Annotated in this window: 56 protein-coding genes and 2 tRNA genes (2 of these 58 running past the window's edge); 34 read left to right on the forward strand and 24 right to left on the reverse strand. The window is 62.1% G+C overall.

Going from position 1 to position 55,801, the window contains the following annotated elements:
* Positions 1-1,256, reverse strand: the 5' portion of a protein-coding gene (locus tag ELS24_RS10740) for a TolC family outer membrane protein (RefSeq protein ID WP_050448629.1). Its footprint begins 262 nt before the window's first position; the window shows 1,256 of its 1,518 coding nt (coding positions 1-1,256); it begins with the start codon at positions 1,254-1,256; its stop codon lies off the left edge, out of view.
* A 517-nt stretch (positions 1,257-1,773) separates the two neighbouring features.
* Here ELS24_RS10740 and leuC point away from each other — a divergent pair.
* From leuC to ELS24_RS10790, 10 genes are all read left to right on the forward strand, one after another.
* Positions 1,774-3,177 carry a 3-isopropylmalate dehydratase large subunit gene (gene leuC / locus ELS24_RS10745; RefSeq protein WP_050448628.1) on the forward strand — a complete coding sequence of 468 codons (1,404 nt, stop codon included), beginning with the start codon at positions 1,774-1,776 and terminating at the stop codon, positions 3,175-3,177.
* Positions 3,178-3,203: 26 nt separating this feature from the next.
* Positions 3,204-3,854, forward strand: coding sequence for a 3-isopropylmalate dehydratase small subunit (gene leuD, locus ELS24_RS10750; protein ID WP_050448627.1), 651 nt, complete (start codon positions 3,204-3,206; stop codon positions 3,852-3,854).
* A 30-nt stretch (positions 3,855-3,884) separates the two neighbouring features.
* Positions 3,885-4,961 (forward strand): 3-isopropylmalate dehydrogenase, encoded by a 1,077-nt coding sequence (gene leuB, locus ELS24_RS10755; protein ID WP_050448626.1) that lies wholly within the window; start codon positions 3,885-3,887, stop codon positions 4,959-4,961.
* 235 nt (positions 4,962-5,196) lie between these two features.
* The gene (asd, locus tag ELS24_RS10760) at positions 5,197-6,327 is read left to right on the forward strand and encodes an aspartate-semialdehyde dehydrogenase (RefSeq protein WP_050448625.1); all 1,131 of its coding nucleotides are present in this window, start codon (positions 5,197-5,199) and stop codon (positions 6,325-6,327) included.
* A 344-nt stretch (positions 6,328-6,671) separates the two neighbouring features.
* The gene (locus ELS24_RS10765) at positions 6,672-8,228 is read left to right on the forward strand and encodes a type IV pilus assembly protein FimV (RefSeq protein WP_240669488.1); all 1,557 of its coding nucleotides are present in this window, start codon (positions 6,672-6,674) and stop codon (positions 8,226-8,228) included.
* A gap of 3 nt (positions 8,229-8,231) precedes the next feature.
* Entirely contained in the window at positions 8,232-9,041 is an 810-nt protein-coding gene (gene truA / locus ELS24_RS10770; RefSeq protein WP_050448623.1) for a tRNA pseudouridine(38-40) synthase TruA, read from the forward strand.
* 52 nt (positions 9,042-9,093) lie between these two features.
* Positions 9,094-10,188 (forward strand): TRAP transporter substrate-binding protein, encoded by a 1,095-nt coding sequence (locus ELS24_RS10775; RefSeq protein ID WP_050448622.1) that lies wholly within the window; start codon positions 9,094-9,096, stop codon positions 10,186-10,188.
* A 63-nt stretch (positions 10,189-10,251) separates the two neighbouring features.
* The gene (locus ELS24_RS10780; protein WP_127184106.1) at positions 10,252-10,914 is read left to right on the forward strand and encodes a phosphoribosylanthranilate isomerase; all 663 of its coding nucleotides are present in this window, start codon (positions 10,252-10,254) and stop codon (positions 10,912-10,914) included.
* A 147-nt stretch (positions 10,915-11,061) separates the two neighbouring features.
* Positions 11,062-11,138 (forward strand) — tRNA-Val (locus tag ELS24_RS10785).
* 249 nt (positions 11,139-11,387) lie between these two features.
* Entirely contained in the window at positions 11,388-12,971 is a 1,584-nt protein-coding gene (locus tag ELS24_RS10790; RefSeq protein WP_164741240.1) for an EAL domain-containing protein, read from the forward strand.
* 133 nt (positions 12,972-13,104) lie between these two features.
* Here ELS24_RS10790 and ELS24_RS10795 read toward each other — a convergent pair whose 3' ends face one another.
* The 3 genes from ELS24_RS10795 to ELS24_RS10805 form a co-directional block, all read right to left on the reverse strand.
* Entirely contained in the window at positions 13,105-13,611 is a 507-nt protein-coding gene (locus tag ELS24_RS10795; RefSeq protein WP_127184108.1) for an anti-virulence regulator CigR family protein, read from the reverse strand.
* A gap of 121 nt (positions 13,612-13,732) precedes the next feature.
* Complete coding sequence (locus ELS24_RS10800; RefSeq protein WP_050448638.1) at positions 13,733-13,999, reverse strand: hypothetical protein; 267 nt, start codon at positions 13,997-13,999, stop codon at positions 13,733-13,735.
* 28 nt (positions 14,000-14,027) lie between these two features.
* A complete protein-coding gene (locus ELS24_RS10805; RefSeq protein ID WP_127184109.1) occupies positions 14,028-14,306 on the reverse strand; it encodes a hypothetical protein in 279 nt (92 codons plus the stop codon).
* Positions 14,307-14,425: 119 nt separating this feature from the next.
* Here ELS24_RS10805 and ELS24_RS10810 point away from each other — a divergent pair, with 119 nt between their 5' ends.
* Both ELS24_RS10810 and ELS24_RS10815 read left to right on the forward strand, forming a co-directional pair.
* A complete protein-coding gene (locus tag ELS24_RS10810; RefSeq protein WP_127184110.1) occupies positions 14,426-15,142 on the forward strand; it encodes a tetratricopeptide repeat protein in 717 nt (238 codons plus the stop codon).
* A 63-nt stretch (positions 15,143-15,205) separates the two neighbouring features.
* On the forward strand, positions 15,206-15,607 hold the full coding sequence (locus ELS24_RS10815; protein WP_198158198.1) for a YbaN family protein: 402 nt from the start codon (positions 15,206-15,208) through the stop codon (positions 15,605-15,607).
* 43 nt (positions 15,608-15,650) lie between these two features.
* Here the strand turns inward: ELS24_RS10815 and ELS24_RS10820 are convergent, their stop codons facing one another.
* From ELS24_RS10820 to ELS24_RS10835, 4 genes are all read right to left on the reverse strand, one after another.
* Complete coding sequence (locus tag ELS24_RS10820; RefSeq protein ID WP_127184111.1) at positions 15,651-17,432, reverse strand: IlvD/Edd family dehydratase; 1,782 nt, start codon at positions 17,430-17,432, stop codon at positions 15,651-15,653.
* A gap of 84 nt (positions 17,433-17,516) precedes the next feature.
* Entirely contained in the window at positions 17,517-18,533 is a 1,017-nt protein-coding gene (locus ELS24_RS10825) for a TRAP transporter substrate-binding protein (protein WP_050448615.1), read from the reverse strand.
* Between the two features lie 31 nt (positions 18,534-18,564).
* A complete protein-coding gene (locus tag ELS24_RS10830) occupies positions 18,565-19,845 on the reverse strand; it encodes a TRAP transporter large permease (RefSeq protein WP_050448614.1) in 1,281 nt (426 codons plus the stop codon).
* Positions 19,846-19,894: 49 nt separating this feature from the next.
* Positions 19,895-20,437, reverse strand: coding sequence for a TRAP transporter small permease (locus ELS24_RS10835; RefSeq protein WP_127184112.1), 543 nt, complete (start codon positions 20,435-20,437; stop codon positions 19,895-19,897).
* Positions 20,438-20,569: 132 nt separating this feature from the next.
* Here ELS24_RS10835 and ELS24_RS10840 point away from each other — a divergent pair, with 132 nt between their 5' ends.
* On the forward strand, positions 20,570-21,595 hold the full coding sequence (locus ELS24_RS10840) for a LacI family DNA-binding transcriptional regulator (protein WP_127184113.1): 1,026 nt from the start codon (positions 20,570-20,572) through the stop codon (positions 21,593-21,595).
* Between the two features lie 9 nt (positions 21,596-21,604).
* On the opposite strand, the gene ELS24_RS10845 is transcribed toward ELS24_RS10840, so the two are convergent.
* The 10 genes from ELS24_RS10845 to ELS24_RS10890 all read right to left on the reverse strand — a co-directional run bounded on the left by ELS24_RS10845 (position 21,605) and on the right by ELS24_RS10890 (position 31,755).
* On the reverse strand, positions 21,605-22,498 hold the full coding sequence (locus ELS24_RS10845) for a DMT family transporter (RefSeq protein WP_050448611.1): 894 nt from the start codon (positions 22,496-22,498) through the stop codon (positions 21,605-21,607).
* 17 nt (positions 22,499-22,515) lie between these two features.
* On the reverse strand, positions 22,516-23,580 hold the full coding sequence (locus ELS24_RS10850) for a histone deacetylase family protein (protein WP_127184114.1): 1,065 nt from the start codon (positions 23,578-23,580) through the stop codon (positions 22,516-22,518).
* 19 nt (positions 23,581-23,599) lie between these two features.
* Positions 23,600-23,890 carry a cupin domain-containing protein gene (locus ELS24_RS10855; protein WP_050448609.1) on the reverse strand — a complete coding sequence of 97 codons (291 nt, stop codon included), beginning with the start codon at positions 23,888-23,890 and terminating at the stop codon, positions 23,600-23,602.
* Between the two features lie 41 nt (positions 23,891-23,931).
* Positions 23,932-25,563, reverse strand: coding sequence for an ABC transporter ATP-binding protein (locus ELS24_RS10860; RefSeq protein WP_127184115.1), 1,632 nt, complete (start codon positions 25,561-25,563; stop codon positions 23,932-23,934).
* Positions 25,564-25,572: 9 nt separating this feature from the next.
* Complete coding sequence (locus ELS24_RS10865) at positions 25,573-26,412, reverse strand: ABC transporter permease (RefSeq protein WP_050448607.1); 840 nt, start codon at positions 26,410-26,412, stop codon at positions 25,573-25,575.
* Complete coding sequence (locus ELS24_RS10870; protein WP_050448606.1) at positions 26,409-27,416, reverse strand: ABC transporter permease; 1,008 nt, start codon at positions 27,414-27,416, stop codon at positions 26,409-26,411. Before ELS24_RS10870 ends, ELS24_RS10865 begins: the two co-directional genes overlap by 4 nt.
* Before the next feature lie 102 nt (positions 27,417-27,518).
* Positions 27,519-29,093 (reverse strand): ABC transporter substrate-binding protein, encoded by a 1,575-nt coding sequence (locus ELS24_RS10875; RefSeq protein ID WP_127184116.1) that lies wholly within the window; start codon positions 29,091-29,093, stop codon positions 27,519-27,521.
* A gap of 249 nt (positions 29,094-29,342) precedes the next feature.
* Positions 29,343-30,587, reverse strand: a complete 1,245-nt coding sequence (locus tag ELS24_RS10880; RefSeq protein WP_127184117.1) for a Zn-dependent hydrolase — start codon at positions 30,585-30,587, stop codon at positions 29,343-29,345.
* Entirely contained in the window at positions 30,584-31,327 is a 744-nt protein-coding gene (locus ELS24_RS10885; protein ID WP_127184118.1) for a FadR/GntR family transcriptional regulator, read from the reverse strand. Before ELS24_RS10885 ends, ELS24_RS10880 begins: the two co-directional genes overlap by 4 nt.
* Positions 31,328-31,482: 155 nt before the next feature.
* On the reverse strand, positions 31,483-31,755 hold the full coding sequence (locus ELS24_RS10890; protein WP_127184119.1) for a hypothetical protein: 273 nt from the start codon (positions 31,753-31,755) through the stop codon (positions 31,483-31,485).
* A 126-nt stretch (positions 31,756-31,881) separates the two neighbouring features.
* Between ELS24_RS10890 and hemN the strand changes: the two genes are divergently transcribed.
* Positions 31,882-33,309 carry an oxygen-independent coproporphyrinogen III oxidase gene (gene hemN / locus ELS24_RS10895; protein WP_205736962.1) on the forward strand — a complete coding sequence of 476 codons (1,428 nt, stop codon included), beginning with the start codon at positions 31,882-31,884 and terminating at the stop codon, positions 33,307-33,309.
* Positions 33,310-33,330: 21 nt separating this feature from the next.
* Here hemN and ELS24_RS10900 read toward each other — a convergent pair whose 3' ends face one another.
* Positions 33,331-34,074 (reverse strand): response regulator transcription factor, encoded by a 744-nt coding sequence (locus tag ELS24_RS10900; RefSeq protein ID WP_050448600.1) that lies wholly within the window; start codon positions 34,072-34,074, stop codon positions 33,331-33,333.
* Between the two features lie 510 nt (positions 34,075-34,584).
* Here ELS24_RS10900 and thrS point away from each other — a divergent pair.
* The 6 genes from thrS (at position 34,585) to ptsP (ending at position 40,858) form a co-directional block, all read left to right on the forward strand.
* The gene (gene thrS, locus ELS24_RS10905; protein ID WP_127184120.1) at positions 34,585-36,537 is read left to right on the forward strand and encodes a threonine--tRNA ligase; all 1,953 of its coding nucleotides are present in this window, start codon (positions 34,585-34,587) and stop codon (positions 36,535-36,537) included.
* 20 nt (positions 36,538-36,557) lie between these two features.
* The gene (gene infC / locus ELS24_RS10910) at positions 36,558-37,112 is read left to right on the forward strand and encodes a translation initiation factor IF-3 (RefSeq protein WP_081451529.1); all 555 of its coding nucleotides are present in this window, start codon (positions 36,558-36,560) and stop codon (positions 37,110-37,112) included.
* Between the two features lie 157 nt (positions 37,113-37,269).
* On the forward strand, positions 37,270-38,241 hold the full coding sequence (gshB, locus tag ELS24_RS10915) for a glutathione synthase (protein WP_050448597.1): 972 nt from the start codon (positions 37,270-37,272) through the stop codon (positions 38,239-38,241).
* 16 nt (positions 38,242-38,257) lie between these two features.
* A complete protein-coding gene (locus ELS24_RS10920) occupies positions 38,258-38,659 on the forward strand; it encodes a PTS sugar transporter subunit IIA (protein ID WP_050448596.1) in 402 nt (133 codons plus the stop codon).
* A gap of 116 nt (positions 38,660-38,775) precedes the next feature.
* A complete protein-coding gene (locus ELS24_RS10925) occupies positions 38,776-39,045 on the forward strand; it encodes an HPr family phosphocarrier protein (protein WP_050448595.1) in 270 nt (89 codons plus the stop codon).
* A 154-nt stretch (positions 39,046-39,199) separates the two neighbouring features.
* Positions 39,200-40,858, forward strand: coding sequence for a phosphoenolpyruvate--protein phosphotransferase (gene ptsP / locus ELS24_RS10930; RefSeq protein ID WP_050448594.1), 1,659 nt, complete (start codon positions 39,200-39,202; stop codon positions 40,856-40,858).
* Between the two features lie 150 nt (positions 40,859-41,008).
* On the opposite strand, the gene amt is transcribed toward ptsP, so the two are convergent.
* The 3 genes from amt to ELS24_RS10945 form a co-directional block, all read right to left on the reverse strand.
* Positions 41,009-42,247 (reverse strand): ammonium transporter, encoded by a 1,239-nt coding sequence (gene amt / locus ELS24_RS10935; protein WP_050448593.1) that lies wholly within the window; start codon positions 42,245-42,247, stop codon positions 41,009-41,011.
* Between the two features lie 32 nt (positions 42,248-42,279).
* On the reverse strand, positions 42,280-42,618 hold the full coding sequence (locus ELS24_RS10940; RefSeq protein ID WP_006218735.1) for a P-II family nitrogen regulator: 339 nt from the start codon (positions 42,616-42,618) through the stop codon (positions 42,280-42,282).
* 194 nt (positions 42,619-42,812) lie between these two features.
* Positions 42,813-43,148 (reverse strand): hypothetical protein, encoded by a 336-nt coding sequence (locus tag ELS24_RS10945; RefSeq protein ID WP_127184121.1) that lies wholly within the window; start codon positions 43,146-43,148, stop codon positions 42,813-42,815.
* A gap of 140 nt (positions 43,149-43,288) precedes the next feature.
* Between ELS24_RS10945 and ELS24_RS10950 the strand changes: the two genes are divergently transcribed.
* The 12 genes from ELS24_RS10950 to ELS24_RS11005 all read left to right on the forward strand — a co-directional run bounded on the left by ELS24_RS10950 (position 43,289) and on the right by ELS24_RS11005 (position 53,356).
* Positions 43,289-43,540, forward strand: coding sequence for an accessory factor UbiK family protein (locus ELS24_RS10950; RefSeq protein ID WP_006218738.1), 252 nt, complete (start codon positions 43,289-43,291; stop codon positions 43,538-43,540).
* A 163-nt stretch (positions 43,541-43,703) separates the two neighbouring features.
* Positions 43,704-45,239 (forward strand): YifB family Mg chelatase-like AAA ATPase, encoded by a 1,536-nt coding sequence (locus ELS24_RS10955; protein WP_127184122.1) that lies wholly within the window; start codon positions 43,704-43,706, stop codon positions 45,237-45,239.
* A 405-nt stretch (positions 45,240-45,644) separates the two neighbouring features.
* The gene (gene rpmI / locus ELS24_RS10960) at positions 45,645-45,842 is read left to right on the forward strand and encodes a 50S ribosomal protein L35 (protein WP_006218740.1); all 198 of its coding nucleotides are present in this window, start codon (positions 45,645-45,647) and stop codon (positions 45,840-45,842) included.
* A 15-nt stretch (positions 45,843-45,857) separates the two neighbouring features.
* Positions 45,858-46,217, forward strand: a complete 360-nt coding sequence (rplT, locus tag ELS24_RS10965) for a 50S ribosomal protein L20 (RefSeq protein ID WP_006218741.1) — start codon at positions 45,858-45,860, stop codon at positions 46,215-46,217.
* Positions 46,218-46,294: 77 nt separating this feature from the next.
* The gene (pheS, locus tag ELS24_RS10970; protein WP_006218742.1) at positions 46,295-47,317 is read left to right on the forward strand and encodes a phenylalanine--tRNA ligase subunit alpha; all 1,023 of its coding nucleotides are present in this window, start codon (positions 46,295-46,297) and stop codon (positions 47,315-47,317) included.
* Between the two features lie 13 nt (positions 47,318-47,330).
* Complete coding sequence (pheT, locus tag ELS24_RS10975; protein ID WP_127184123.1) at positions 47,331-49,748, forward strand: phenylalanine--tRNA ligase subunit beta; 2,418 nt, start codon at positions 47,331-47,333, stop codon at positions 49,746-49,748.
* Between the two features lie 3 nt (positions 49,749-49,751).
* Entirely contained in the window at positions 49,752-50,093 is a 342-nt protein-coding gene (locus ELS24_RS10980) for an integration host factor subunit alpha (protein ID WP_006218744.1), read from the forward strand.
* Between the two features lie 58 nt (positions 50,094-50,151).
* Entirely contained in the window at positions 50,152-50,595 is a 444-nt protein-coding gene (locus ELS24_RS10985; protein WP_050448590.1) for a MerR family transcriptional regulator, read from the forward strand.
* 244 nt (positions 50,596-50,839) lie between these two features.
* Positions 50,840-50,916, forward strand: a tRNA-Pro gene (locus ELS24_RS10990).
* Between the two features lie 22 nt (positions 50,917-50,938).
* Positions 50,939-51,634, forward strand: coding sequence for an aspartate carbamoyltransferase (locus tag ELS24_RS10995; RefSeq protein ID WP_127184124.1), 696 nt, complete (start codon positions 50,939-50,941; stop codon positions 51,632-51,634).
* Between the two features lie 114 nt (positions 51,635-51,748).
* On the forward strand, positions 51,749-52,531 hold the full coding sequence (locus ELS24_RS11000) for a hypothetical protein (RefSeq protein ID WP_127184125.1): 783 nt from the start codon (positions 51,749-51,751) through the stop codon (positions 52,529-52,531).
* 126 nt (positions 52,532-52,657) lie between these two features.
* Positions 52,658-53,356: an alpha/beta fold hydrolase gene (locus ELS24_RS11005; RefSeq protein WP_240669489.1), complete on the forward strand. Its 699-nt coding sequence runs from the start codon at positions 52,658-52,660 to the stop codon at positions 53,354-53,356.
* Positions 53,357-53,438: 82 nt separating this feature from the next.
* Here ELS24_RS11005 and ELS24_RS11010 read toward each other — a convergent pair whose 3' ends face one another.
* Complete coding sequence (locus ELS24_RS11010) at positions 53,439-53,828, reverse strand: hypothetical protein (RefSeq protein WP_050448586.1); 390 nt, start codon at positions 53,826-53,828, stop codon at positions 53,439-53,441.
* Between the two features lie 181 nt (positions 53,829-54,009).
* On the opposite strand from ELS24_RS11010, the gene ELS24_RS11015 reads away from it, so the two are divergent.
* Together ELS24_RS11015 and ELS24_RS11020 are read left to right on the forward strand one after the other, a co-directional pair.
* Positions 54,010-54,924 (forward strand): PhzF family phenazine biosynthesis protein, encoded by a 915-nt coding sequence (locus ELS24_RS11015; protein ID WP_127184127.1) that lies wholly within the window; start codon positions 54,010-54,012, stop codon positions 54,922-54,924.
* A gap of 285 nt (positions 54,925-55,209) precedes the next feature.
* Complete coding sequence (locus ELS24_RS11020) at positions 55,210-55,644, forward strand: GNAT family acetyltransferase (protein ID WP_050448584.1); 435 nt, start codon at positions 55,210-55,212, stop codon at positions 55,642-55,644.
* Positions 55,645-55,697: 53 nt separating this feature from the next.
* Here the strand turns inward: ELS24_RS11020 and ELS24_RS11025 are convergent, their stop codons facing one another.
* Positions 55,698-55,801: the end of a succinylglutamate desuccinylase/aspartoacylase domain-containing protein gene (locus ELS24_RS11025; protein WP_050448583.1), read on the reverse strand. Its footprint extends 850 nt past the window's final position; only the last 104 of its 954 coding nucleotides appear in the window; its start codon lies off the right edge, out of view; its stop codon occupies positions 55,698-55,700.

Below are 55,801 nucleotides of genomic sequence, written 5' to 3' on the forward strand. Positions count from 1 at the left end.
GTCAATGCGCGGCGTGACTCAAACAGCTCGTTTTCGGTGTCCAGCAAGTCCAGCAGCGAACGCTGGCCAATCTGGAATTGTTGGCGATAGGCGTCACGCACCTTGGTGGTGGCCACTTCGTGGTCACGCAGGAACGGCAGCTTCTCGCTCAGACTGGTGATGTTGTTCCAGGCCACGGCCAGGTCCTGCTGCACATTGCGGCAGGTGTAGTCGCGGATGTCGCGCGCGGCGTACGACTGCGCGGCCGTCTGGCGCACCCGGGCCGAGTCAGCGCCACCGCGGTACAGGTTGTAGCTCATCACGACCTGCACGCTGGAGCTTTGGATGTCGCGGTTTTCGGGTGTGGGGTCGTTCTGGTCACGGCCCGAGGACGCCACGAATTCAAACTTGGGCGAGAACGCGCCCTTGGACGACGCGACGCCCGCTTGCGCTGCCTGCAGCCCGGCCTGCTTGGACAGGAAGCTGGGGTTGCGGCGGAGGGACTCATTGAAATTGCCGGGTTTGACGGGCAGCTTGCTGGCGACGTCAGGCGGCGGCAGCATGGCTTCAGGCGGGAAGGCGCCGGTCACGCGCTGGAAGCGCTGTTGCACGTCCAGCAAATTTGCGGTTTCCGTCATCAGGTTTGTCTGAGCCAGGGACAAGCGGCCACCCGCCTGTTCCAGGTCGACCCGGCGGCCCACGCCCGATTCCGTCCGTTCGCCGATTTGCTTCAGCGTTTCTTCGTGCAGCGAGTAATTCTGGCGCGCCAACAGTTCCATGTCGCGATAGCGCTGCAGGTCAATGTAGGCCTGCACCGCCGCAAAGGCCGTGCTGTCGCTGGTGGCCAGCACGTCATAGAAGCGTGCCAGCTTGTCAAAGCCGGCCTGCTTGACGTCGTTGCTGGTGCGGAAGCCGTCGAAAATCAATTGGCGCAGTTCAACGTTGTAGCCGGGGCGGCTCCAACGCTGCGAACCCACGTCGGGCACGTTGCTGCGATATTCCCGGCCCACATAGCCCAGGGCGTTGATCTGCGGGAAGAACGCCGCACGGGCTACCGACTGGCCTTCCAAAGACGCTTGAAAGTCGTGGTACTTAGCCTGGATTTCGGGATTGCTGAGCAGGGTCTGCTCCACAATCTGATTCAGTGTCACTGCCGGGGTGCCTGCGGTGGGGATAGCGGCAGGCGTGGCTGCCGGCGCGGAAGTTTGGGCAAATGCAGCGGGAACAAAAGCCAGGGCAAGAATCGTAGTCGTGCGCTTGAGCAAAAACGAAGCCATAGTGATTATTCGCGAGTCAGGTTGGGAATGAATGGCCGCCATGTTGTATGTAAATGTCATGTTCGACTAGTCAAGATTTGTTAAGTCTGAATATTCAACAAATAGCGGGCCATAACGTATCGTCGCGCAACATCACCTAATTTGACTGAATTTGCACGAACTTCACAGGTTTGTTTTGCTATCGATTTTATTAATACGGTTTATTGCGTATTATTTCGAAAGCGATGTGTCCTGAGTGAAACGGGATTATATCGACTTGATAATTTTGTATCTATTTTATTTACATCTATTTTGTTGTTGATTAACTCAATGCTCGCTTTGGGCCTAGCCTTTTGGCGTGGCAAAACCGGGGCGCCGAGATACAACATGGTAGTGGTGGTACTAGTATTGGTGGTGTGCTTGTACTAGGTTTGGGCCGTGGGCATAATTCACCCATGCCGCAGTGGCCGGCGCGGAAAGCGTGTTGCTTTCAACCGCGCGAGGCTCAAGCCGGATTGTCTATTTGCAGAGCGCATCCATGGCCCAAACCCTTTACGACAAACTCTGGGACGCCCACATCGTCCACCAGGAATCAGACGGCACCTGTCTGCTCTATATCGATCGCCACCTGGTGCATGAAGTCACCAGCCCCCAGGCGTTCGAAGGGCTTGCAATCGCCGGGCGCAAGCCGTGGCGCACCGGCGCCAATCTGGCGGTGGCGGATCATAACGTGCCAACGCTGAATCGAGCCCAAGGCATTGACGACCCCATTTCGCGCCTGCAAGTGGATACGCTGGACGCCAACTGCGATAAATACGGCATCACCGAATTCCGCATGAATGACCTGCGCCAAGGCATCGTGCACGTGATCGGGCCCGAGCAAGGCGCAACGCTGCCTGGCATGACGGTGGTCTGTGGTGATTCGCACACCAGCACGCACGGCGCGCTGGGCGCCTTGGCCTTCGGCATCGGTACGTCCGAGGTCGAGCACGTGCTGGCGACGCAGACGCTGCTGATGAAGAAAGCCAAGAGCATGCTGATCAAGGTCGACGGCGACTTGCCTTTCGGCTGTACGGCCAAGGACGTGGTCCTGCACATCATCGGCATCATCGGCACGGCGGGCGGCACGGGCCACGCCATTGAATTTGCCGGCAGCACGATCCGCGCCTTGTCGGTGGAAGGGCGCATGACGGTGTGCAACATGGCCATCGAAGCCGGCGCGCGTTCGGGCATGGTCGCGGTGGACGACAAGACCGTCGACTACTTCCGTGGCCGCCCCTTTGCGCCCACTGGCGTGGTGTGGGACCAGGCCGTCAAGTACTGGCGCACCCTGCACACCGATGACGGCGCCAAGTTCGACACGGTGGTGGAAGTGAACGCGCGCGACATCAAGCCGCAAGTCACCTGGGGCACGTCGCCTGAAATGGTGCTGCCGGTGGATTCCCGCGTGCCGGACCCCGACCGCGAAAAAGACGACGTGCGCCGCAGCGGCATGGAACGCGCCTTGCAATATATGGGCTTGAAGCCCAACACGCCCTTGACCGACATTCGCGTTGACCGCGTGTTCATCGGTTCGTGCACCAACTCGCGCATTGAAGACCTGCGCGCGGCGGCTGCCGTGGCGCGCGGCAAGCGTGTAGCGTCCAATGTGCGCCAGGCGATGGTGGTGCCGGGTTCCGGCCTGGTCAAGCAACAGGCCGAACGCGAAGGCCTGGACAAGATCTTCATCGAAGCCGGTTTTGAATGGCGCGAACCGGGCTGCTCGATGTGCCTGGCCATGAACGCCGACCGCCTTGAACCCGGCGAACGCTGTGCCTCCACGTCGAACCGTAACTTCGAAGGCCGGCAAGGGCAGGGCGGGCGTACCCACCTGGTCAGCCCCGCCATGGCCGCCGCCGCTGCCGTCGCCGGCCATTTCGTCGACGTCCGCACGTTCCGTTAAGCGATCACGCACCGAGTACCGACATCATGCAAGCATTTACCACTCACGAAGGCCTGGTGGCTCCGCTCGACCGCGAAAACGTCGACACGGACCTCATCATCCCCAAGCAGTTCCTCAAGTCGATCCAGCGCACGGGTTTCGGCCCCAACCTGTTCGATGAGCTTCGCTACCTGGACCACGGCGAGCCCGGCATGGACAACAGCAAGCGTCCGCTGAATCCGGACTTTGTGTTGAACCAGCCGCGCTATCAGGGCGCATCGATTTTGCTGGCGCGCAAGAATTTCGGCTGCGGCTCCAGCCGCGAGCATGCGCCCTGGGCGCTGACGCAGTTCGGTTTTCGCGCCATCATCGCGCCGTCGTATGCCGACATCTTCTTCAACAACAGCTTCAAGAATGGCCTGCTGCCGATCGTGCTGTCCGAATTGGAAGTGGCTCGCCTGTTCGACGAAGTCAAAGCCTTCCCGAACTACAAGTTGCAGATCGACCTGGACCGCCAGGTGGTGATTGCCGCGGACGGCCGCGCCATGGGCTTCGACATCGAACCCTTCCGCAAATACTGTTTGCTGAACGGCTTTGACGATATCGGCCTGACGCTTCGCCATTCCGACAAGATCCGCGCCTTCGAGGCCGAACGCCTGGCCCGCCACCCGTGGCTGGAAAGCCGTCCCATCGCCTGAACCCTATTCTGATCACAGGATCGCATTTAAATGACTCAAAACATTGCAGTCTTGCCGGGTGACGGCATCGGCCCGGAAATCGTTGAACAGGCCGTGCGCGTCCTGAAGGCGCTGGACGTTTCCTTCGACATCAAGCAGGCCCCCGTGGGCGGCGCCGCGTTCGACCAGTTCGAACACCCGCTGCCGCCGGCCACGCTGAACCTGGCCAAGGAATCGGACGCCATTCTGTTTGGCGCTGTGGGCGACTGGAAGTACGACAGCCTGCCGCGTGAATTTCGTCCGGAACAGGCCATTCTGGGCCTGCGCAAGGCGCTGGGCCTGTTCGCCAACCTGCGTCCCGCCATCTTGTATCCCGAGCTGGCCAGCGCCTCGTCGCTGAAGCCCGAGATCGTGTCCGGCCTGGATATCCTGATCATCCGCGAGCTGACCGGCGACATCTATTTCGGCACGCCGCGCGGCGTGCGCTCGTCGCCTGACGGCGTGTTCGCCGGCGAACGCGAAGGCTACGACACCATGCGCTACGCCGAATCCGAAGTGCGCCGCATTGCGCGCATCGGCTTCGAATCGGCCCGCAAGCGCAACAAGAAGCTGTGCAGCGTGGACAAGGCCAACGTGCTGGAAACCTCGCAGTTCTGGCGCGACATCGTCATCGAAGTGGCGCGCGAGTACCCGGACGTCGAGCTGTCGCACATGTATGTCGACAACGCCGCGATGCAGTTGGTGCGCAACCCGCGCCAGTTCGACGTGATCGTCACCGGCAACCTGTTCGGCGACATCCTGTCGGACGAAGCGGCCATGCTCACGGGTTCGATCGGCATGCTGCCGTCGGCATCCCTGAACGCGGGCGGCCAAGGCTTGTACGAACCCAGCCACGGTTCGGCCCCGGACATCGCGGGCCAGGGCATCGCCAACCCGCTGGCGACGATCTTGTCGGCCGCCATGTTGCTGCGCTATTCGTTGAACCTGGCCCCGCAAGCCGACCGTATTGAAGCCGCTGTGCGCCGTGTGCTGGCCGATGGCCTGCGCACCGCCGACATCTTCGAGCCGGGCACGACGAAAGTCAGCACGGCAGGCATGGGCGACGCAGTACTGAAAGCCCTGGCCTGATTGCCATGCAAGGGGGCAGCGCCCTTGCGGCGCGAGCCCCGCTTTTTGAAGGGCCGCCTGCAAAGCGGCCCTTTTTTCGGCCGTGTTGCGACAGCGCCGCGAACGGGGTTTTGGACGCTTTCGACCCCAATTATTTCTAGCTGCGCCGCAACATCCCTCCGTGCATTCTGATAAATTGTTGAATTGCACGCCTTTTTCACCTGGACCTTGTCTCCACCTTTATAGAGCGATTGAAATGAATCAAGCAGTAGGCCTTATCGGCTGGCGCGGAATGGTCGGCTCGGTGCTCATGCAACGCATGCGCGACGAGAACGACTTCGCACTGATCGAACCGGTGTTCTTTTCCACCAGCAACGCTGGCGGCGCCGCGCCCACGTGGGCCGAAGGCGCGGGCCCGTTGCAAAACGCCTACGACATTGATGCTCTGAAAAAACTGCCGATCATCGTGACGGCACAAGGCGGCGACTACACGTCCGAGGTCTACCCGAAGCTGCGCGGCGCCGGCTGGAACGGCATCTGGATCGATGCGGCCAGCACGCTGCGCATGGCCGATGACGCCATCATCGTGCTGGACCCGGTCAATCGCCCGGTCATCGACGCAGCGCTCAAGCGCGGCGTGCGCAACTTCATCGGCGGCAACTGCACGGTCAGCTGCATGCTGATGGGCCTGGCCGGCTTGTTCAACAACGACCTGGTGGAATGGATGAGCTCCATGACGTACCAGGCCGCTTCGGGCGGCGGCGCGCAGCACATGCGCGAACTGCTGACCCAGTTCGGCGAGATCAACCAGGCGGTCAAGCCCCTGTTGGACGATCCCGCGTCGGCCATCCTGGAGATCGACCGTGGCGTGTTGGCCAAGCAGAAAGATGCCGCGCTGCCCCATGAACACTTCGGCGTGCCGCTGGGCGGCAACCTGATTCCCTGGATCGACAAGGACCTGGGCGACGGGATGTCGAAGGAAGAGTGGAAGGCCGAAGTCGAAACCAACAAGATCCTGGGCCGTGGCGCCGCGTTTGGTACGCCCGCCACGCCGATCGACGGCTTGTGCGTGCGTATCGGCGCCATGCGCTGCCACAGCCAGGCGCTGACCATCAAGCTCAAGCGCGATGTGCCGCTGGACGAGATCGAAGCCTTGATCGCGCAGGGCACGCAATGGGCCAAGGTGGTGCCGAACACCAAGGAAGCCACTGTTTCCGCGCTGACCCCGGTGGCTGTCACCGGCACGCTGGACATTCCGGTTGGCCGTCTGCGCAAGCTGTCGATGGGTTCGCAGTACCTGGGCGCTTTCACGGTGGGCGACCAACTGCTGTGGGGCGCCGCCGAGCCGCTGCGCCGCATGCTGCGCATCGCGCTGGCCGAAGCCTGATATCTCGCGTCGGGCGCCTTGCAACGGCGCCTGGCAGGTCGTCAAGACAAGCAGGGGCACCTTCGGGTGCCCTTGATGTTTGCGCAATCGCGGGGAGGGTGTGGTGGATGTGCCCGAGAGCCAACGCCGATGCGCCTTTCAGGTTTGTGAAATGGGCGTCATCCATTACACTTTTCCCGTGAATTGAGGCCTGTTCCCGCCTATCTGCCGCGAGACCAGCGCTAGCCCGTAATTCGACTACAAGAACGGAATTCCAGCTTATGACCCAGCGTTCGCGCCATGTGAAGCATGCCCGCCGTTTAAAAGCCCTTCAATGGGCAATCGCTTTGGCGATAGGGTCGAGCATGTGCAGTTCGGCGCTGGCCATGCGGGTCGGGCATTCCCGCGTGGTGTCGGTGCCGGGTGCGCCGTTGCAGGCGGTCGTGGGGTTGCAGGAACTGACGCCTGATGAAGTGTCGTCCCTGAAGGTGTCGGTGGCCGATGAAGCCGCTTGGCAGCGCGCCGGCCTGAAGCCGCCGGTGCCGTTGGCCAGCATGGTGGTCCGTGTTGAAGATGGCATGGACAGCACGCGCAAGAACCTTCGCGTTCGGGGCACGCAGCCTCCCGCAAGCGGCGCGGTCGACCTGTTGTTGGATATCAGTTCAAGTTCGGGGCAGCGTCAGGTGCAGGTCAGCATCCTGGTGCCCCTGCGCGGTACCGGCGCCGACGTAACGCCAGCAGCGGTGGGCGGCACGGCGCGCGCGACGGCGGCAACTGTCAATGTGAGGCGTGGCGATCATCTGTTCGCGATCGCGCAACGCAACGCAGTGCCGAACGCCTCGGTTTATCAGATGCTGGTGGCCTTGTGGCGCGCCAATCCTGAAGCGTTCATTCAGAACAACATGAACCTGGTGCGCGCTGGCCAGACCTTGAAGATCCCCGATGCGGCAACGGTCAGGGCGATCGACCCGGCCGAGGCGCGTCGCATCTTCAATGAGCATGCCGAAGCCTTTGCCAGGTATCGCGGTCGAATCGGCGCAGCCGCCAGCGCGAACCCATCGGTGGTGAAGGGGCAGGACGCGGCGTCGGGCACCGTCGCGCAACCGGGCGACACCGGCGTGGCCACTGCCGCGCCTCCTCAAGACCGCGTGCGCCTGTCCACGGGCCTGGCATCGGACAGCGCTGCCGCGCAAGCCGAGGCGCAGGCGGATGCCAGGACATCGAATGAACGCGCGATGAAAGACGTGGAAGGGCGCGTGAATCAGTTGCAAAGCAATGTTGATGAGTTGAACAAGGCCGTGGCGCAGCAAGGCGCTGCCGGAACCAGTGGCACGGGAGCGTCGGGCGCATCGGGAGCAGCAGGCGCATCGGGAGCAGCAGGCGCATCGGGTGCCGCAGGCACACCGGGTGCGGCAGGCACACCGGGTGCAGCAGGCACTTCGAGTGCAGCAGGTACACCGGGTGCAACAGGCACATCGGGCGCAACAGGCACATCGGGTGCAGCAGGCACTTCGGGTGCAGCAGGCACACCAGGTGCAGCAGGCACGCCGAGTGCAACAACTTCATCGGGTGTCTCAGGGGCGCCTGATGCGGCTGGGGCTTCCAATTCGGCCTCTACGGATAACGCTGTTGGCGGCACACCCGCCAACAATACAAAGGACCTAACGACAAGTATGCCCAGTTGGCTGGCTGACAACCTTCTCGTCATCGTTACCGCCTTGCTGGCGCTGATTGCATTCATCATTGCGTGGCTGCTGCGCCGAGCCGGTGCGCGCCGCGATGACGACGACGAAGATACGTACGCTTATAACGAGCCCGCGCTGGACACGGCAGCGCTGAACCGCAAGCTCGATACGATCAATCTCGACCTGGACGAACCGCCCACGGACGAACCGCGCCGAGTCAGCGGACCTCGGGTTTGAAAGATGTCTAGAGTTGCATTGGGGCTGGCGTACGACGGCTCCGCTTGGCAGGGTTGGCAGACACAGCCGCATCGGCAGACGGTGCAGGACACACTGGAGTCTGCCTTGGCAAGATTCTGTGGTGTCAAGGAAGCGGTGCCCACCATATGTGCCGGCCGCACCGATACCGGGGTGCACGGCGCGATGCAGGTGGTCCATCTGGACACGGCGTTGGACCGGCGCATGGAATCCTGGGTGCGCGGTGTGAATGCCTTTCTACCGCCCAGTGTGTCAGTGCAGTGGGCGCAGGAAGTGTCAGACGAGTTTCATGCGCGTTTCTCCGCGCGTGCCCGCACCTATGTGTATCTGCTGTGGCGTGGCCGCGTGCGGCCAGCCCTGTGGGCGGGACGGGCGGGCTGGTGTTTTCAACCGCTGGACGTGGACGCCATGCGCGCCGCCGCGCAGGCCTTGGTCGGCGAACACGACTTTTCAAGCTTTCGTTCGTCGCAATGCCAAGCCAAGCATCCGGTGCGGCACATGCACCGGCTTGACATCGCGGAGCGCGGGCCGTTTCTGGTCTTCACGTTGAAGGCCAATGCGTTCCTGCATCACATGGTGCGCAACATCATGGGCGCGCTGCTCCAGGTGGGGCAGGGCAGGGAATCCGTAGCGTGGATGGCGCAGTTGCTGTCCTGGCGAGATCGCACGCAAGGCGCGCCCACCTTTTCGCCGGACGGGCTGTACTTGTCCGCGATTGAGTATCCGGCGGAGTTTGGCTTGCAAGAGCTTGATGGCGGTGCGCTGTTGTTGTCGCCATTCACGCAGTCATATTAAAGACGTTGTCGTCGACAGCGCCTTCATCGCGCTTATCAGAGGGGGTTTCGCCATGCAACGCCGCGCGTTTTTGAAGCACGCCGCCCTGGGAGCCGCCGGTAGCGCCACGATCGCAGCACCGGCCTTCGCGCAAGAGGCGCCGACGATAGCATGGCGGCTGGCATCCAGTTTTCCGAACGAATCGCCCACGCTGTTCGCGGGCGCTGAAGACGTTGCGCGTTATGTCGCCGAGGTCACCGACGGCCGCTTCACCATCGAGATTTTTCCGGCGGGAGACCTTGTTCAACCGGGCCAGGTGCTTGAAGCCGTACAGCATCGCGTGGTGGACTGCGGCCATACGGCGTCGACCCGTTACTTTGACGTCGATCCCGCGCTTAGCTTTGATGCCGGCGTTCCCTTCGGCTTGAACACGCGGCAGATGAATGCCTGGATGAGCGAGGGCGAAGGCCTGGCGCTGACGCGGGTGTTGTTCGATAAGTACAACATCATGAACTTCCCCTGCGGCTACACGGGCGCACAGATGGGTGGGTGGTTTCGCGGCGAGATCAAAACCGCGGACGATCTGCGCGGCCTGAAGGTGAAGGCGGGCGGCTTCGCGCGCCATGTCCTGTCGCGTCTGGGTGCCACGCCGGTGGATGTGCCAGTGGCGGAATTCTACGCGGCCTTGGAGCAGGGCACGGTCGACGCGGTGGCCTGGATTGGGCCGTACGACGATGAGAATCTGGCGCTCTATAAAGTGGCGCGCAATTATTATTTTCCGGGCTGGTGGGCCGGTACCTTGCAGCTATCGCTGTACGTGAACCAGAGCGCCTACGACGAACTTCCCAAGCCTTTCCAGTCGGCCCTGGCATTGGCGTGCCGCATGGCAACCGCCAACATGATCGCCAAGTACGACGCCGGCAATCCGGACGCGCTGCGAAGGCTGGTGTCCAAGGGGGCTCAGTTGAAGGCGTTTCCCAAGCCGGTGCTGCAAGCATGCTATGAAGCGTCGATGGCGGCTTATAAGGACTTGAGCGCCAAGGATCCCATGTTCAAAAAGCTTTACGACAGCATGACCGCCTTCCGCAACAAGGAGGTGCCGTGGTTTCGCGTCGCCGAGGGCAGCTTTGATTCCCTGATCTCCACATTGGGCCAGCCCGGCGCCTGAATGCCGCTGGCGCACCCGATATACTGATACACCGCTTCCCGTTGGGCGACAGGTAAGAACGTCATGCGCACACGCATAAAAATCTGCGGATTGACCCGCGAACAAGACATCGAGGCGGCCGTTGCTGCCGGCGTCGATGCGATCGGTTTCGTCTTCTATCCCAAGAGCAAACGTTGCCTTACGCCGACGCGCGCCGCGCAGTTGCGCCGCACGGTACCGGCCTTTGTGGACGTCGTGGCATTGTTCGTGAACCCGGATCCGTCCGAGGTACAAGCCGTGCTGGACGAAGTAGAGCCGGAATTGCTGCAGTTCCACGGCGACGAGTCACCGCAGGATTGCGGCCGTTATAGCCATCGTTTTCTGCGTGCCTTCCGCGCGGGCGCGCCGGGCCTGGACACGGCGGAAAACCTGGCCACGTACTGCCGGGCTTTCGGCGAAGCGGCGGGCTGGCTGTTCGACAGCTACAGCGCCGGCTACGGTGGTAGCGGCCACGGCTTTGACTACAGCTTGCTGGACGAGGTGCGCGCGGATCCGGTGTCGCGTCCGTTGATCTTGTCGGGCGGTTTGAACGGCGATAACGTCGGCCAGGCGATCGAGCGTGTCAGGCCTTGGGGGGTCGATGTGAGCAGCGGCGTCGAGCTTGAGCAAGGAATAAAAAGTTCTGATAGAATCTCGGTCTTCGTTGATGCGGCACATGCTGCAGATGCGAAATTGAAGGGAATGTAGTGCGGTGATGTGGGCAGAAAAATGCTCACAGCTATGGCAGCGAAAGCTAGCGAAAGCAAAGCCATTACCACGCAACGAACGTAGCAAAAAATCGATTATGACGATTTGCACAGTTCAAAAAAGCACTATATAATTCTTCTTCTTTGCAGGCGGTTAGCTCAGTTGGTTAGAGCGCCACGTTGACATCGTGGAGGTCGTTGGTTCGAACCCAATACCGCCTACCAGAATACTTGCAAGAGGTGCCACGCACCGACATGAAAGCCGCATAAGTCTATGACTTTGCGGCTTTTTTGCATTCTGCCCGCCAACGCTCGGAGGGGGCGGACGCGTGACGCAGTCAGCGCCTGCATCAAGCAAGACCTGTTGCTGTGCATCAATTTTGCGCAAAAAGGACGGCGAGAAAAGTGGCCTTGATGGAATGATTGCCGCCGTCTGCGCTGATCGTAGAATCTCCTTAGTTCCTAAGGATGATTATGACGACAGGCCGTCTCCCAAGCCGGTATGGGTTGCTTTTGGTCCTTGTGCCAACTGTGGTGCTCACCGTGCTTTGTGGGGCAATCGGCTATTCGCTTGAAGCTTCGCACGCGGACGAGATCGTTGATCACAATAATGACCATCTACTTCGACGTTCGCTCGACATTGCCAATGAGCAAATCGCCACGATTATTGAGCTGAGCGCTCCGGCGGAATCATGTTCGGACGAGGACCTTGCCCGGATGAGGACGCGCCTCTTTAAGTCTAGGTATGCCGGCGACATCGCTCGGATTTCCGATGGGGCATTGAGATGCTCGGCCGTGTGGGGACGCTGGAAGGAACCGTATGCGCTTCCTCCTGGCGGGAAGCGCGTGCGCTACGGCATCACCCTGTGGAGAAATCTGACAAACCCGGTTCAGCCATCGTTCATTGGCGGGTTAGCCGCAAATGACCGCGTGGCGGTATTTATTATCCCTAATGCACTTGGCGAGGTGGAAGAGCACTCTGGCCGTTTGTGGGGACGGGCATTTTCAAGAGACGGAAGCACAATCCAGGAATTCGGTTCTCAGCCACATGCGACGAAAGACTCGGGTGTTAAGGGGCGGCTAGAGAGCTGGCTTGGGATAATTCGGCATGGGGCCACGTGTTCGTCGGCGGGTGAACCCGACGTCTGTGTTGAGTCGTTTACCAGGGTGAATGCGCGCGTTTCCGTCCTGGTGTCAGCCCTGATCGGGATAGTACTGGGCGCGGCCAGTGGCATAGCGCTGTTCCTCTGGTGGCGAGGCTCAAACGGTTTGCGAGTGAGTATGGCCCGGGCTCTACGTCAAGAGAAAATACACGTTCGCTATCAGCCCCTTTGTTCTCTAGCAACAGGCGAAATGGTTGGCGCTGAAGCGCTTGCCCGCTGGACGCACGATGAAGTGGGGCCTATTCCTCCGGACACGTTTATTCCGTGGGTTGAGTCGATGGGACTCCGTCGACTTTTCACGAGATACATCATCCGCAATGCGATTGACGGCGTGCGGGAACGCTTGACCGCCGCACAGCCATTCTATTTGAGTGTCAATGTCTTTCCCGCAGATTTGGAAGACGACTTGTTCCTTGAATTTCTCGTTCATTGTGTAGCAGAGCGTGGAGTCTCGCCCGCGCGGATTGTGCTTGAAGTGACAGAGTCTGCTAGGTTCTCAACCACCTCACCGGCAGAACTGTTCAAGCGCTATCGCAAAGCGGGCTTCAGAGTCTTCCTGGACGATTTTGGCGTGGGGTATTCCAACCTTGGGAACGTCCTCCAATGGGACGTCAGCGGGATCAAGTTGGACAGAATTTTTGTCAGGTCAATTGGAGACGTTTCCAGCGCCACTCCGGTATTGGATCAAGTAATCGAAATGGCCAATCAACTGGACATTCAACTCGTCGTGGAAGGCATAGAAATGCGCAGGCAGGTTGACTACATACTAGAACGTGCGCCGCAGGCCGTAGGCCAGGGTTGGTTTTTTGGAAAACCAGTCCCGGCCAGCGAGCTGGACGAAGTGGTGATCGGCGCGGACCCGCACATGGAAGTGCGCTCCTCGTCTGCTGGTTGACGACGGCCCTTGGTGTTCGCAATGGTTCTAGAGCCCTGCAAAGCCGCGTAAATCTTAGACTTCGCGGCTTTTTGTTTTCAGCTTCTGCTCTGCATGCCGGCTGTTGCGTGGGTGCCTACGCCTGCGATCCGCGTCAATCAAAAACGTCAAAAAGCACATCGGCGACCACGGCGGTCGCGACTGCCACGAGGATCAGATCGGATCCTGCGACTCGCCATTCGTAGCCAGGATAGGCGGGCAGGCGAGCCAGCATCGGACCCGGGACCATCTTCTTTGCAATGCCCGGAGGCAGAGGCTTGCCGCGCGCCAGATTCTTACGGACGCCAGGCGGTAATGCGCTGTAACCCGACAACCCATACTCGTCCGCGTAGCCTCTGGCGACCGAGATCGTGATGCCGGCGTGGCGCAGCGTCACGTTCGTGTCACCGGAATCGGCGGCTCCCCCTTTGGGCGAGCCGCCCTTATTGCCACTATTACCGTTGCCATTGCCTTTACCGTTGCCGTTGTTCTTATTGCCCTGGCCCTGGCCCGCGTTATCAGGTTTTCCTTTTCCTTCTGGCGGAGCGGCGACTGCGCTGCCACCCAAGTACAGACAACAGATCAGGGCAGCGGCATATTTCTTGATAGCGGGTGCATCCATGGATTGGCTCCTGGTCAGCCAAAAGTGGCAGTGAACCGATTCTAGGATGGTCGTAATCCTTTGGAGTAGGGGAGGAATTGATAAAGATGTAAGTGGAATTGGCTGCGGTGTTGATGCGAATTCATGGGGTTCCCGCTTCCTGCGTCGCACGGCCCGCTTGTTTGTTTTTCATCACCCCACGAATATTCAACGCGGCCAGCCCGACTTGAAGCGCGATCAGCGCAAACGCCCCATCGTGCATGCCCCATGCAATCCATAAGGCATTGCTAAATAGAAAGACCCAAAACCCCCATTGGCGTTTCGCTTTTCCTTGAGACGCCACGAGCCATGCGGCCGCCAGCGAGGTAAGCATCGCCGGCCATTGAAGAAAATCCCATAGTGCTTGCATGGTGCGGCTCTCGTTCACGCTTGCTGCGTCAGCGCAGTTTCCTGACGACACGCGCCAGTTTTGAGATGCCGCCCGTGCCACTTGCGGCGCGGCCCATCAGCGCCGTGCCGGCAGCCGTCAGCACGGTGCGCTTGAACAGGGTTCGGCCCTTCAGGCCGGCCACCATCAGCAATGCGCCCAAGCCAAATACGATCACATGCTCGCCAGGAAAGTCGGGCCGCCTGGCGTCGATGTCTTTTAATTCGCGAAGTCGCGAGCGATGCCCGTGCTCGACAGGTTCCATTTCCACAACGTCGTCGGATTTCATGGTGCTCCCCCAAAAATAGAAACTGGCTCCCACTCAGCAAGTGACATGCCAGGCGCTGCGTGCGCCAGTCCCGCGCCATATCTGATAAGGTCCGGCGTATCTTCTCCACCGGCCACACTATGCATAACTCCATCAAGGCTCTACTGCTGGTTCCTTGCCTTTGGCTGGGCGCTTGCGCCGTCAAGCCGCCGCCCGCAACGCAAGCGCAGCCCCGCATCGACGAGCTGCCCATGTACGGTGGCATGGATCGATCGGCCGCCGCGGCACTTCAGGCCAGCGACAAAAAGCTGGTTGCGGACGCGGTTCAAGCGTTCGGCTCCGCCGACAAGGCCTCGCGGGCGTGGGTGGCCCAGGGATACCGCTTCTATCAAGCCGACCAACTGGGCATGGCGATGCGCCGTTTCAACCAGGCTTGGCTGTTGAATCCGGATAACTCCGAGGCCTATGCCGGCTTTGCCGCCGTGCTGCATGACCAGGGCAAGTTCTGCCAAGCGATGAGCATGATGGATTTGGCGATCAGCCATGATCCGCCCACCTTTCAGGGCATTTATGCGGACGCGGGACGCATCGCGGCCCGCTGCGCGGCGGAAGACAAGACGCTGCCCCCTGAAGCACGGGTGGCGGCAACCGCCCGTTCCGACGAGTGGTACCGCAAAGGCGAGGCCGTCGAGCCGGATAAGGGGTATCTGTATTCGTCGTGGGCCACCGCCTATTACTGGCGGGGGCAATACGACCAAGCCTGGGCGATGGTGGTCAAGGCACGCGCGGCGGGCGGATCGCCCGGCCCGAAATTCATGGAAATGCTACGCGCCCAAATGCCGGAGCCACGCACATAGGCCGCCCATCATGGCGTTGAATACGGCTGCGCTGGCGGCATTTGCGATATTCTGCTGACCATCATGATCAAAGCTCTATGGTTGGCGTTGGGCTGCGTGATGCTGGCATTGGGCGTCATCGGCGCGTTTTTGCCGGTCATGCCGACGACGATTTTCCTGATTTTGGCGGTGGGCTGCTTTTCGCGCTCGTCTCCACGCCTGGAAAAATGGCTGCTGGATAGTCCGACTTACGGGCCGCCCCTGCGCATCTGGCGCGAACAGAAGGCCGTGTCGCGCAAGGGTAAGACGTACGCTTGTCTGGGCATGGCGCTGGGCTACGGCATTTTCTGGTGGAGCGCGCATCCGTCGTGGCCACTGGCGGCGGGCGTTGGCCTGTTCTTTCTGGCCAGCGCGGTGTATGTGCTGAGCCGCCCGGCACCCAGAACGACGGGTGCCAGCGCCAATGGCGAGCCGTCGCAACGCTAGAGGTTCCGCGCCGAAACGGCGCGGGGTATTCAGCCTGACGCGTTCAGTGTGAATGCCGGGGATCGCCCCGCGTTTCGATCACTTTCAGATATAGCGTTGCGGGCTCCAGGCAACCGCCGGTCGACAGTTGGCCGACCAGTTGCCGATAGAGTTCCTGCCAGGGCGTTTGCGGGGCCGGTGGCTGGTACGCCGGTTCCTGTTTCCGCCGTTCCATTTCCTCGTCATCCACCAGCGCCGTCACGCTGCGTTGGTTCAGGTCGACGCGGATCTTGTCGCCCGTGCGCAGCAGCGCCAAGCCCCCGCCCGCGGCGGCTTCCGGTGACATATTCAGGATGGACGGGCTGGCCGAGGTGCCGCTTTGCCGACCGTCGCCCAGGCAAGGCAGCGAGTCCACGCCGCGCTTGATCAGGTGCGAGGGCGGGGCCATGTTGACAACCTCCGCGCTGCCCGGATAGCCCACGGTGCCGGCGCCGCGTATCACCAGGATGCAGTGTTCGTCGATGTTCAGGGACGGGTCTTCGATGCGGGCGTGATAGTCCTCGGGGCCTTCGAACACGATGGCGCGCGCCTCGAAGGCGTTCTCCGATCCCGGCTCTGACAGATAGGTGCGGCGGAAGGCTTCGCCCACGACCGACATCTTGATGATGGCGCTGTCGAAGAAGTTGCCGGACAGCACGATGAAACCGGCACGGTGCTTGAGCGGCGCCTCGCAGGTGCGGATGACGTCGGCGTCGCGGGTCTTGGAGGCGGCGGCGATGTCGCCGATGGTTTTGCCGGACACGGTGGCGCAGTCTGCGTGCAGGCGGCCCGCGGCCAGCAGTTCGTGCATGACGGCGGGCACGCCGCCCGCCCGGTGGAAGCCTTCGCCCAGGTGTTCGCCGGCTGGCACGCAATTGACCAGCAGCGGCACGTCTTCGCCCAGCCGCTGCCAATCGTCCAGGCTAAGGTCGATGCCGGCGTGGCGGGCCATGGCGATCAAATGCGGCGGACAGTTGCTGGACGCGCCCAGCGCCGACGCCACGACGATGGCGTTTTCAAAGGCCTGCCGGGTCAGGATGTGCGACGGTCGCAGGTCTTCGCGCACCATGTCGCAAATGCGCATGCCGGTGGCGTAAGCCATCTGCGCGCGTTCGCGATAAGGCGCGGGAATGCTGGCGCAGGTGGGCAGCGACATGCCCAGCGCTTCCGCCAGCGAGTTCATGGACAGCGCCGTGCCCATGGTGTTGCAGTGCCCGACCGACGGCGACGATGCCGTGGCCAGCGTCATGAAGCCTTCGTAGTCCAGCTTGCCCGCCGCCATCAGGTTGCGCGCATGCCAGATGACGGTGCCAGACCCCACCCGCTGGCCGTCGTGCCAGCCGTCCAGCATCGGCCCGCCCGACAGCACGATGGCGGGCAGGTCAACCGTGGCGGCGGCCATCAGGCAAGCGGGGGTGGTTTTGTCGCAACCGGTGGTCAGCACCACGCCGTCCAGTGGATAGCCGTGCAAAATCTCCACCAGCCCCAGATAGGCCAGATTGCGGTCCAGCGCCGCGGTGGGCCGCCGGCCTTGTTCGGCCAGCGGATGCACCGGGAACTCCATCGGGATGCCGCCCGCGTCCCGGATACCCGCCTTGATGCGCTCGGCCAGCGCCAGGTGATGCCGGTTGCAGGGCGCCAGGTCGCTGCCGGTCTGGGCGATGCCGATGATCGGCCGCCCGGACTGCAGCTCTTGCCGCGTCAGGCCGTAGTTAAGATAGCGCTCGACGTAGATCGCCGTCATATCGGCGTGCGAGGGGTCGTCGAACCATTTCTGGCTGCGCAATTTGCGGGGTATCTGAGACATGGGTGACTCGCTTGCTTCGCGTGGGCGTCAGTGATGAGACGTCAGTAATCAAGGCCCGAACATCAGGCCTTGCAACATCAGGCCTTAATTACGCGCCTTCTGGATCTCGTCGTTCATTTGCTTGATGAGGTCGGGCCCCAGCTCCTGGGTGTATTTGTCGACCACCGGCTGAACCTTTTCGCGCATGCGCGCCACTTCCTCGGGGCTGACCGTGTTGATCTTCATGCCGGCCTTTTCAAGCGTCGCCATGGCCTTGGTCGAATCCGCGCGGCTGTCCTTGCGCTCGAAATCGCGCGAGGCCGCGGCCGCCTGCCGGATCAGCTTCTGTTCGTCAGGCGACAAGGTGTCCCACCATTTCTTCGAGGCCAGCACCACCCACGGCGTGTAGACGTGGCGCGTGATGGTCAGGAAGGGCTGCACTTCGTAGAACTTGCTGCTTTGGATGGTGGTGATGGGGTTTTCCTGGCCATCGACCGTGCGCGTTTCCAAGGCGGTGAACAGTTCCGAGAACGGCATCGGCACGGCGTTCGCGCCCAGCGTGTTGAAGACGCCCAACGCGATCTGGTTCTGCATGACCCGCAGCTTGATGCCTTGCATGTCTTCCGCGCGCACGATCGGATGCTTGGAATTGGTCATGTTGCGAAAGCCGTTTTCCCAATAGACCAGTCCCACCAGGCCCTTGGCTTCCAGCTTCTTCAGCAGGTCCTGGCCCACCTTGCCGTCCAGCACGGCGTCGGCTTCCTTTTCGCTGTTGAACAGGAAGGGCAGGTCAAACACGCCAAATTCCTTGACCATGCCTGCCAATGGCGCGGTGGAACCCACCATCATTTCCTGTGCGCCGCCAGCCAGGGCGCCCTGCATTTGTTCATCGGAACCCAGTGTTGCGGAACCAAAGGTCCTCATCTTCAGCTTGCCGTCGCTGACTTTTTCAAGCTCTTGCGCCAGGAAGCGCGCGGCGCGGCCCTGGACGCTTTCTTCGTTCAGGCCGTAGCCGAAGCGGATCAGGCGCGGCTTGACGTCGGCCGCCGCGGCCACGCCGGCCACAGCGCAGGACAGCGCGGTAGCCAGCACAAGTAGACGGGTCTTGAATCGAATGGTCATGGTGCTCCTCCTTGGGGTTTTCTCTATGCCGCTAGTGCATCCAGCGTGCGGGTACGGTGATCAGTTCGGGGAAGATCACCAACAGAATCAGCAAGATCGCGTAGGCCACGACGTAGCGCCACACCCCCTTGCAGATAGTTTCCATGTTGATGCGGGCCACGCCGCACACCACGTTCAGTACTGTGCCCACGGGCGGGGTCAAGAGACCCACGCAGCCCACCATGACAAACATGACGCCAAAGTACACGGGGTCGATGCCGGCCTTGGTGACCACCGGCATCAGCACCGGGGCCAGAATCAGGATGGTGGGCGTCAGGTCCATGACGGTGCCGATCAAAATCAACAGAAGCAACAGCGCGAACATCAGCAGCTTGGGCTGGTCCATGATGGGCGCTAGCAGCGCGATAAGGTCTTGCGGCATGTCGGCCAACGTGATCATGTAGGACGACACCATTGCGGCGGCCACCAGGAACATCACCACGGACGTGGTGCGCGCGGCGTTCACGAACAGCGGCACCAGGTCCCGCAGGCCGATCTCGCGGTAAACGAACAGACTGACGATCAACGCATAGACGGCGGCCACCACGGCTGCTTCGGTCGGTGTGAAGATGCCGCCACGCAGCCCGCCGATGATGATCACGGGCAACATCAGCGCCCACAGCGATTCGCGCAGCGCTTTCCAGCGCTTGCTCCAGGGTTCGCGTGGTGACGGCGTAATGCTGCCGTGCTTGCGCGCCACCCAGGTCCATACGGCTACCAAGGTCATGCCCATCATCAGCCCCGGCGCGATGCCGGCGAAGAACAGCTTGGTGATCGACACATTCGTGGCCACGCCAAAAATAATGAACGAGATGGACGGCGGAATGATGGGGGCGACGATGCCGCCCGCGGCGATCAAGCCCGAGGCCTGTCCGGCGTCGTAACCTTTTTCGCGCAACATGGGGATCAACAACGACCCGAGCGCGGCGGCATCGGCCACCGCCGAGCCGGAAAGGGCGGCCAGCAGCACACTGGCGAAAATGGCCACGTAGCCCAGTCCGCCTTGGACGTGCCCGACAAACATGCTGGCCAGGCGCACGATGCGGCGCGAAATGCCGCCTGCGTTCATGAGTTCGCCCGCCAGCATGAACAGCGGCACCGCCATCAGCGTGAAGCTGTTGGCGCCCGTCAACATGTTCTGCGCCAGGATCTGGGTGTCGAAGAAATTCAGTTGGAACATCATTGCCAGGGCACTGAGCAGCAGCGCGAAGGCAATCGGCATGCCCAGGGCAATCAGCCCAAGCAGCACAAGCAGGAAGACGGTCAGGATCATTGCGGGTTTCCGGGCGGGGCAGGGAGGCGGGGGCGGGGGAAGGCCGGGATCAGATGGCGGGGTCTTCCGGACTGGATTCCGCCGGCAAGGGGCCACCGGCCAGCACGCGAATGATGTCGACCACGGTCAGGATGCCCATGGCGACCGACGCGTACAGCGCCGCGCTGTTGAATACCGCCAGACGCATTCCCGTGACAGGCAGCACGGTGCCCATGCCGATCACGGTCTGTACCCAACTGCCTTGCGCCATCAGCCAAAGCACCCACAGCACCAGCAGTTGGCAGAACACATGCGACACGCGGCGGGCAGCGGGGCCGAAGCGATCGACCAGCATGGTGACGCCGATGTGCTGGTGATCGCGTAGCGCAATGACCGCGCCCAGGAAGATCAGCCAGACAAAGGCCAGGCGGGAGACTTCGTCTGACGCATTGATGCCGGAGTTGAACAGGTAGCGCAGCGCCACGTTGCCGAACAGCAGCACGACCATGACGACCAGACAGGCCACCATCAGCCAGGTCTGCAACTTGAAACACCAGTCGGCGGCGCGGGCCAGCGGTGAACCGCCGGGCCGCCCGGAACGGGAAGCTTGCATGTTTGTCTCCTACCCCGTTTTCCGGGGCTTTTTTCGCTTATGCTTTTGCGGATGTTAGCGCTAACATTTCGACTTTGGCAAGCCCCTGTTTTTGCGTCAGACTACGCGCTGCCCATCCGACCACGAGGCCCAATGTCCGTCCGTAAACCCCGAAGCTCACACGCCGGCCGCATCACCATGCAAGAGGTTGCACGCCGCGCGGGCGTCAGCGCCATCACGGTGTCGCGCGCGTTGCGCACGCCCGACAAGGTGGCCGAGGCCCTGCGCCTGCATATCGTCCGGGTTTGCCAGGAATTGGGATATGTACCCAACCACGCCGCCAGCGCCTTGGCGTCAGCGCGGTCGCAAACCGTGGTGGTGCTGATTCCGTCGCTGAGCAACGTGGTGTTTGTGGACATCATTTCCGGCATCAAGGAAGTGCTGGATCAGCAGGGGTATCACATGCTGATTGGGGTGACGGGGTATTCGCCTGACGCTGAAGAAGCCTTGCTGCGCAAATATCTTCAGCATTCGCCGGACGGCGTGATCTTGACCGGTATCGACCACAACCCAGGAACCTGGACATTGCTGCGCACGCAGCGGATCGCCACGGTGCACACCATCGAAACGCTGGCCGATGGCGAAGACATGAGCGTGGGCTTTTCCCAGTTTGATTCGGGCTATGCCGCTTGCCGCCACCTGGTGGAGCGCGGCCGCCGCCGCATCGGCATCATCGGCGCTCAGTTGGACCCGCGTTCGCTGCGCCGCTGCGAAGGCGCGCGGCAGGCCCTGCGCGATGCGGGTTGCTACGACGCTACGCTGGAAATCATGACGCCGGAGAAATCGTCCATCAGCCTGGGCGCGTCCTTGCTGGACACCTTGCGCGCGCAGCATCCCGATTGCGATGCCGTCTTCTTCTGCAACGATGACCTGGCGCAGGGCGCGGTGTTTCAGTGCGGCAGGCTGGGCGTGCGCGTGCCGGAGCAGATGGCCATCATCGGCTTTCATGATCTGGCCGGCACCGCCTGGACCACGCCACCCTTGTCGACCATTGCCACGCCGCGCTATCAGATTGGCTTGTCGGCGGCCGACCTGTTGATGCGGCACCTGGCCGGGGAACCCGTCGCCCAACGGCAGGTGGACTTGGGCTTTACGCTGGTGCAGCGCGAAACCAGTTGAAGGGCGGCGTCATGCCGCGCGGCGCAGCGCCAGGAACACGCCCGCAGCCATGATCAACCCCATGCCCGCCAATGCCATGGCATCTGGCGGCCGCTGAAACCAGAACGTGCTGAACAAGACCGCCAGCAGCAGTTGGAAGTAATTCAAGGGGGCCAGCGTGGCGGCCGATACGCGCTGGAACGCGGCAATCAGCAGCACCTGCGCCAGGCCGCTGCATACGCCCAGCGCGATGATGAGCGTGGCGTCGGCTGGGCCAGGCCAGGGGTCTGGCAGGAAGAAGGGGGCGGGCAAGGCCGTGACGATCAGGCAGATGATCGCGGTATAGGCGTATTGCACGGGGCCGGGCACCTTGCCTGACAGCTTGCGCGTCAGCACCTGGAAAATCGCGTAGCACACGGCCGACACCGCCATCAACAGCGTGCCCAGCAGCGGCAAGTCGGAGCCTGGGCGCACAATCAAGAGCATGCCGGCAAAACCCACGGCTACCGCGACCCACTGCACGGGGCGCACCCGTTCTCGTAGCAACCAGGGCGACAGCGCCACCATGATGAGCGGCGAGGTGAAATAGATGGCCGTGGCTTCCGACAGCGGCATCCAGATCAGCGCGGTCATGAAGCATGTGGCCACCGTGGCCAGCGTTATCCCGCGCAGCACCAGCAATGGTTTCTCGGGCGCGTCGCGCAGGCGCAGGCCGGGACCGTGGCGCCATAGCATGTAGACCGCAAGGACAATGACGGCCAAATACCGCATCACGTTCAGGAAGGGCGCGGGGTAGCGCTCCAGCATGTGCTTGGAACCGGCGTCGAAGGTGGCGAACGCGACCAGCGCCGCGAAGAACAGCAGGATGCCCGCGTTGCGCGACGCGGTGGGGGCGGGCAGGACGACGTCGGGAACGGAGGCCATGGAATGATGCGCGCGCGTCAGGCGCTGGCCCGCCCCATGCCTTGCAGGAAGGCGTCTAGCGCGGGGCCGATGGCCTGAACCATGTAGCCGCCTTCCTGCACCACGACGGTAGGCACACACAGGCTGGCCACGCGCGCGCCGATGTCGCGGTAGGCGTCGATGTCCAGCTTCAGTACGCTGATGGGGTCGTCTTTGTAGGTGTCGAAGCCCAATGCCAGCACCAGCGCTTGCGGTGCGTAGCCAGCAAGGGTCGACAATGCCGTATCCAGCGCGGCCAGGAAGGGATCGTTGCCCGATCCATGCGCAAGCGGCAGGTTCAGGTTGTAGCCTTCGCCCGCGCCGTGGCCACGTTCGTCGGCATAACCGGTATAGAACGGGTAATAGGCGCTGGGGTCGGCGTGCAGTGACACGGTCATGACGTCGGCGCGCTGGTAGAAAATGTTCTGGGTGCCGTCGCCATGGTGTGCGTCCACATCCAGCACCGCCACCTTGGACCAGGTTTGCAGCAAGCGGCTGGCCGCCGCCGCGCTGCTGTTCAAGTAGCAAAAGCCGCCAGCGCGGTCATGATGCGCGTGATGGCCGGACGGCCGGCACAGCGCGTAAGCCATGCCCCCCGTACTGGCGACATGGTCGGCCGCCGCCACCGCGCTGTGGGTTGACCGCAGGGCCGAGCGCCAGGTGTGCGGGCCGATCGGGCAAGACAGGTCGCTTAGGTAGTAGCCCGTTTGCGCCACGATGGACGGCGACGGGCAGGGCCCGCGTCCGGTCTGTTCGACACGCCCGTTGTAGTAGGGCGACAGGTTGGGCAGGACTTCCGGCCCGGGATCCACGCCGGGCGCCTTCAGCGATTGCCAGCGCGTGTAGGCGGTTTCCAGGTAGTTCAGGTATGCGGCGCTATGAATGCTCTCTAGTGGCTTGCGGCCATAGTCGGAAGGCGCCTCGACCAGGATGCCCCGCGCCGCCAGCGCGCCTTGCAGGCTTTCCGCCCGGGACGGCAGATCGGTGGGGGCGCTGAGCCGGCCCAGCCGCATGAATTGCTGCGGAGTGTGCAGCAATTGTTCTTCCGAGAAAAACGCCTTCATGATGGTCCTCGCTGATGCGTCAGGCCTGCTTGATTTCGATTTCGACAAAAACGAATTCGGTATCGCCGGGATTGATGACGTTGTGCTCAACGCCAACCGGTCGATAGTAGGCGATGCCCGTCGTGAGCTGGCTGGTGACCTGGCCAGTGGGCGTGTCCAGCAGCAAAGGACCGGTGGTTTGTGGGACCACCACGTAGTTCATGCCATGGCGATGCCAGCCCGTTTCGCCACCGGGCGGAAAGCGCCATTCGGTGACGGTGACCAATTCGTTGTCGATCTGCACGGTGGGAACGGCGGCGGGACGTTGCACGAGGAATGCTCCTGAAGTGTTGGCTAAGGTCGGGAATGTGATCAGGCCATTGTCGCCTGGGTGGGGTCCCAGTGCTGGCCGGGCACGGCGGCGATCAACTGCCGTGTGTATTCATGCTGCGGCTTGTCGAAAATCTGTGACGGCGAGCCGTACTCGACAACTTTGCCGCGATGCATGACCAGCACCGAATTGCATATCTGCGCGGCAACCCGCAGGTCGTGCGTGATGAACACCAGCGCAATCTGCAAGCGCTGTTGCAGGTCATGCAGCAGTTGCAGCACCTGCGCCTGCACCGACACGTCCAGCGCCGATACCGATTCATCGGCCACCAGCACCTTGGGCTCTAGCGCCAGCGCGCGCGCGATGCCGATGCGCTGGCGCTGCCCACCCGAAAACTGGTTCGGGTAGCGGTCAAAGGCGGACGGGTCCATGCCTACCAGCGACAGCAGTTCGCGCACGCGGGCCTCGGCCTGGGCGCGCGGCACGCCATTGGCCACCGGGCCGTCGCTGATGATGCGGCCCACGGTGTGGCGCGGGTTTAGCGAGGCGAACGGGTCCTGGAAGATCATCTGGATATCGTGGCGCAGCGGGCGAAAACGCGACTCCGACATCTTGGCGATGTCCTGGCCGTTGAAGATCAATTGCCCGCCGTTGATGCCCACCAACTTCAGCAGGCATTTCCCGATGGTCGATTTTCCCGACCCCGATTCGCCCACGATGCCCAGCGTCTCGCCCCGCCGCACGGCGAAGCTGACGCCGTCCACGGCGCGCACTTCACGCTTGCCGCCCAGCCAGCCATGGCCGATCACGTAGGTTTTCTTCAGGTCTTTCACTTCCAGCACGGGCGCGTCGTCGGCCGTTGGCACGCGTTCTTCTCCACGGCGGTGCGGCACGGCCGCGATCAGCCGCTGGGTGTAAGGGTGGCGCGGTCGGTTCAAGACCTCGTCGGCGGGGCCTTGTTCCACCAAGATGCCTTTTTCCATGACGGCGACGCGATGGGCAATTTCGGCCACCACGCCGAAGTCGTGCGTGACAAACATCACGCCCATGCCTTTTTCCTTCTGGATGCGGGCAATCAGCGCCAATATCTGCGCTTGCGTGGTGACGTCCAGCGCCGTGGTGGGTTCATCGGCGATCAGCAACGCGGGCTCCAGGGCTAGCGCCATCGCGATCATGACGCGCTGGCGTTGGCCGCCCGACAAGCGGAACGGGTAGACGTGGTAAAGCGTGGCCGGGTCCGGCAGGCCCACGAAGTCCAGCAGTTCCAGCGTGCGCCGCATGCGTTCGGCGCCGGGATAGGCGTTGTGGACGCGCATGACTTCACTGATTTGTTCGCCCACGGTCATCAGCGGGTTCAGGGCCGACAGCGGCTCCTGGAAGATCATCGCCATGTCTTTGCCGCGCATGGCTTGCAGCGTGGCTTCGTCTTGCCGCAGCAGGTCTTTGCCACGGAACAAAATGCGGCCCTGCTGCGGCGTCAGATAGTCGGGCAATAAACCCATGATGGCGTTGGCGCTCATGGACTTGCCCGAACCGGACTCGCCCACGATGCAGAGGATTTCGCCGGTGCGGATATCGTAGGAAACGTCCTGCACGGCGAAGGGGCGGTCGCCGCCCCGGGGCAGCGCAATGCTCAGGTTCTGGATGGATAGCAGAGGCGTGGCTTCGGTCATGTCGGCCTCCTATTCGCCGCGCTTGCGCAGTTGGGGGTTGAGGGCGTCGTTCAGGCCTTCGCCGATCAGGTTGATGGCCAGCACGGTCAGCAAGATGGCCACGCCGGGCCATACGCTCATCCACCAGGCTTCGCGGATCATGGTGCGCGCGGCTCCGATCATGAAGCCCCAGCTCATCAAATTGCGGTCGCCCAGGCCCAGGAAGGACAGGGACGATTCCGTCAGGATGGCGGTCGCCACCATGAACGAGGCCGACACAATGATGGGCGACATGGCGTTGGGCAAGATCTGTGTGCTGACGATGCGCGCGGGCGTCTGGCCGATGACGATCGCGGCCTGGACGAATTCGCGTTGCTTGAGCGTCATGAATTCCGAACGCACCAGCCGCGCGGCCGGCGGCCAGGACACCACCGCGATGGCGCCCATGATGGAATACACCGATGGGCTCAGGATGGCCACCAGCACCACCGCCATGGCCAACTGCGGAATGGTCTGGAAGAACTCGGTGAAGCGCATCAGCGCGTCGTCCACCCGACCGCCGCAGTAGCCGGCCACCGACCCGATCAGTATCCCGAACAGCAAGGCCACTGCCGTCGACAGCAGCCCCACCATCAACGACACCCGCGCGCCCCATACCAGGCCCGCCGTGATGTCGCGCCCCAGCATGTCGGTGCCAAAGGGGTAGGCGGCATCCGTGAATGGCGGAATCAAGGGGTCGGCCACCATCATCCAGGGCGACTCCTGATACAGCAGCGGGGCGGCCAGCGCCACGATCACCACAACCAGCATGATGGCAAGGCCTGCCACCGCGCCGTAGTTGCGCATATAACGTTGGGCAAATGACTTCATGCGGCGGCTCCTTGCTGCGCACCGGCGCCAATGCGCGGATCGATCAGGCGGTACAGCACGTCGGTCAGCAGGTTGAACACCACCACCATGATGGAAGTGACGAGGAAGATGCCCAGCAGCAATTGGTAGTCGCGTTGCAGCAGGGCGTCGAACATCAGGCGGCCGATGCCCGGCCACGCGAACACGGTTTCGGTCAGCACCGCGCCGCCGGCCATCTGGCCAAGCTGGATGCCGGCGAAGGTGATGACGGGCAGCAGGGCGTTGCGCAACACGTGGGCGCGGATCACGCGGCTGGGGCTAACCCCCTTGGCGCGCGCCGTCTTCACGAAGTCCATGCCGATCACTTCCAGCATTGATGCCCGCGTCAAGCGCACGTAGACGGCCATGAAGAAGCAGCCCAGGGTGACGGTAGGCAGGATCAGATGTTGCGCGATATCCACGGCGCGGGCCCAGCCGGTCAAGCCGGCGCCCACCGTTTCCATGCCGAAGGCGGGCAGCCAGCCCAGCACCACGGAGAAGAGCAGGATGCCCATCAGCGACAGCCAGAACAAGGGCGTGGCGTACAACAGCAACGCGCCCGTCATGACCGAGCTGTCGATCCAGCGGCGCTTGTTGCGGTAGCGCGCCTTGGCGGCGACTACGCCCAGGAAAACGCCCAGCACGATGGAAAAAACAAAGGCGCAGGACATCAGCAGGAACGTCGCGGGCAGGCGCTCAACGATCAGGTCCAGCACCGGCACGTGGTTGCGATACGAAAAGCCCAGGTCCAGCTGCACCACGCCCTTCAGATACAGCATGAGCTGCGTCATGATGGGCTTGTCCAGCCCGAAGGCCACGCGCAACTGGTCGACGTAGGCGGCATCGCCCGCGCCGGCCTGGCCCGCCAGCACGGCGGCGGGGTCGCCGGGCGCGAGGCGAATCAGGAAGAAATTGATGATTACCACGCCCAGCACGACCACCAGGGCCTTGCCGATGCGGGACAACAGAAAAGACAGGAATTTCATGCTTGAAGTCCTTCTCAGGCTGGCGTGGGCAGCCAAGGGCATGCCCGCCGCGCGGCCGGGATCCGCCGCCGTGGGGATCTCCACGGCGGCGTCTTGCTGCGCTTACTTTTCGATGTAGACGTCGTCGAACGATTCGTTCAGGCCAATGGCGGTCTTGACCAGGTTCTTGACGTTGGCGCGATACAAGGTGGGGAATTCCATGTCCACCATGAAGCCGTTGGCCACTTCGTTGACCAGGGTCGTCTGCAGCTTGGAGTAGAGCTCCTGGCGCTTGGCCGGATCTACTTCAGAGGCGGCTGCTTCCCACTGCTTGTCGGTCTCGGGGTTGCTGTAGCCCTGCACGTTCGCAAACGGCGAACCCTTGACGATGTTCGACGAGATATACAGACGCTGCACGCCCAGCGCCGGGTCGCCGTACTGGTAGGTGAAGTTGGTGGTCAGGTCGAAGTCCCAGTTGCCGGTGCGGCTGGCCCAGCCGCCTGCATCCGTGGATTCCAGGTTCACCTTGAAGCCCAGTTGTTCCAGCGCCTGCTTGGTGTATTCGCCCAAGCGGTCCCAGGTGGAACCGTAGGGGAAGCTCAACTGGCGAATCGTGTAGTCCTCGGGCTTGATGCCCGATTCCTTGATCAGCGCACGCGCCTTTTTCATGTCGAACGGCATGGGCGGGGTGTTCTTGTCGTAGAACATTTCGGTGGTGACGAACGGGCCGGTCGACACCTTGCCCAGGCCGAAGAAGATATTGTTGACCACCATCTTGCGGTTCATCGCGGCCATGACCGCTTGACGCACCTTCAGATTGTCGAAGGGCGGCTTGCGCATGTTGAACAGCAGGTAGGCCTGCGGCGAGAACATTTCCCAGCCGGCCGTGGTGTATTCCACCTTGGGCAGGGCGCGCAGGCGCTTGATGTCGACGTTGTCCACGTCGCCGCCGCGCAGCACGTCCACGCTGCCGCGTTCAAAGGCCACCGCGCGCGAAGCCGCGTCCGGGATCACGTTGAACACCAACTCGTCCAGGTACGGCAGGCCCGGCTTCCAGTAGTTGGGGTTGCGCGTCAGCTTGATGTATTCGCCGCGCTTCCATTCCTTGAACATGAAGGGACCCGTGCCCACCGGCTTCTGGTTGGCCGGATTGGTCATGAAATCGGTGCCGGCATACAGATGCTTGGGCATCATGGGTGCGAAGCCCGGTTCGAACATCAGCATGAAGGCCGGGAAGGCGGTCTTCAGCTTGATGACGACGGTCTTGGCGTCGGGCGCGGTGACCGAATCGACGAACTTGTTCAGGATGACGCGGGCGCGGGCATGCGTCTTGGGCAGCATCTCGGCCAGCGAGAACACCACGTCTTCGGACGTGAACGGCTTGCCATCGTGCCACTTGACGTTGTCTTGCAGGTGGAAGGTGTAGGTCAAGCCATCGGCCGACGCCTCCCAGGATTTGGCCAGGCCCGGCATGGGCTTCAGGTTGGTGTCATAGGTCAGCAGGCTTTCGTAGATCTTGCCCGCGACGAATTGCGTGGGCCCCTGCTGGTTGATGGCCGTGACAATCACGGGCGGCTCGGGCTGAACAATCATGTTCAGGGTGCCGCCCTTGGTCTGGGCCAGGGCTTGGGTGGCGGGGAGCGCGGCCGCAAGGACCAATGCGCCGATGCTTAGGGAGAACCATTTCTTCGATTTCACTGCGAGCCTCCGGGCTGGAAAGGGACTGACAGGTGACCGCCGCTGCGCGGCGGATGCCGTGCTTTGACAAGCAAACCTTGTGCCACCTGGGTTTCTCAGGGGTACTACAGGTGAAGCCGCTACAGCCATGCTTCGTACAGGTGCTGGGTAAGGCAGGCCGCGCACCATTGCGGCGAAATCGGCAGTGCACCGCGGCGTGCCGGACGTGGTCGGCATGGGCGGCGCACTGATCAAGTTAAAACGTGGCCGCTAGCGCGCGGCGTTGGCTCGCGCCACCATGGCGTCAAGCAGGACGTTGCAACCGGCTTCCAGATGCTCGGGCTGCGCGTCTTCAATTTCGTTGTGGCTGATGCCGTCCTTGCACGGCACGAAGATCATGGCGGTAGGCGCCACCGCGGCCATATAGACGGCATCGTGGCCGGCGCCCGTCACGATGTTCATGGCGGGCAGGTGGCGGCTGGCCGCGCCCTGGCGAACCTTGTCCACCAGGTCGGTGTCGAACGGCGTGGGGCGGAAATACTGCACGTCTTTCAAATCGACTTGGACGCCATGGGCTACTGCGATGTCATCGCAGGCGCGTCGCCATTGCTGGTCCATGCGGGTCAAGGTGGCTTCGTCTTCGTGACGCAGGTCGGCGGTAAAGCGGACCTGGCCCGGGATGACGTTGCGCGATCCGGGGTGCGCGTGGATTTCCCCGACGGTGCCGCGCCCGTGCGGCTGATGCGCGTTGGCAATGTTGATTACTGTCTGCACCAGAAAGCTGGCGGCGAACAGCGCGTCGCGGCGGATCGCCATCGGGGTGGGGCCGGCGTGCATTTCCATGCCCGTCACCGTGATGTCGTACCAACGCAGGCCCAGCGATCCGGTCACCACGCCGATGGTTTTTTCTTCGTGCTCCAGGATCGGGCCTTGCTCGATGTGGGCTTCGAAGTAGGCGTCCACCGGGCGCCCGCCCACAGGGTCCGTGCCGGCATAGCCGATGGCGGCAAGCTCGTCGCGCACCGAAATGCCCTGAGCGTCCCGCGCCGATAGCGCCGTCTCCAAGGGGAACTTCCCGGCGAACACGCCGGACCCCATCATCACCGGCACAAAGCGCGATCCTTCCTCGTTGGTCCAGATGGCCACTTCCAGCGGCGCTTCGGTCTGCACGCCAGCATCGTTCAGTGTGCGCATCACTTCAAGCCCGGCAAGCACGCCGTAACAGCCGTCGAACTTGCCGCCGGTGGGCTGGGTATCGATGTGGCTGCCGGTCATGACGGGTGGCAAATCGTTGTTGCGCCCCGCGCGGCGCGCAAAAATGTTGCCCACCTGATCGACCCTTACGGTCATGCCGGCTTCGCGCATCCAGGCGGTGACCAGATCGCGGCCTTGGCCGTCAAGCGCGGTAAGCGCCAGGCGGCAGTTGCCGCCTTTGGGGGTTGCGCCAATTTGCGCCAGATCCATCAAGGACTGCCACAGCCGTTGGCCATTGATGGACAGGGAAGACGATGTCATGGGGCGCCTCGAGGGTCGGAAAGTGAGTCGAAGTCTTCACGCAGCCGTGCCAGGATGCCCAACAGGTGCGTGTGCATGGCGTGGCGCGCGCGGATCGGATCTCGCGCCGTGATGGCGTTCAGAATGCGTTGATGCTCGGCCTGGGCGGCGGCCCAGGCTCGTGTGGTGACAAAGTAATCCTGCATGCGGCTGTACACCGAGCTGGCCTGGCTGAGGTTCCACAAGTGCGCCACGGCCGAGGCCAGCGCGGCGTTGCCGCAGGCCGCGCCAATGGCGCTGTGGAACGCGCGGTCATGGTCGCCTGGCGCGTCGGTCAGCGACATGGCCGCGTGAGCGTCGCGAATGACGGCGATCTGCGCGGGGGTGGCCTGGTGCGCGGCCAGCGCGGCGCATTCCGGTTCGATCAGCATGCGCGCTTCCAGCAGGTCAAAGGGGCCGATGTCGTCCTGGCCGGCTGGTACGGCTACGCCGCCGGCGGGCAGGGCGGGAAACGCGGCGCCATCGGGCGCGATGGTGACAAACACGCCCGTGCCCACCCGCACCTCTACGTAGCCTTCGATTTCCAGTGCGATCAAGGCTTCGCGGATCGACGCGCGGCTCACCTGCAGTTGTTCCGCCAGTTCGCGCTCGGATGGCAGGCGTCCGCCTCGCGCGAAGTCGCCCGCCCGGATGCGGCCGGCGATCTGGTCGGCAATCATTCGGTAAAGACGGGTGGCGGCGACAGCCTGAAAGGTGCTCATCAATGGGGCGGCGCTATGGCCTGGTGGTCAGGCCACCAATATAGGCACGCTGCCATTGAAATAGAAGGGAAATATTGCTATTTCAGGGAAAACGATCAGAGGGATTTCACGTCTTCCTATCTGGTGGTCAGGCCAGTTAGGAAGCGTGCAGCCGGCTATTGCTGTTCGTTGTCGCCGTCGGGTTCCGGCGTCTGCGTGAAGGCGCGGACCAGGCGGGCGATGCCGTCCAGTTCGTCATGGGCGCCGACGACCCATTCGGGTTGCTCGAACGGGCTGTCCGAGGGCGCGTTGTCCATGTTTGCTTTCAGGTCGTTAAGCAGTTCCAGCGCCATATCGGTGGCTTGGGGGCTGCTGCGGGTGGAAAGGGCAATGGCAATTGCCAGCGCTTGGCGCATGGCCAGCAGGCGGCCGTCCAGTTCAGTGCCCATGAGGCGTCCTTGTTATGCAACGTGAAAGGGGGCATTTTAAGGTCCGGGCGAGTCCCGCGCGCGGGTGCGGGCAGCGTTTGCGCCAGATCAAGATGCGTCGGCAGGCATGGGCGAATAATTCCGGGTATGCAAGCCGCCCTACGCCCATCCGAATCGCCGCCCGCGCCTGTCGCCGCCGCGCCTTTTTTTCCCCCTCAGTTGCTGGCCAGGCTGGACAAGAACGGGCCGCGCTATACGTCATATCCCACGGCTGACCGCTATCACGGCGGCTTTGGCGAAGAAGACTATCGGCTGGCGCTGCGACAGCGGCGCGCCACCTGTCCGACCGAGCCCCTGTCGCTGTACGTGCACATTCCGTTTTGTGATTCGGTTTGCTATTACTGCGCGTGCAACAAGGTGGTGACCCGGCATCACGACCGCGCCGCCCGATACCTGGATGCGCTGGCAAGCGAAATTGCGCTGCATATCAACGAGCTGGGCGCGGGCGTTCCCGTGTCGCAACTGCATTTCGGCGGGGGCACGCCAACCTTTCTGTCCGACAACGAACTGACCCGCCTGATGCAGGACTTGCGGGCGGCTTTCCAGTTTGCGCCTGACGCCGAGATCTCGATCGAGGTCGATCCCCGCACGGCCACACCGCAGCGGCTGGCGCATTTGCGCGAATTGGGATTCAACCGGTTGAGCTTCGGCGTGCAGGATTTTGATGCGCGCGTGCAAAAGGCGGTGCATCGGGTGCAGTCTTTCGAAGACGTCCGGGCGCTGATGCAAAGCGCGCGCGCGCTGGGCTATGACTCGGTCAATATGGATCTGATTTACGGGCTGCCGCTACAGACCACCGAGTCGTTCGCTCGCACTATCCAGCAAGTGGTGGCGCTGCGCCCTGACCGCATTGCGCTGTATGCCTATGCGCATCTGCCCGAACGCTTCAAGCCTCAGCGCCGCATCAATGAGGCGGATTTGCCTGACCGCGCCACGCGCGTCGGTTTGCTCGGTTCCGCCATTGATGGCTTCCTGCAGCAGGGCTATACCTACATCGGTATGGACCACTTCGCGCTGAACACCGATGCGCTGGCGATCGCCAAGCAGCGCGGTGAATTGCATCGCAATTTTCAGGGCTACAGCACGCAGCCCGACCGTGACCTGATCGCGCTGGGCGTGTCGGCCATTGGCCGAATCGGCCACACCTACAGCCAGAACGCAAAGGGGCTGGATGCGTACTACGGCGCGATCGAATCCGGACATTTCGCGGTCGAGCGGGGTCTGGTGCTGTCGCCCGACGATCTGGTGCGGCGCGAAGTCATCATGGACATCATGTGCCAGGGGCACGTGGACTTCGCCGCCTTCGAAACGCGCCATGGCCTGCGGTTCGGTGATTATTTCAGCCGCGAACTGCTGCAAATGGCCAATCTGGCCGAATTGGGGCTGGTCAACCTGCGGACGGGTGACGTGCAGGTGACCGGCTTGGGTTGGTATTTTGTGCGAGCTGTCGCGATGGTGTTCGACGGTTATCTGGGCAGCGTCAGCAGCACTGCCAGCTATTCCCGCATCATTTAGGATCGCCGCCGCGCGGTGGGTTCATTCGGCGAACTTTTCGCGCAGGTAGAGCGCAAGCGACAGGTCATCAGCCAACTGAAGTTTGCGCATGGCGCGGCGCTTGTGGGTGCTGATGGTCTTTTTGCTTCGCATGAGCCGCGTCGCAATCTGTGTGACCGACAGGCCCTGGCTGATATGGCGCAGGATTTCGACCTCTGATGTCGTCAGCATCGCATGCGGATGCGTGGGCAGCAGCGGGCGGATCTTGCCGTCCTGCACGGAAAGAAAACCATCCTGGCCGCTAAGCACGCCTCGAATGATCTCGGGCAGCAGCACCATGCCCCATTGTTTGGCCAGGTAGCCGTTGGCGCCAGCACGATAGGCGGCATATTGCGTTTCCTGCCGGTTTCCGGCTGAAAACGTGATGATCGAAAGCGTAGGGTGGTAGCGGCGCAAGCGGCGCAGGAAGTTGACGCCATCCCAGGGCTCCTGCGGCAGGTAAAAGTCAATCAGGGCCACGTCACAGGGGGCGCTGCTCAGCTTTTCCAACAAGGCGCGGGCGGATGTTTCGCGATGCAGCACCCGAAACCCCGGCCGGCTTTCTAGATACGCGCCAACACCCAGCGCCACGACTGGATGGTCGTCAAGTATGGCCACCTTGATGACCGAAGGCAGGCGCGACAGCAGCAGGTGCCGGCGCCCGCCCGAACGGCCGCCGCTTTCGCCGCAGCGAGGCGGATTTGAAAGAGATGGCGCTTTGGTCACACGTTTTGGGACAGCTTTCATCGATGCTCCACGAGCCGGTAAATAGAACGTTGGTGGCGAGTTCTGCCGGCCAGAGTTGAAGTCCGGAGCACGCTCCGTGGTGAGTCGTAAATTTGCGATGGAAGGTTACGTTTTTGGACGGCTGTCCGGATAGGAATCACGTGAAAATCAGACCGTTGCACCTGTGTGCGAGCAATCGCTTTCGCTATGGCCATGCGAGGCTTCCGGAGGCGGGCGGGCTCAGCGGAAATGGTGCTACAATCGGCAACGTAATTAATGCCCCAATATTCATGCGCGCCGCCTTGGGCGCGTATCTACAGGTTTAGAATCATGTTTTTCCCGCTGGCACGAACTACGACCCGGAACTTTCGCCCTATGTCGCGTTAGTTTTTCGTGCGTCGGGTTCCACCGTGTCAGGTCAGCGGCAGAACTCAGCAAGACAACCAAAAAACGCGGCTCTCAAGCCGCGTTTTTCGTTTCCGTTTCCCTAGTTTGATTTTCTCGTTCCCAGAACCCCAGGAAGCACTCCCGATGGTACAGATCACATTGCCCGATGGTTCGCAACGCCAATATCCGGGGCCGGTCACGGTCGCCGAAGTGGCGCAGTCGATCGGTACGGGCCTGGCCAAGGCCGCCTTGGGCGGCCGCGTGACGTTTGAAGGCGCGGATTCCAAGCTGGTCGACACCAGCTTTCGCATTGAAGGCGATGCCCGCCTGGCGATCGTGACCGCCAAGGATGCCGACGGCCTCGACCTGATCCGCCACTCCACGGCTCACCTGTTGGCCTACGCCGTGAAGGAATTGTTTCCTGACGCCCAGGTCACCATCGGCCCCGTGATCGACAACGGCTTCTACTACGATTTCTCGTACAAGCGCCCGTTCACGCCTGAAGACCTGACGGCCATCGAAAAGAAGATGGCCGAGTTGGCCAAGAAGGACGAAATCGTGACGCGCGAAGAATGGTCGCGCGACGACGCCGTCGAGTTCTTCAAGGGCATTGGTGAAAAATACAAAGCCGAGATCATCGCGTCGATTCCGTCGAACGAGCCGCTCAGCCTGTATCGCGAAGGCAACTTCATCGACCTGTGCCGTGGCCCCCACGTTCCGTCCACGGGCAAGCTGAAAGTCTTCAAGCTGATGAAAGTGGCCGGCGCCTATTGGCGTGGCGACAGCAAGAACGAGATGCTCCAGCGCATCTACGGCACGGCCTGGGCCACCAAGGAAGAACAGGAAGCCTACCTGCACATGCTGGAAGAGGCCGAGCGCCGCGACCACCGCAAGATTGGCCGCGAACTTGACCTGTTCCACTTCCAGGACGAAGCGCCGGGCCTGATCTTCTGGCACCCCAAGGGGTGGGCGTTGTGGCAGCAGGTAGAGCAGTACATGCGCGCCATCTACAACAACAACGGCTACCAGGAAGTCAAGGCGCCGCAGATTCTTGACCTCTCGCTGTGGAAGAAGACGGGCCACTGGGACAACTATCGTGAAAACATGTTCACGACCGAGTCCGAGAACCGCGTCTATGGCCTGAAGCCGATGAACTGCCCGGGCCACGTGCAGATTTTCAATGCCGGCCTGCATTCTTACCGTGAACTGCCGCTGCGCTACGGCGAATTCGGCCAATGCCATCGCAACGAGCCCTCGGGATCGCTGCACGGCATGATGCGTGTGCGCGGCTTCACGCAGGACGATGGCCACATTTTCTGTACCGAAGAACAGTTGCAGGACGAATGCGCCGACTTCACGGCACTGTTGCAAAAGGTCTACCGCGACTTCGGCTTCACCGAAGTGCTGTACAAGGTCGCCACGCGTCCTGAAAAGCGTATCGGCTCGGACGAAGTCTGGGATACGGCCGAGCAGGCGCTGATGGAAAGCCTGCGCCGCACGGGTTGCGAATTCGAGATTTCCCCCGGGGAAGGTGCATTTTATGGTCCCAAGGTGGAATACACACTGAAAGACGCCATCGGCCGCCACTGGCAATGCGGTACCATTCAGGTCGACTTCTCGATGCCTGTGCGCCTGGGCGCCGAGTATGTCGACCAGAACGACCAGCGTCGTCCCCCGGTCATGCTGCACCGTGCCATCCTGGGTTCGCTTGAGCGTTTCATCGGCATGTTGATCGAAAACCATGCCGGTGCAATGCCGCCCTGGCTGGCCCCGGTGCAAGCCGTTGTATGCTGCATTTCCGAACCTTCGGCCGATTATGCGGCTGAAATAACACAAAGCCTGAAAAAACAAGGCTTTAGAGTAGAGTCCGATTTGCGCGGTGAAAAAATCACTCGTAAAATCCGGGAGCACAGCCTGCAAAAGGTGCCGTACATTCTTGTCGTCGGCGACAAGGAAAAACAAAATGGCACCGTAGCCGTTCGCGGTCTGGGTGGTTTGGACCTTGGCGCCATCGCATACGACGAATTCGTCGCGCGGTTGTCCGAGGATGTCTCCGCCCGTCGCGACGTCAATCAACCTGATAGCAGTGCTGCTTAACATTTCTAGGAGCTTTCAACATCGCCACTGAAAAAGCCAATCGCATCAACGGTGAAATCCGCGTCCCCGAGGTGCGCCTGATAGGTCTGGACGGAGAACAGCTGGGCATCGTCAAGATTGCCGACGCGTTCCGTCTTTCCGAGCAAAGCGACGTGGATCTGGTGGAAATCGCGCCGAACGCCGAGCCGCCGGTCTGCCGTTTGATGGACTACGGTAAGTTCAAGTACCAAGAGCAGAAGCGCCAAGCCGAAGCTCGTTCCAAGCAGAAGGTCATCCAGGTCAAGGAAGTCAAATTCCGTCCGGCCACCGACGAGGGCGACTACCAAGTCAAGCTGCGCAACCTGCGCCGCTTCCTCGAAGAAGGCGACAAGGCCAAGGTGACGCTGCGCTTCCGTGGCCGCGAAATGGCTCACCAGGAACTGGGAATGCGCGTGCTTGAACGTGTGCGTGACGATCTGCTGGAACTTGCCCAGGTCGAAGCCATGCCGAAGCTCGAAGGCCGTCAGATGGTCATGGTGCTGGCGCCCAAGAAGAAGGCTGTGCCCGCCGCGGGCAAGCCTGAGTCGGCGGCGTAAGTTCCTGCCTTGGCCTTCGCTTGAAGGCCTGGCCGCTTCCCATCCGACCCGCCGTCCATTCTGTGACCGGCGGGTTCGCTTATTGGGCGGCTCTGCGCTACGATGTAAAAAAGCTGCCTTCCCGTCAGGGAAGGCAGCGTACGTTCAGGGTGTCGCGATGCATGTATTGTTCGTTATTGATCCCTTGCCGCTTCTCAAGGCGTACAAGGACAGTTCGGTTGCCATGATGCGTGCCCTCGTGGCGCGCGGCCATACGCTTAGCGTGGCCATGCAGGGTGACCTTTACATCGAGGCCGGCACGGTCAAGGCTGTCACCACGCCTATCGCGCTGGTGGCGGATGCCGATCTGCACGGCCACGACTGGTGGACCGAGTCCGCCGCACAAGACCTGCCGCTGGCGGATTTTGGCGCCGTCGTCATGCGCAAAGACCCTCCCTTTGACATGGAATACGTGTATTCCACGCACCTGCTTGAATACGCCGAGGCACAAGGCGCGCGCGTCTTCAACAGCGGCGCCGCCATCCGCAACCACCCCGAAAAGCTGGCTATCACCGAGATCAGCGAGTTCACCGCCCCAACGCTGGTGACGCGGAACATGGCTCGCCTGAAGGCCTTTCACGACACGCATCACGACGTGATCGTGAAGCCCTTGGATGGCATGGGCGGCACCGGCGTGTTCCGCTTGCAGCCCAAGGATCCCAACCTGAACGCCATCCTGGAAACGCTGACCGACAACGGCGCGCGCACCATCATGGCTCAGCGGTATATCCCCGAAATCGTCAACGGCGACAAGCGCATTCTGCTGATCGGCGGCGAGCCGGTGCCGTATTCGCTGGCTCGCATTCCCTTGGCCGGAGAAACGCGCGGCAACCTGGCGGCCGGCGGCCGTGGCGTCGCGCAAGAATTGTCCGCGCGCGATCGCGAAATCGCCGAAGCCGTGGCCCCCAAACTGGCCGCTCGCGGCCTGCTGCTGGTGGGCTTGGACGTCATTGGCGATTACGTCACCGAAGTCAATGTCACCAGCCCCACCTGTTTCGTAGAGATTGCCGAACAGACCGGTTTCGATGTCGCGGGCATGTTCGTCCAGGCGCTTGAAAAAGCCGTGGCGACGACTGCTCTCGCGGCCTGATCTTTCTGGAACCGTCATGACCACGGGTATTGTTATCGTCGTGCACGCGCCCTTGGGCGCGGCGATGCGGGAATGCGCCAGCCACGTCATGGGCGACCTTGACGGCATGCTGGCCATTCACGATATCCAGCCCGAAGACCGGCCCGACGAACAGGCGCCCGCCGTTTTGAAGGATATTCTGGGCCAGGATCACGGTGCTGGCGTGCTCGTGCTGACCGACTTGATCGGCGCAACCCCCGCCAACATCTCCAAGCGCGCCGTGGCCGACGCCCAGGCACAGGGCATCCAATGCTGCGTTCTGGCGGGCTTGAACACCCCGATGCTTCTGCGCGCATTGACCTATCGCAATCTTCCGTTGGCTGAAACGCGTGAGAAGGCCTTGGCAGGCGGAGTGCAGGGCGTCTTGCGTGTAGACTGACGGGCAGAAATTTGCCCTAATATGTCGGCTGGTCATTCGAGTCGAAAAGCGGTTGGTGGTTTGGCTCTTTGCTGCGATCAACACTGCGGCGTTAATCCGCGGTCATAATATTTCCTATGCCTACAAAAGACATCGTCATCAGCAATAAGTTGGGTTTGCATGCGCGGGCCGCTGCCAAGCTGACGCAATTGGCCAGCAAATTTTCAAGCGAGGTCTTCATTTCTCGTGGCGCGCAACGCGTGAACGCCAAGAGCATCATGGGCGTCATGATGTTGGCGGCCGGGTTGGGTGTGACGGTCAAACTGGACGCTTCCGGCAACGATGCCGAGCAAGCACTTTCCGAAATCGAAACTCTGTTCGACAGCAAATTCGGTGAGCAGGAATAGAACAACCCCTGAATCCGTCAGCCTGGGCGTCGCCGAGGCTGGCCGGTCTACGACTCTGAACAATGCCCACGACGGGGCTGGCGGCGCCAGTCCCGTCGTTTGCCTTTACGGCAAGGGCGTCGCGAAGGGATATGCCATCGGCCGCGCGGTCGTCATGGGCGCTGCGGCGCTGGAAGTGGCGCACTACCGGATTGCCCCCGAGGACGTGGCCGCGGAAAGCGCCCGTCTGACGGAAGCCCTGGCATCGGCGCAGCACGAACTTCGGCAGTTGGCGGACACGCTGCCCGCCGACGCGCCGCGCGAGCTGGGCGCCATGCTGAACGTGCACAGCCTGCTGCTGGGTGATCCCTTGCTGGCTGAGCAAACGCTGGGCCTGATTGCCGAACGCCACTACAACGCCGAATGGGCGCTGACCACGCAAGGCCAGATGCTGGGCCAGCAGTTCGACGCCATGGAGGACGAGTACCTGCGCGAGCGCGGAGCTGACGTCCGCCAGGTGATAGAACGGGTGTTGCATGTGCTGTCCGGCACGTCGGTGATCTTGCCCGATATGTCGCACATGGGCGGTGACGACGCGCTGGTGGTCGTGGCGCATGATATTTCCCCAGCGGACATGCTGCGCTTGCGCGGTGGCCGCTTCGCCGCCTTCGTAACAGATCTGGGCGGTCCCACGTCCCACACCGCCATCGTGGCGCGCAGCATGGGTGTGCCTGCCGTGGTAGCCATGGGCAATGTGCGTGAACTGGTGCGCGACGGCGACATGCTCATCATCGACGGCGCGGCCGGCGCGGTGGTGGTTAATCCCTCTGATCGGATTCTTCAGGAATACCGCCGCCGTCAGGCCGCCTACGCCGATGAACGCGCTGAACTCGGCTTGCTGCGCGACGAACCTTCCGTCACGCTTGATGGCATCGATATCGTGCTGCACGCCAACATCGAACTGCCCGAGGAAGCCGCCTTGGCGCTGGCTTCCGGCGCGCACGGCATTGGTTTGTTCCGCAGTGAATTCCTGTTCATGGGCCGGCCCGACCTGCCTGGCGAAGAAGAGCAGTACGAAGCCTATTCCTCGGTGGTCAAGGTCATGGCGGGCAGGCCCGTCACGATCCGAACGCTGGATATCGGGTCGGACAAGACGCTGGACGGCGAAGCTACCGTCGCCACCAATCCTGCGTTGGGGCAGCGCGCCATCCGCTACTGCCTGGCGCGTCCTGAAATGTTCGCCACGCAGTTGCGCGCCATTTTGCGGGCGTCGGCACATGGCCCGGTCCGCCTGTTGATCCCCATGATTGCGCACATGCACGAAGTGGTGGCGACCAAGGCCGCCATCGAGTCTGCTCGCCGCGAACTGGATGCGCGCGGTCAGGCCTATGCGCCGCACATGGAAGTGGGCGCCATGGTGGAAGTGCCCGCCATCGCGATCGCGATCGAGCCGTTTGCGCAGGCGCTGGATTTCCTGTCCATCGGCACCAACGACCTGATCCAGTACACGCTGGCCATCGACCGTGGCGACCACGACGTGGCGTCGCTGTACGATCCGCTGCACCCCGCTGTATTGCGGTTGGTGGCCAACACCATCAACGCGGGCGAGCGCGCCGGCAAGCCGGTGGCCGTCTGCGGCGAAATGGCGGGCGATTCGCGCATGACCCGGCTGCTGCTGGGTCTGGGGCTGACTGAATTTTCCATGCATCCGCAGCAACTGCTGGACGTGAAGCGCGAGGTGCGCCGCGCGCACTCGAACGCTTTGCGGATCAAGGTGGCTACGGCGCTCAACCGCGCCTTGCCCGTCGACCTGGATGCGCTAGGCCCGACATGACCCCAGCCTGAACCGCCATACGCTGAACGCCCCGAGATGGGGCGTTTTTCTTGCTGCCGAGATGCGCAATGAAAAACGGCACCGGGGTTAAGCCCCGGTGCCGTTTTTCTGCAAGGCCCGCCGCAAGCGCAGCGGGCCTGCCATACCGCTTTAGCTGTGATACGCCGATTCGCCGTGGCTGGTGACGTCCAGGCCTTCGCGCTCCTGGTCTTCCGGCACACGCAGGCCGCACAGGGCGTTGGCGATCTTGTAGGCAATCCACGCCACCACACCGGACCAGACAACGGTCAGCAGCACGCCTTCCAGCTGGACCCACAGTTGGTGGGCGATCATGCCGGGTTCAGCCAAGCCAGGTCCGCCGAGGATCTGGGCGTTGAACACGCCGGTCAGCAGGGCGCCTACGATACCGCCCACGCCGTGCACACCGAACACATCCAGCGCGTCATCGGCACGCAACAGGCGCTTCAGACCATTCACGCCCCAGACGCAGACCACGCCCGCGACAACACCGATGATCAGTGCACCCACCGGGCCAACCAGACCGGCTGCGGGGGTGATGCCCACCAGGCCGGCGATTGCGCCAGACGCAGCGCCCAGCATCGAGGGCTTGCCCTTGACGGCCCATTCCGTGAACAGCCAGGCCAGGACGGCGCCTGCGGTGGCGATCATGGTGTTGAAGAAGGCCAGGGTGGCGTTCTCGTTGGCGGCCAGGGCCGAACCCGCGTTGAAACCGAACCAGCCCACCCACAGCAGGGCGGCGCCCACGAAGGTCATCGGCAGGTTGTGCGGCTGCATCGCTTCGCGGCCGTAGCCGACGCGCTTGCCAACCACATAGGCGCCCACCAGGCCGGCTACGCCTGCGTTGATGTGCACGACGGTGCCGCCGGCGAAGTCCAGCGCACCCGCGGCGTTAAGCAGGCCCGGTGCCGTTTCGGAGGCGAACCACACCATGTGGGCGATTGGCACGTAGGCGAACGTGAACCAGATCACCGTGAACACCAGCACCGCCGAGAAGCGGGCGCGTTCAGCAAAGCTGCCCACGATCAGCGCGCAGGTGATGCCGGCGAACGTGGCCTGGAACGAGGCGAACAGCAGCTCGGTCAGGGAGTTCGACATGGCGTACGAGCCATCAGCCGGGTTGAACATGCCAGAGAAGAAGGCGCGCGACAGGCCGCCGAAGAAGGCGTTGCCCTCGGTGAAGGCAAGCGAATAACCGTAGATGAACCAGAGAACCAGGCCCAGCACGAACGTGCACAGCACTTGCAGCAACACAGACAGCACGTTCTTGCTGCGTACCAGGCCGCCATAGAACATCGCCAGACCGGGTACGGCCATCATCAATACGAGTAGGGTAGAGACGAGCAACCAGGAGATATCTGCTTTATCCATTTTCAGGCTCCAATGAGTCTTTATTTATTTATTTACAGCGCAGCTTCGCCAGCTTCACCCGTGCGGATACGGATAACTTGTTCCAGGGGCGCGGCGAAGATCTTGCCGTCGCCGATCTTGCCGGTACGAGCGGCTTGCTCGATCGCTTCGATGACCTGATCGACAAGGTGGTCGGGCACGGCGGCTTCGACGCGTAGCTTGGGCAGAAAGTCGACGGCATATTCCGCGCCGCGATACAGCTCGGTATGGCCCTTTTGACGGCCAAAACCCTTTACTTCGGTAACAGTCAGGCCCTGGACGCCGATCCCGGATAGAGCCACCCGCACTTCGTCGAGCTTGAAGGGCTTGATGATGGCGATGATGAGTTTCATGGCATTTCCTCTCATGGTTGCACGTTGGCTACAGCTATTAAGCAATATCCATGCCATGTTTTTTGATGCGCGGGATACGGGGGGCAGGCGCAGGAGTTGTGCCTGTTTGCACCAATACGGGGCGTCGTGCACCACGATGCGGCCTCAATGTGGTGCGTAACGTGGGGATTCGGGCGTATGCAACAAAATATGTTTCAGGCTTGGTATTTGTAGCCAGTTAATGCTGCACCGGTTGCTGTTTGTATTGCGTTTTGCATTCCCCTGGCTGTCTGCGTGACAAGCGGCGATGTGGCGCGCAGCCTTGCGGGCCGGGCACCGCAAGAGTGCGACGGGCTCGTAAAACGGGGGCCGATGCGTGATCTCGGACGATCAAAATAACGGTTTTGCGTGATACCAGGGTTTACACGCATCAGCTTGTTGCGAAGCATCACCTGACGAAGAATCAACAAAAGGCAGTCGTCTGGCTGGTTCGCGAAGTCGGCAGGCCAGATGGGTTGCGCGTAACGATGTTGGTAGGGGGTTGCCGCCATGGCAGCCCGGTTTTCTCCTGTGCTTTGATGGGCGGTCACCGCATGCGGCCCGCCCTTTTTTTTGCTGGGCGCTGGGCTGCCTGCCTGCGACGGGTCGCCAAAGCACTACACTTGAGCCATCAAGAACACGAGAGGCCGCTATGAATAACCGCACCCAATGGATGGAAGACATCCAGAAGAATATTTCCGACCTGATCGCCCGTAGCCCGGCGGCTGATGTGGAACGCAATGTGCGCGCGATGATGACGCAGGCGTTCTCCAAGCTGGATCTGGTCACGCGCGAGGAATTCGACGTCCAAGCCGATTTGCTGGCCCGTACGCGGGCGCGCGTGGATCAACTGGCCGCCCAGGTGCAGCAGATGGAGTCGCGCTTGTCCGCCCTGGATAAGTGATCTGTCGCTAGCCGGCTTGCTGGCTCCAGACAAAACGACCGCCCCGTGCGGTCGTTTTGCGTTGACCGGCACGGGTCTGGATAAGGGACATCAATGTCCCGGTCGGCCGCGGCCCGCGCGCGAAATTGCCGATACTGGCGGTCTTGTATTCACGGAGACTGTCTTGACGCTTGCCGTACTTGCCAGCCGCGCGCTTAGCGGCATGCATGCGCATGCCGTCCGGGTCGAGACCCATTTGGGCCCGGGGCTGCCCAGCTTCAACGTCGTGGGGCTTGCCGACACGGAAGTGCGCGAAAGCCGCGAACGCGTGCGCGCTGCGATTTTGAATAGCGGATTCGATTTTCCGTCGGGCCGGATCACGGTGAATTTATCGCCAGCCGACATCCCGAAGGAATCGGGGCGTTTTGATCTGCCCATCGCGTTGGGCTTGTTGTTGGCATCTGGCCAACTGGCCGCGCCTGTGGGGGGTGACGATGTAGCGGGCAAGCCGCCTGTGTCAGATCCGTCGCTGGCGGATCTGGTGTTTGCGGGCGAGCTGTCCCTGACAGGCGCTTTGGTGCCGGTTGCCGCGCCTTTGGTCATTGCGTTGAGCGTAGCCCGCGATGCCCCTGGCGCCACGCTGATTTTGCCGACGGGCAGTGCCGAAGAAGCTGCCTGGGTGCCGGACTTGCGTGTCTTGTCGGCACGCAGCCTGGCCGACGTTGCCGCGCATGCCTCGGGCGCGCACTTGCTGCCCGACGCCATCCCCAAAGCGTGGCCGCAAGCGCCTCCCGGGCCATGCCTGTCCGATGTGCGAGGGCAGGCTGGCGCCAGGCGGGCCTTGGAAGTGGCCGCGGCGGGCGGACACAGCCTGCTGATGGTGGGGCCGCCTGGCGCGGGTAAAAGCATGCTGGCGGCGCGTCTGCCAGGGTTGCTGCCGCCACTGGACCGGTCTCAGGCGCTGGAGGCGGCGGCCGTTGCCACCTTGGCGGGCATGCCGCAAACATTGATGGGCCAGCCGCCGTTTCGCTCGCCGCACCATTCCGCGTCGGTTGCCGCGTTGGTAGGAGGGGGAAGCCGGCCGCGACCCGGCGAGATCAGTCTGGCGCACAATGGCGTGCTGTTCTTGGACGAATTACCCGAGTACAGCCGACGCACCCTGGAGGCACTGCGCGAGCCGTTGGAAGCGGGCAGGGTGGTTATCGCCCGAGCGTTGCACGCCGCACAGTTTCCGGCGCGCTTTCAACTGATCGCTGCGATGAACCCCTGCCCATGCGGATGGCGCGGGCATCCCGTGCGGGCCTGTGTATGTAGCCCCGACCAAGTTGCGCGCTATGTGGGCAAGATATCGGGCCCGCTACTGGACCGAATCGACCTGCACATGTCGCTGCCGCCTTCTGATCCGGAGTCCATGGCGGGGCCGGCGGGCGAGGCCTCCCGCCATGTCCTGGAGCGGGTGAGGCGGTGCCGTCAGCGCCAGCATGACCGGCAGGGCAAGCTGAATGCCGCGTTGAGCGGCGCGGAGCTTGATCAGTACTGCGTGATGCAGGCAGACGCCCAAACGCTGCTTTTTCAGGCCATGCGCCGCCTGTCCGGGTCTGGTCGAGCCCTGCACCGGGCGTTGCGGGTTGCTCGCACAATCGCCGATCTTGATGGGGCGGACGAGCTGGGCGCCGGTCACGTCGCGCAGGCGGTTCAATACCGCCGGCCGGGTTTGTAGGGTTGCTGGGAAGCCGGCTGAGCATCCGCTCCGGGTTTTTCCGCATTCCGGCTCGACAACAACCCGGAAATCACCATATAATCAAAGGCTTTCCCGGGTCTGGGCTCCTTATCTGCCAAGTTCCTGGGGAGAGATCCTGAAAGAAATTCCAGGGAACTGGTTTCCGGAAAGAAGTTTCCGGGAAGCGGTTTTGAGGTAAGCGATTTCAGGAAAGCGGTGGCGCTTCAAGTCAGGCGTTGCCGGTAGCAATACCCTAGCACTATCCCAGCAATACCCCCAAGAAGTGGCAACAGGTTTACAAGTCTTGCCGTTGTGTCGGTACCAGCCCTCGGGCTGCCAGCCACCAGCGCCCAAGCACCTCGCGTCATGTCAAATCAACAACGAGTTTAAGTTTAGGGAATCATCATGCCCAAGATGAAAACCAAGAAAAGCGCTTCCAAGCGCTTTAAGGTTCGCGGCAGCGGCTCCATCAAGCGCGGTCAGGCGTTCAAGCGCCACATTCTGACCAAGAAGACCACGAAGGCCAAGCGTCAATTGCGCGGCTCGACGGCCGTTCATGAATCCAACGTGGCCTCCGTCAAGGCCATGATGCCTTTCGCTTGATAAGGGAGTCTTAATATGCCTCGCGTCAAACGCGGCGTAACTGCCCGCGCACGTCACAAAAAAGTCATTGCCGCCGCCAAGGGTTACCGTGGCCGCCGCGGTAATGTGTTCCGTATTGCCAAGCAAGCAGTCATGCGCGCTGGCCAATACGCCTACCGCGACCGTCGTAACAAGAAGCGCACGTTCCGTGCTCTGTGGATCACGCGTATCAACGCTGCTGTCCGCGAACATGGCGTCAGCTACAGCGTGTTCATCGCTGGTCTGAAGAAGGCTTCGATCGAACTCGACCGTAAGGTCCTGGCTGATCTGGCCGTGCGCGACAAGGCCGGCTTTGCCGCCATCGTGCAGCAAGCCAAGGCTGCCTTGGCTGCCTGATCGCGCGCTTTAACTCATCGCGCATCGCTGCAAACGGGGCTGTAATAGCCCCGTTTGCGTTTTGAAGGCTGGATTTCATGACTCTATTGGTTGACGACCTGGTCTCCCAGGCGCAAGAACGGTTCGCCGCGGCTACGGATGCCGCCGCGCTTGAGAACGCAAAGGCTCGATTCCTGGGTAAGGAAGGCGCACTGACGGTGCTGCTCAAAGGCCTGGGCAAACTCGATCCCGAGCAGAAGCGCGAGATGGGCGCCCGGATCAATCAGGCCAAGCAACAAGTCGAAGAGCTCTTGAATTCGCGCCGCGCCGCATTGGCGCAGGCGGAACTGGACGCCCGACTGGCCTCTGAAACCATTGACGTCACCCTGCCGGGCCGCGGTCGCGCGCCGGGAGGCATCCATCCGGTGATCCGGACCTGGGAACGTGTGGAAGCCATCTTCCGTTCCATTGGCTTTGACGTGGCCGACGGCCCCGAAGTGGAAAACGACTGGACCAATTTCACCGCCTTGAACAACCCGCTGGACCATCCGGCGCGTTCCATGCAGGACACGTTCTACGTCGACATGAACGACGCCGACGGCCTGCCGCTGCTGCTGCGCACGCACACCAGCCCCATGCAGGTGCGTTACGCCCGCATGCACAAGCCGCCCATCAAGGTGATTGCACCTGGGCGCACCTATCGCGTCGACAGCGACGCCACGCATTCGCCCATGTTCCACCAGGTGGAAGGGCTCTGGATCGCCGAGGACATCTCGTTTGCCGATCTGAAAGGCGTGTACACCGATTTCCTGCGTTGCTTCTTTGAAAGCGATGATCTCGTCGTGCGTTTCCGTCCGTCGTTCTTCCCGTTCACGGAACCGTCCGCCGAAATCGACATGATGTTCACCTCGGGTCCCAACCGTGGCCGCTGGCTGGAAATTTCCGGCTCGGGCCAGGTGCACCCCGAAGTGGTGCGCAATTTCGGCCTTGATCCCGAGCGCTACATCGGCTTTGCCTTTGGTTCCGGACTTGAGCGCCTGACGATGTTGCGCTACGGCGTCAACGACCTGCGCCAGTTCTACGAAGGCGATTTGCGCTTCTTGCGCCAGTTCAACGAATAACAGACGGCTGATCATGCAATTTCCCGAATCCTGGCTGCGTACGCTGGTCAACCCTCCGATCGCAACCGATGAACTCGCGCACCGGCTCACCATGGCCGGCCTGGAAGTCGAAGACACCACGCCCGCCGCGCCGCCCTTTACCGGTGTGGTCGTGGGCCACATCGTCGAGATCGCGCCGCATCCCGACGCCGACAAGCTGCGCGTCTGCCAAGTGGATGATGGCTCCGGCGAACGCCTGCAAATCGTGTGCGGCGCGCCGAATGCGGCCGCTGGCCTGAAGGTGCCGCTGGCCCGCGTGGGCGCGGAACTGCCCGGCGGTATGAAGATCGGCGTCGCGAAAATGCGCGGCGTGCAATCGTCGGGCATGCTGTGCTCGGCCCGCGAACTGGGCTTGTCGCAAGACCACGCCGGCCTGTTGGAACTGCCCGCCGACATGGTGCCCGGCCAGTCCATCCGCGAAGCGCTCGACCTGGACGACACGCTCTTCACGCTCAAGCTCACGCCCAACCGCGCCGACTGTCTGTCAATCCTTGGCGTGGCGCGTGAAGTGGCCGCGCTGACGGGTGCGCCGCTGTCCGTGCCCACGGCCGTTGCCGTGCCCGTGCAGCTTGACGAGCGTCTGCCCGTCAAGATTGAAGCCCCTGATCTGTGCGGCCGTTTCGCCGGCCGCGTGATCCGCGGCGTGAACGCCCGTGCCGCAACGCCCGACTGGATGAAGTCGCGTCTTGAGCGCGCTGGCCAACGTTCGCTGTCGGCCCTGGTCGACATCTCGAACTACGTCATGCTTGAGCTGGGCCGTCCGTCGCACGTGTTCGATCTGGACAAGATCGGCGGCGACATCTCCGTGCGCTGGGCGCGCGAAGGTGAAACGCTGGAACTGTTGAACGGCCAGACCGTCACGCTGGATCCGAAGGTGGGCGTGGTCGTCGCTGGTGATCAGGTGGAAAGCCTGGCCGGCATCATGGGCGGCGAAGCCACCTCCGTGACGCTGGACACGCAGAATATCTATCTGGAAGCCGCGTTCTGGTGGCCGCAATCCATTGCCGGCCGCGCGCGCCGCTACAAGTTCAGCTCGGAAGCCAGCCATCGCTTCGAGCGCGGCGTGGACTACGCCAGCATCCCCGAGCACATTGAATTCATCACGCGTCTGATCGTTGATATCTGCGGCGGCCAGGTTGGCCCCTTGGACGATCAAATCGTGAACCTGCCGGCGCGTCCGCCCGTGCGCATGCGCCTGGCGCGTTGCCATCGCGTGCTGGGCGTGCCCGTCACGCAGGAACAGGTCGCGAAGATCTTCGCCAGCCTGGGCCTGGAATTCACGGTTGAAGGCGATGACTTCATCGTCAGCCCGCCGTCGTACCGCTTTGATCTTGAGATCGAGGAAGACCTGATCGAGGAAGTGGCTCGCATCTACGGCTTCGAGAGCATTCCCGATGTGCCACCGATGGCGCGCGCCAAGATGTTCTCGCAGCCTGAAGTGCATCGTGGCGCGCACGCGCTGCGCCGCCTGACCGCCGCCCAGGACTACCAGGAAGTCGTCAACTACAGCTTCGTCGAAGCCGATTGGGAACGCGACTACGCTGGCAACGACACGCCGGTGCGCCTGGTGAACCCGATTGCCAGCCATTTGTCGGTCATGCGTTCAAGCCTGATTGGTGGTCTGGTTGCCAACATCCGTCATAACGCCAACCGCAAGCAGTCGCGGGTTCGTGTGTTCGAACTGGGCCGCGTCTTCATGCGCGACGCCAGTGCGCAAGATGGTCCCCTGGAAGTTGCGGGCGTACGTCAGCCAATGCGTCTGTCGGGCGCTGCCTGGGGCCCGGCCGTTGAAGAGCAGTGGGGCATCGCCACGCGTCAGGTCGATTTCTTTGACGTGAAGATGGATGTCGAGGCGCTGTTCGGCGCGCGCGGCCGCCGCCTGCGTTTCGAAGCCGCCGCCCATCCGGCACTGCATCCGGGCCGCAGCGCCCGCATCGAACTGGACGGCAAGCAAGTGGGCTGGATCGGCGAATTGCATCCGCGTTGGGCGCAACAAGCCGACCTGGCGCATGCTCCCGTCGTGTTTGAACTGGACGTGGACGCGCTGTCTGAAGGCGAGCTGCCCCAAGTGCGCGAGCTATCGCGTCAGCCGGTGGTGGTACGCGATCTGGCGCTGTGGGTGGACGCCGCGGTGTCGACGCAATCGATGCTGGACACCGTGTTCGCCGCGGTCAAGGCCGATGCGCAACTGGCTGTTGTGCAAGACGCGCGTGTGTTTGACGTGTGGCGCGAGAAGGCCCAGGGCGCCGAGCCCGTCACGGAGAAAAGCCTTGCTTTCCGTTTCTGGCTACAGGACACTGAGGTCACCCTGGACGAAGCTCGTGTGGCGGATTGCCTGTCCCGCATCAAGGATGCATTGGTCAGTGCCCACGGCGCGCGCCAGCGTACATGAACCATGGGGAACAGTATGCTTGCTGCCGAGCCACGCACCCTGACCAAGGCTGAGCTGGCCGAACTGCTCTTCGAGCGGGTCGGCTTGAACAAGCGCGAAGCCAAGGACATTGTCGATACCTTCTTCGAAGAAATCCGAGATGCCTTGGCGCGCGGAGATTCCGTCAAGCTCTCGGGTTTCGGCAATTTCCAGGTGCGTGACAAACCACCGCGCCCGGGCCGCAATCCCAAGACCGGCGAGACCATTCCCATCGCCGCACGCCGCGTGGTCACGTTCCACGCGAGTCAAAAACTCAAGAGCGTGGTGGAGCAGGCCACCCCTGCTGCACCCGACGCCGCGGAGTGATACGCTTTGTCGGTAATTGTTATCGGCACCCGGCTTACTCGCGGCATAAAATTCGCTTATGACACGTACTGAATCCACCGTTACGCTACCGCCCATCCCCGCCAAGCGTTACTTCACCATTGGTGAAGTCAGCGAGCTGTGTGGCGTAAAGCCTCACGTCTTGCGGTACTGGGAGCAGGAATTCACCCAGCTCAAGCCGGTCAAGCGGCGCGGCAACCGCCGCTACTATCAGCATCATGAAGTGCTGCTGATCCGCCGTATCCGTTCCTTGCTGTATGAACAAGGCTTCACGATCAGCGGCGCTCGTAATCGCTTGGGCGACGCGCGCGATATGCCGCACGATCAAGACGCAGCGGTGCGTTTGTCTGGCGCCGAAATGCAAGGCTTGCGCAACGAACTCGCCAACGTCTCGACGATGTTGGCCGATGCTTTGGGCCTGCCTGCAAATGCAGCCAGCAGCGCCAATACGGCAAGCAGCAGCAACGTTGGCACCGCGGTCTGAGCGCTGCGCTTATCGATCGCTTCATCGTCGTCAACGATCTTCCGACAACACGCAATATCCGCAACGCGCGAAGCTGATCCAGCAATGTGCGTTGCAAGTCGTAGTGCCTTTGCGCGCCATGCGCCGTCTTGTATGTAGCTGATGCAAGCGACGATCATGAGGCGCAAATTTTTTTGAGTATTCAGCACTTTTTTTGCACCAATCCGTGCAAACAATTTTTTGTTCTGCTATACTCTTTTTCTTTCGGGGCGTAGCGCAGCCTGGTAGCGCACTTGCATGGGGTGCAAGGGGTCGCGAGTTCGAATCCCGCCGTCCCGACCAGCAATACCCTAAGGGGTTAGTGATGAAAATCACTAACCCCCTTTCTCATTGTGCGATGTTCTGGGGGCTTTGCTCTATTGTTGATGGCGCAATACCGTCGACGCAGGCGTTTGATCATTGGCGCGTAGAGCATCTGCGCGGCAACATAAACCGGAGATCAAGAATGCGGAAGCTAATTGCAGTCGCGCTCGCCTTTTCTGCTTTGATTGGTTTCGCTCAAGCGCAGAACACGGATTCATCGCCGATGGATCATTCCAAGATGGACCATGCGGCCCACATGAAAGGGAAGGCTGACGCGCAACGTCAGACAGAGGTTTCCAAACGAGGCAAAGAGGTTATGCCCTTCAGCTTGTCGGCCACGACCCATATCTTCACCAAGAGTGCGGATGGTGGTGTTCAACGTGTGGTGGTGAAGGACGCGTCAGACGCCGGCCAAGTCGAGCAGATTCGGCTGCATTTGCGGGAAATCCAGGCGCAGTTCTTGAAAGGAGACTTCTCGGGTCCGAGCCACATCCATGGCCAAGACATGCCAGGCTTGGCTGAGCTAAAGAACGCCAGCCCTGGGCAACTCGAGATTGCCTACCAAGACGTCAAAGGCGGAGCGCAACTGACGTACAAAGCGAACGATGCGCATCTGGTAGGTGCGTTGCATAAGTGGTTTGATGCCCAGCTTTCTGACCATGGCAACGATGCTGTCGAAGCGCTCGATCCTCATTGACTGATAGCCTTTCCGGCGTCTTGCCTGCCGGAGCCACCATTGCGTTCATGACAACGAAAATCGCGGACTCTGGTGTAACGTACTGCTCCATCTCAGTCACCTAAAGGCAAGCCTGTGGCTAGCAAACTCGCTGGAACCCGGTTTATCGCGTTGACCTTCAAGGCCATCCGCCAACAAGGCCGTCGAATGATGACGGTCGCACCTGGGTCATTGGCCGCATTCATTGTTTCGCTGCCCTTCGCGTTGCTGGTGTCCACCTCCGTGGGCACGATGCAGTTTGTGTTTCTACTGCTGGCCATGGTGAGCCTGCTGGCGTTGGCGCGGTTGACCTTTACTTGGCTTGCGATGCTTGTCGGCCGTGACGAGGCAGCGACGCAGCTTGCGCGAGGGGGTAATGCCGAGGCCAAGCATCTGGCTTTGCTGGTGCTCTTTGTGGTCGTGGTGGGCGCGATATTGCGGGCGTCTGCTGATATTCCAATATTGCTTTACTTCGCGATGAAGGGCGTGGGCGATACCGGGTTCTTCCTCGCGCTGTTCATTGTGCTGGGCCTGCTTTGGGTGCCGTTTGTGTATGCCGGCGCGGTGGTGGCGTTGAGCTGGGTGCACGCCGTGGCGGCGGGTGAATATGGCTTCAATGCAATGCGGGGGGCGATGCGTTTCAAGCGTTGGCCTTTGGTGACTGCGCTGTTTGTCTTGCTCGTGTCCGTGGGCTTTACCAAGGCCATGGTGGCGGACGTGGCGCGTTTCCCGACGACGTCTGGCGTTGGGTTCAGCGTAGCCGGCATGCTGATCAGCATCGGCATGCTTGTGATCGTGACGATGATGTGCGCAGTGGCGTATCGCGAGTCCGTGCCGCGGGCTCCCGATACCTCGAGCGATCCCGGCGTGCTTGTGTGAGCCATGCGTACGCAACATCAAATCCGTTGCGGTCGTGCGACGCTTTTTGCGGAAGCTGAGGGTAGCGGCGACCCGGTGGTGTTCTTGCACGCCGCCATTTGCGACTGCCGCATGTGGGATGTGCAGATGGCGGGCATCGCGGCCGGCGCCAAGGCCATTGCGTATGACCGGCGCGGCTACGGAAAGACGCATGCCGGGGCGGAAGAGTATTCGGCAGTTGCGGATCTGATGGCGGTGATTGATGCGTTGGCGGACGGCAAGCCGGTGATCTTGGTTGGATGCTCGCAGGGGGCGCGGGTAGCGCTGGATGCGGCGCTGCTACATCCGTCCCGCGTGCGGGGGCTGGTGTTGATTGCACCGACGGTGCCTGGCGCTCCCGAACCGGTGCTTCCGGCCAGCATCAAGGCATTGATGCTGGAGCTGAAGCAGGCCGAGGCCGACGGCGACAAAGATCGCGTGAACACGTTGAAGGCGCGGTTGTTCCTGGACGGGCCGTGCGAGCCAGAAGGGCGCGTAGCGGGCGCTGCACGTCAGCGCTTTCTTGAAATGAATGCCGCCATATTGCAGTCGCCGTATGGTGGGGCAAGCCTAGATGATTTGCCCACCTACGACCGTCTGAACGAGATTCGTAAGCCGGCGCTGGTGATGTGGGGTGACCGCGATTTTCCACATATTCAGGCACGTAGCAGGCAGGTGGTGACGATGCTGGCGAAGGGCACCGGTCAGGCGTTGCCAGGCACGGCCCATTTGCCCAGCTTGGATCGACCGGTCGAACTGACCGCCGAGATCTTGGCGTTCATCAATCGCATCGCCAACCAGGCCTGACCGCGCGCCACAGACTTCAGCGCCACAGACGTCAGCGCCACAGACTTCAGCGCTACAGACTTCAGCGCTACAGGACTTGGTTTCAACGCTTCTTGCCAGCCCCGCGCGGCATTGGCGCCAGCGGGGTGCCGACGTGCGAGGCCAGCCAGTGTTCGATCTTGTCGTCGCGGCGTGCTGCCCAGTCCTTGCCTAGTTCCAGCACCAGCATGTTGCGAGTATCGCCAAGGTCCTGGCCGGGTTCCTTCTGGAACATGGCGCGCCAGATTTCCGAGGCCACCATATCCGTCGTGAGCAAAACGCCAATACCCTTGGCATCGATCCATAGAGGCGCGGCGCGGTCATCTACGTGCTTCTTCAGGTTTTCAAGCTGCTTTTGGGCGAGTGAGGCGTTGTCTTTGGACGCCGCGATCAAGATCAGATATTGCCGGTGGCCGATGGCGGGTTCTTCGGCGTCGCCAAAAGGGTTTTCCATGGTGCATTCCTTGCTGGAGTAAGCGCGCTGCGAGCCGCGAGGACGGCTCAGGAAGACAGGGTACTCGACCTGCGCGCCCGTGCCGCGCTGTTATGGCGAAAGTCCTTGCATTCTGTGCCTGTCGCCACGCATGCAGCGGCGCGCATACTGTTTCCATTCACACGCCAATGAGAGACCTTTGATGCGCTACCGCTATGTGACGGCCGATGTATTCACCACGCAAACCTATTGCGGCAATCCTCTGGCGGTGGTGCTGGACGCCGACGGGCTGGATAGTGCGCAGATGCAGCGCATTGCCCGCGAATTCAACTACTCCGAAACCAGCTTCGTATTGCCGCCGAAAGACCGCGCCAATACGGCCTGGGTGCGGATATTCACGCCGGATCGCGAGGTGCCGTTCGCCGGGCATCCCAACGTAGGCACCGCGGTGGTGCTGGCGCGCGAAATGGTTGCGGCTGGCCGCCCGGCGCCGGAGGCCTTTGTATTTGAAGAAGCGGCGGGCCTGGTGCGTATCGCCTTGCGCTCGGGCGCGAAGGGAGTGGAAAGCGTGGAGCTGCAAGCGCCGCAGCCGCTGATGCGTGCAAGCGAGGTTTCCGCCGAGGCCCTGGCTCGTGCACTGAAATTGGAGCCGTCCGATATCGACACGTCCGAGCACGCGCCGCAGGTGGTGTCGGTAGGGCTGATCTTCCTGGTGGCGCAGTTGGCCAGTCGCGACGCCTTACGCCGTGCATCGCCGGATTCGAACGGCTACGCGGCGCTGCTGCCGTTGGATGGGGCGAAGTCGATCTACGTCTACACCACCGACACGCGTGGCGATACCATCGACGCCCCAACCGATATTCAGGCGCGGATGTTTACCGGCCGCATGACGGAAGACCCCGCGACGGGCAGCGCCACGGCTGCCGTCACGGCGTTACGCGCCGCCTTGCGCGGGCGCGGGAAGCTGGAATTGCGCGTAGGACAGGGGGTGGACATGGGGCGGGCCAGCCTGTTGCTGGCGCATGCCGAACCCCGCGCCGATGGCGTATGGGCGGGCGTGGCGGGCAATGCGGTGGTGGTGATGGAAGGCTCGTTGCCCGCGCCAGAGCAGGGCTGAATCCATCTTGATTGCGCGCGGGGACCCGTGTATGCTGGCTCGCATGAGTTCACTGCATTCAGCTCCCGCATGCCGGACAGGCCGGGCAGATTACCGACGAGTCACTCGACGCTTACGTTGAGTGGCTGGTCACGACAAGGCGCTGCGCAGGCGGCGCTGTCCCCTGAAGGCCACGATACCCCTCGTGGCCTTTTTGTTTGCAGGTTTGTGGTGCCCACTTTGCTTGCAATGCCGTGTTCGAGGCGGTTCGTCCGGTCTTCGTTTTCCTCTCTACAGGAACGAAGCATGACTATTCAAACCTTGGCCATCCGGCCATATCACTCCGCCGATGAGACGGCCCTGATCCAGTTATGGCGCGACTGCGGCCTGACGCGCCCTTGGAACGATCCAGTCAAGGACATCGCGCGCAAGCTCACCGTGCAAGCCGATCTGTTTTTGGTGGGCGAGATTGGCGGCGCCATCGTTGCGACGGTGATGGGCGGCTATGACGGGCATCGCGGCTGGGTGAACTACCTGGCGGTGTCGCCTTCGTATCAACGGCGGGGCTACGCCACGATGCTGATGCACGCCCTTGAACGCCGCTTGCACGATATGGGTTGCCCGAAGATCAACCTGCTGATTCGTTCGGGCAACCTGGGCGTGCAGGGCTTCTACAAAAGCCTGGGCTTTCAACTTGATGAGGTCGTAAGCCTGGGCAAGCGCCTGATTCCGGATATCTGAGAGCGGTGCTTACGACACCCAGGGATCCGATTTTGAACGCTTGGTCATGACGCTTAGATGGCAACCGTCAGATAAACCGCTTCGCGGCCCACGATGGGCATGCGGGTGGGCATGAAGATCGTGCAGGCGTCGCATGGCGAGCGGATTTCTTCGGCGC

This window comes from Achromobacter spanius, from assembly GCF_003994415.1.
Classification (GTDB): domain Bacteria; phylum Pseudomonadota; class Gammaproteobacteria; order Burkholderiales; family Burkholderiaceae_B; genus Achromobacter; species Achromobacter spanius_C.

Bases quoted from the DNA above. Each gene is read 5' to 3' on its own strand.
- pheS (WP_006218742.1), top strand. From the start codon at position 46,295: ATGACTCTATTGGTTGACGACCTGGTCTCCCAGGCGCAAGAACGGTTC.
- truA (WP_050448623.1), top strand. From the start codon at position 8,232: ATGTCTAGAGTTGCATTGGGGCTGGCGTACGACGGCTCCGCTTGGCAG.
- ELS24_RS10880 (WP_127184117.1), bottom strand. From the start codon at position 30,587: ATGACATCGTCTTCCCTGTCCATCAATGGCCAACGGCTGTGGCAGTCC.
- ELS24_RS10815 (WP_198158198.1), top strand. From the start codon at position 15,206: ATGATCAAAGCTCTATGGTTGGCGTTGGGCTGCGTGATGCTGGCATTG.
- ELS24_RS10995 (WP_127184124.1), top strand. From the start codon at position 50,939: ATGAAAATCACTAACCCCCTTTCTCATTGTGCGATGTTCTGGGGGCTT.
- ELS24_RS10920 (WP_050448596.1), top strand. From the start codon at position 38,258: ATGACCACGGGTATTGTTATCGTCGTGCACGCGCCCTTGGGCGCGGCG.
- rplT (WP_006218741.1), top strand. From the start codon at position 45,858: ATGCCTCGCGTCAAACGCGGCGTAACTGCCCGCGCACGTCACAAAAAA.
- ELS24_RS10890 (WP_127184119.1), bottom strand. From the start codon at position 31,755: ATGGGCACTGAACTGGACGGCCGCCTGCTGGCCATGCGCCAAGCGCTG.
- ELS24_RS10945 (WP_127184121.1), bottom strand. From the start codon at position 43,148: ATGGCGGCAACCCCCTACCAACATCGTTACGCGCAACCCATCTGGCCT.
- ELS24_RS10810 (WP_127184110.1), top strand. From the start codon at position 14,426: ATGCATAACTCCATCAAGGCTCTACTGCTGGTTCCTTGCCTTTGGCTG.
- rpmI (WP_006218740.1), top strand. From the start codon at position 45,645: ATGCCCAAGATGAAAACCAAGAAAAGCGCTTCCAAGCGCTTTAAGGTT.
- leuD (WP_050448627.1), top strand. From the start codon at position 3,204: ATGCAAGCATTTACCACTCACGAAGGCCTGGTGGCTCCGCTCGACCGC.
- ELS24_RS10780 (WP_127184106.1), top strand. From the start codon at position 10,252: ATGCGCACACGCATAAAAATCTGCGGATTGACCCGCGAACAAGACATC.
- ELS24_RS11015 (WP_127184127.1), top strand. From the start codon at position 54,010: ATGCGCTACCGCTATGTGACGGCCGATGTATTCACCACGCAAACCTAT.
- leuB (WP_050448626.1), top strand. From the start codon at position 3,885: ATGACTCAAAACATTGCAGTCTTGCCGGGTGACGGCATCGGCCCGGAA.
- ELS24_RS11005 (WP_240669489.1), top strand. From the start codon at position 52,658: ATGGCGGGCATCGCGGCCGGCGCCAAGGCCATTGCGTATGACCGGCGC.
- ELS24_RS10765 (WP_240669488.1), top strand. From the start codon at position 6,672: ATGTGCAGTTCGGCGCTGGCCATGCGGGTCGGGCATTCCCGCGTGGTG.
- amt (WP_050448593.1), bottom strand. From the start codon at position 42,247: ATGGATAAAGCAGATATCTCCTGGTTGCTCGTCTCTACCCTACTCGTA.
- ELS24_RS10925 (WP_050448595.1), top strand. From the start codon at position 38,776: ATGCCTACAAAAGACATCGTCATCAGCAATAAGTTGGGTTTGCATGCG.
- asd (WP_050448625.1), top strand. From the start codon at position 5,197: ATGAATCAAGCAGTAGGCCTTATCGGCTGGCGCGGAATGGTCGGCTCG.
- ELS24_RS10825 (WP_050448615.1), bottom strand. From the start codon at position 18,533: ATGACCATTCGATTCAAGACCCGTCTACTTGTGCTGGCTACCGCGCTG.
- ELS24_RS10840 (WP_127184113.1), top strand. From the start codon at position 20,570: ATGTCCGTCCGTAAACCCCGAAGCTCACACGCCGGCCGCATCACCATG.
- ELS24_RS10980 (WP_006218744.1), top strand. From the start codon at position 49,752: ATGGGGAACAGTATGCTTGCTGCCGAGCCACGCACCCTGACCAAGGCT.
- ELS24_RS10900 (WP_050448600.1), bottom strand. From the start codon at position 34,074: ATGAAAGCTGTCCCAAAACGTGTGACCAAAGCGCCATCTCTTTCAAAT.
- ELS24_RS10835 (WP_127184112.1), bottom strand. From the start codon at position 20,437: ATGCAAGCTTCCCGTTCCGGGCGGCCCGGCGGTTCACCGCTGGCCCGC.
- ELS24_RS10845 (WP_050448611.1), bottom strand. From the start codon at position 22,498: ATGGCCTCCGTTCCCGACGTCGTCCTGCCCGCCCCCACCGCGTCGCGC.
- pheT (WP_127184123.1), top strand. From the start codon at position 47,331: ATGCAATTTCCCGAATCCTGGCTGCGTACGCTGGTCAACCCTCCGATC.
- ELS24_RS11010 (WP_050448586.1), bottom strand. From the start codon at position 53,828: ATGGAAAACCCTTTTGGCGACGCCGAAGAACCCGCCATCGGCCACCGG.
- hemN (WP_205736962.1), top strand. From the start codon at position 31,882: ATGCAAGCCGCCCTACGCCCATCCGAATCGCCGCCCGCGCCTGTCGCC.
- ELS24_RS10800 (WP_050448638.1), bottom strand. From the start codon at position 13,999: ATGCAAGCACTATGGGATTTTCTTCAATGGCCGGCGATGCTTACCTCG.
- ELS24_RS10985 (WP_050448590.1), top strand. From the start codon at position 50,152: ATGACACGTACTGAATCCACCGTTACGCTACCGCCCATCCCCGCCAAG.
- ELS24_RS10805 (WP_127184109.1), bottom strand. From the start codon at position 14,306: ATGAAATCCGACGACGTTGTGGAAATGGAACCTGTCGAGCACGGGCAT.
- ELS24_RS10830 (WP_050448614.1), bottom strand. From the start codon at position 19,845: ATGATCCTGACCGTCTTCCTGCTTGTGCTGCTTGGGCTGATTGCCCTG.
- ELS24_RS10795 (WP_127184108.1), bottom strand. From the start codon at position 13,611: ATGGATGCACCCGCTATCAAGAAATATGCCGCTGCCCTGATCTGTTGT.
- ELS24_RS10870 (WP_050448606.1), bottom strand. From the start codon at position 27,416: ATGAAATTCCTGTCTTTTCTGTTGTCCCGCATCGGCAAGGCCCTGGTG.
- ELS24_RS10775 (WP_050448622.1), top strand. From the start codon at position 9,094: ATGCAACGCCGCGCGTTTTTGAAGCACGCCGCCCTGGGAGCCGCCGGT.
- ELS24_RS10850 (WP_127184114.1), bottom strand. From the start codon at position 23,580: ATGAAGGCGTTTTTCTCGGAAGAACAATTGCTGCACACTCCGCAGCAA.
- ELS24_RS10940 (WP_006218735.1), bottom strand. From the start codon at position 42,618: ATGAAACTCATCATCGCCATCATCAAGCCCTTCAAGCTCGACGAAGTG.
- ptsP (WP_050448594.1), top strand. From the start codon at position 39,200: ATGGGCGCTGCGGCGCTGGAAGTGGCGCACTACCGGATTGCCCCCGAG.
- ELS24_RS11020 (WP_050448584.1), top strand. From the start codon at position 55,210: ATGACTATTCAAACCTTGGCCATCCGGCCATATCACTCCGCCGATGAG.
- leuC (WP_050448628.1), top strand. From the start codon at position 1,774: ATGGCCCAAACCCTTTACGACAAACTCTGGGACGCCCACATCGTCCAC.
- ELS24_RS10885 (WP_127184118.1), bottom strand. From the start codon at position 31,327: ATGAGCACCTTTCAGGCTGTCGCCGCCACCCGTCTTTACCGAATGATT.
- ELS24_RS10950 (WP_006218738.1), top strand. From the start codon at position 43,289: ATGAATAACCGCACCCAATGGATGGAAGACATCCAGAAGAATATTTCC.
- ELS24_RS10820 (WP_127184111.1), bottom strand. From the start codon at position 17,432: ATGTCTCAGATACCCCGCAAATTGCGCAGCCAGAAATGGTTCGACGAC.
- thrS (WP_127184120.1), top strand. From the start codon at position 34,585: ATGGTACAGATCACATTGCCCGATGGTTCGCAACGCCAATATCCGGGG.
- gshB (WP_050448597.1), top strand. From the start codon at position 37,270: ATGCATGTATTGTTCGTTATTGATCCCTTGCCGCTTCTCAAGGCGTAC.
- ELS24_RS10865 (WP_050448607.1), bottom strand. From the start codon at position 26,412: ATGAAGTCATTTGCCCAACGTTATATGCGCAACTACGGCGCGGTGGCA.
- ELS24_RS10790 (WP_164741240.1), top strand. From the start codon at position 11,388: ATGACGACAGGCCGTCTCCCAAGCCGGTATGGGTTGCTTTTGGTCCTT.
- ELS24_RS10860 (WP_127184115.1), bottom strand. From the start codon at position 25,563: ATGACCGAAGCCACGCCTCTGCTATCCATCCAGAACCTGAGCATTGCG.